We start from the raw sequence: 57,671 nt of genomic DNA, 5'->3' as shown, positions 1-57,671 counted from the left end.
TTGTTTAATTTTTGAATTATTCCTGTTACTATTTCATTTTCTCTATTAATGAAGTCTCCATAAATAATATCTCTTTCAGCTTCTCTAATTCTTTGTACAACAACTTGCTTTGCTGTTTGTGCTGCTATTCTTCCAAAATTCTTAGGTGTAACTTCAATATTTATTACATCTCCTATAGAATATCTATTATCTATTTCCTTTGCATCTTCTAATGATATCTCTAAAAGTTCATCTTCAACTTGTTCTACAACATCTTTCTGTGCATAGACTTTTACATCTCCTGTAGTATTATCTATTACCACCTCTACATTTTGTGAAGAGCCAAAATTTCTCTTATATGCAGATATCAATGCAGCTTCAATAGCTTCTATTAATATTTCTTTAGAAATACCTTTCTCTTTTCCAATTTCATCAAGGGCCTGTATAAAATCAGCTTTCATCCCCATTTTACCTCCTTAAAATTTAATAGCAATGTTAATTTTTGCTATATCAGTTCTATTTATTTTTATATCTTCTTCATTATTATTTATAATTATGATATTTTCATCAAAGTCAATTAATTCACCAACAAAGGTTTTAGAATTCTTAATCTTCTTATATAAATTAACTTCCACTTCTTTATTTAAAGCTCTTTTAAAATCTTTATCATTTTTAAATGGTCTATCAATACCTGGAGAAGAGACTTCTAAAAAATAATTTTCTTTTATAGGATCATGCTCATCCATTTTTTCACTTGTCTTTTTACTGAAATTTTGACAATCATCTATACTTACTCCACCTGGCTTATCAATAAATACTCTCAAATATTTATACGGTCCTTCCTTCACATACTCTAAATCAACTAACTCAAAATCCATTTCTTGTGAAATAGGATATACAATATTATATACCTTTTTTTCAACCTCTTTTTTATTCATAACTTTCACCTCCAAATTATTTAACTATATTTTACGTAAATATCCATTAAATAATACAATTAAGCTAAAAGTAAAGAGTGGGTTTTAAACCCACTCCTCTCCCAACAATCTTATATTAACTATAATATATCATATAGATTGATAAAAATCAAATACTGAATAAGTCTAGTTGATTACTTTCACTCATTCCTTCTAAACACCCATGAATTTTTAATGCTTCTATAACTGTCTTACTTACTTTAGCTCTCTTAGTAATATCTTCTATAGATAAAAATTTACCTTTGTTTCTAGCTTCTACTATACTTTTAGCAGCATTCTCTCCTACACCCTGAAGAGATTTTAGAGGAGGTAATATTCCATCTTTTTCAATAATAAAAATATCACTATCTGACTTATATAAATCTACTTTTTTGAAATTAAATCCTCTTGCATACATTTCAAAAGCTACTTCTAATACCGTCAAAAGATTTTTTTCTTTAGCTGTTTTATCATTTCCTATATCTTCTAACTCATTTATTTTTTCTTTTACAGAATCTATGCCTTTTACAATTAACTCTGCATCAAAATCAGCTGCCTTCATAGTAAAATAAGTTGAATAAAAAGCTTCAGGGTGATGAACTTTAAAATATGCTATTCTAAATGACATCATAACATATGCAACAGCATGTGCTTTAGGAAACATATATTTTATTTTTTTACATGACTCTATATACCATTCTGGTATATTATTATCTCTCATATATTTTTCTTCTTCCTCTGTTAACCCTTTACCTTTTCTAACTTTTTCCATTATTTTGAAAGAACGTTTTTTATCTAAACCATTATATATAAGATACATCATTATATCATCTCTTGTAGATATAACTTCCTTCAATGTAGTAATACCATTTGCAACTAATTCTTGTGCATTATTTAACCAAACGTCTGTACCATGTGAAAGTCCACTAATCCTTACTAGTTCTGCAAAAGTTGTTGGACTTGTATCTAATAACATTTGTATTACAAATTTTGTTCCAAATTCAGGAATACCGAGAGAACCTGTTTTATAATTAAAATCATCTACTTTAATATTCAATGTATCTAAAGATGTAAATATTGCCATAGTATCATTATCATCTAAACTAATTTTTTGAGCATCTACTTCTGTTAAATCCTCAAGCATTCTTATAATGGTCGGTGTATCATGTCCTAATAAATCTAGTTTCAATATTCTACCACTTATAGAATGATAATCAAAATGAGTAGTTATAACACCAGAATCAGAATTGTTAGCAGGATATTGTATAGGAGTAAAGTCATATATATCTTTATCTTGAGGAACTACCATTACACCTCCTGGATGCTGTCCTGATGTTCTTTTTATTCCTGTACAACCTTTTATAAGTCTATTAGTTTCCGTTCTATTTAATAATAATTCTCTTTCTTCATGATATTTTCTAATAAACCCATATGCAGTTTTATCAGCAATAGTTCCTATAGTTCCAGCTCTATATACATGACCTTTTCCAAATAACTCTTCAGTATATTGCATTGCAACAGTTTGCTCTTCACTTGCAAAGTTAAGATCAATATCTGGTTCTTTATCTCCTTCAAAACCTAAAAATACTTCAAAAGGTATATCAAATCCATCTTTATTATATTCTGTTTTACATTTAGGGCATATTTTATCTGGCATATCCACACCAGAACCTACAGAACCATCCATTATAAACTCACTATTTTTACAATTTGGACATACATAATGTGGTGGTAGTGGATTAACTTCAGTGATATCACTCATAGTAGCAACAAATGATGAACCAACAGAGCCCCTTGAACCTACTAGATATCCATCTTCTAAAGATTTTTTTACTATTTTATGAGATATAATATATAACACAGCATATCCATTACTAATAATAGAATTTAGCTCCCTATCTAATCGTTTTTGAACAATATCTGGCATAGGATCTCCATAAATACTTTTTGCTTTTTCATAAGTCATGTTTTTTAAATCTTTGTCTGATCCTTCTATAACTGGAGGAAAAGTTCCATCTGGTATAGGTAAAATTTCTTCTATGCTATCAGCTATTAAGTTTGGATTTTTGATTACTACTTCTTCTGCAATTTTTTTACCCAAATATGAAAACTCTTCAATCATTTCATCAGTAGTTTTAAAGTATAAAGGAGCTTGATTGTCAGCATCAGAGAACCCCTTTCCACTCATTAGTATTCTTCTATACACCTCTTCATGAGGATCAAGAAAATGACTATCACCAGTAGCTACGACTAATTTATTATATTTTTTACCTAAATAATAAATTTTCTTATTAATATTTTTGATTTCTTCTTCATCTTTTACCATACCTTTTTCTATTAGAAATTTATTGTTTCCAATAGGCTGTATTTCTAAATAGTCATAAAAATTTATAATATCTCTAATTTCATTTTGTGATTTATTTCTAAGTATTGCTCTATATAGCTCTCCTGCTTCACAAGCGGTACCTATTATAAGTCCTTCCCTATATTTATTCATTAATGATTTAGGAATTCTAGGTTTTCTATAAAAATAGTCTAAATGACTATATGATATAATTTTATAAAGATTTTTTAATCCTGTATAGTTTTGAGCATATATTGTCACATGAAAAGAATCCTGTGATTTAAAATTCACAGTATTACTAAATGTTGTGTTTATATCTTCTAATTTTTTTACGCCTCTTTGTTTTACATCTTCAATCATCTTTAATAGTATCTCAGCTGTAGCTTTTGAATCATCTACTGCTCTATGATGATTTTCTAAGCTAATATTTAAATATTTAGCTATTTTATTTAATTTATGACTTTTTAAATGAGAATATAACTCTCTAGAAAACTGTAAAGTATCCAATACTGGATTAGATAAAGTTACATTTATTTTCTCAAACTTTTTATTTATAAATCCCATATCAAATGATGCATTATGTGCAACTAATACAGCTTCACCGATAAAATCTTGAAATTTTGGAAGTATTTTATCAATTGTTTCTTTATCTTTTACCATATCATTAGTAATTCCAGTAAGTTCAATTACTTTTTGTGGAATTTCCTTTTCTGGATTAACAAGTTCACTAAAAGTATCTAAAATCTCACCATTTTTTATTCTAACAGCACCTATTTCTGTTATACCATCATTTACAGGAGAAAAACCTGTAGTTTCAATATCAAATACAATATATTCACAATCTATATTTTGTTCTCTTGAATTTATCACTATTTGCTTAGAATCATTTACAAGATAACCTTCTACACCATAAAGCGCCTTAACACCATGTTTCTTTGATGCATTCATTGCTTCTGGAAATCCTTGTACAACTCCATGATCTGTAATTCCTACGGCTTGATGTCCCCACTCTTTTGCTCTTTTCATATAATCTTCTATATTTGTCATTCCATCCATATCACTCATTTGTGTATGAAGATGAAGTTCTACTCTTTTCTCTTTATAGGTATCTTTTCGTTTAGTCAAATATGACTTTTTAATCCCTTTACCCATCATTACTAATTCTCTTGAAAAAGTATCATACATTATACCACCAGTTATAATATAAGCTTCTCCTATACTTAAGTCCTCATCTATTTGAGGTTGTTGCTTTTTATTGGCAAATATTTTAACTTGCATCGAACCAGTAAAATCAGTAATACTAATCATATATATTTTTTTATCATTTTTTATATCTTTAGTTTGTATATCAAATACTTCACCTTTTATTGTGACAGTTCCAGAATTCGTATTTATACTGTCCATAGATATTATATCTTCATCAACTCTTTTCCCATATACAAAGTTATTTTTAGAGTTAGATTTAGTACTTTTATTTTTTGTAGAATAATTTGATTGAGAGTTCACATTTATTTTTTCAATCATTTTCTTTTCTACTATTTTCTTTTGTTCGTAATGATCATTATAATTGATACTTTGTTCTTTATTAGCATATATCTGTACATCTATATCTATATCAAATTCTTGTTTAAAATTATTTTTTATAATCTTATCAATTTTCTTTTCTATAATTCTGTGCATAAATAATTCATCATCTATAATTAAAACAAGATTATTGTTCTCTATTTTTTTTACTATTTTATTAACTAACCCTGAACTAGAAGGTAAATATTTTTTTATAATATATTCAACATTGCTCCAATAATCATTTATTACGAAACTTATATTGTTAAATTTAAAGTTATATTTTATATATATGTTTATTCTTTTTAACCCATGTATAATTGACTTAAATGAACTTTTAAAATTTTCAATTTCATTATATTTTATGATTTTATCACTTATAAGTTTTATTGTTACTATTTTTTTATTTTTATCTAAGTACACTCTTTCAATATAACAATTTTTTATATTATTGCTACATTTAATATTATATTTATTAATTAATGAATCTATTTTTTTGTAATGCATCTTTTATTCCCCCTAACATTACTTATGGGTTATTTTAAGTACATCTTTAATTTGAGATAATTCACTTATAACTTCAACATTATCAGTTTTTTTATTACTTTTAAGCAATAAGTTAATTATAATTTTATCATCTTCTATATGGTTAAAATCAATTGAAACTATTGTTAAATCCATATTTCCGGTAACTTGACCAATTTTACCAAGTTGTCCTGGCTTATTTATTGTTACTAATCTTATTTTCAAATATTTATCATTTCTTAAAAATTTATTTTCAATACTAGAAAACAATAACAAAGTTATAAATATTAAAAAAGTAACTAAAATTGCTCCAAAATAAAATCCAGCACCAATAGCCAGTCCAACACATGCAACAGCCCATAAACTTGCAGCAGTGGTTAGACCTTTTACAGAAACGCCTTCTTTTATTATTGTACCAGCACCAAGAAAACCAATACCACTTATTACTTGTGCTCCAATTCTCGTAGGATCTACATTTGAATATCTAAAGTCATCTGATATATATAGTCCTACAATCATTACTAAAGTTGCACCTACACATACTAAAATATGTGTTCTAAATCCAGCAGGTCTTTTTATACTTTCTCTTTCTATTCCTATTATTCCAGATAAAATTATAGATATAACTAATTTAAGAGCTATTTCCATATAATCTATTTTAATCTACCTCACTATACTAAAATCATAATTTTTCTATTTCTTTTACCAGTTCATCAATAAGATTATTTTCTTTCACTTTTTTTATTACTTTGCCTTTTTTAAATATTAATCCTAATCCATTACCACCTGCAATTCCAATATCAGCTTCTTTAGCTTCACCAGGACCATTAACTTCACACCCCATAATAGCTACTTTAATAGGCTTATTCATATGTTCTATTTTTTCTTCAACTTCACTAACTATCTTTTCTAATGCAATACGTGTTCTTCCACATGTAGGACATGAAATTACCTCAATTTTATCATTTAGTAAACCTAGTGATCTTAAAATTTGTTTTCCTACTTTTACTTCTTCTATAGGACTTCCAGTAAGAGATACCCTTATAGTATCACCAATACCTTTAGCAAGTAATGAACCAATACCTATAGATGATTTAATAGTCCCTTTCCAAATTGATCCTGATTCAGTTATTCCAATATGAAGTGGATAATCTACAATTTGAGATAGTTTTTCATATGCTTTTATTGTCATATGAATATCAGTAGACTTTACCGATAATACAATTTTTTCAAAATTCATTTCTTCTAATATTCTTACATGCTCCATTGCACTTTCTACCATAGAGTTTACATTAACCCCATCATATTTTTCTAAAAATTCTTTCTTTATAGATCCAGAGTTAACACCTATTCTTATAGGAATATCTTTTTCTTTACATCTATTTACTATTTCCTTAACTCTTTCTTTATTACCAATATTACCTGGATTAATCCTAAGGCCATTAACTCCACTTTTTATTGCTTGTAGTGCTAATTTATAATCAAAGTGAATATCTGCAATAATAGGAATATCAACCTGATTTTTTATCTTTTCTAAAGCTAAAGCAGACTCCATATCAGGAACAGCAAGTCTTATAATGTCACAATCCACTTGTTCTAAAAGTTTAATCTGCGATACTGTTTTTTTTATATCTCTTGTATCAGTATTTGTCATAGATTGTACAGTAACTGGAAAATCACTACCTATCCCAACATTACCATAGTAAAAATTTTTTGTCTTATTTCTCATTATTAACACCCCTAAAAAATATTTAATCTACTTAAATCATTATAAGATATAAATATCATTAAAGCCATTAATATTGCAAAACCAATAAAATGAATCATTCCTTCTTTTTCAGGATCTAGTGGTTTTCCTCTTAATAACTCTATAAGTATAAATAATATTCTACTTCCATCTAATGCTGGAATTGGAAGCAAATTAAAAAATCCTAAATTGATATTTATAAATGCAGCTAAATTTAATACACTTAAAAAACCATATTTTGTAGTCTCACCAATTAATTGAACTACTCCAATAGGACCAGCAACATCTGAAGTACTAACATTACCAGTAAGTGCCATTTTGATGAAATCAAACATTAGAGATATCATAAATATAAGATTATTAAAAGCATATTTAATAGATCCTATAAAAGATGGTATAGTCTTTGAGCTTATTCCAATTAATTTATTACCATTTTCATCTTTCTGAGGTGTTAAAGAAAAACTTAAACTTTCCCCATCTCTTAAAACAGTAATATTAATTTTATCTTCTGTATTAGTTATTATATCTTTGCTCTCTTGCCAACTTTCAATTTTTTTATTATTAATTAATACAATTTCATCTCCACTTTTAATACCAGCAATATCTGCCGGACCATTTTCAGTCACCTTATCAATAGTAGTAGTTGGTGAACCTACAACTATTGATATTACAAAATATATAATTAAAGCTAGTAAAAAGTTCATTATAGCACCAGAAGCTAAAACTAAAATTCTAGAAATAGGAGATTTATTGCTGAAACTTCTTTCATCCTCTGACTTTTCATCTTCACCTTCCATTTTAACATAGCCACCTATAGGAAGTATACGTAATGAATATTCTGTTTCTCCCTTATTAAATTTTGTAATTCTAGGTCCCATACCTATAGAAAATTCTTGAACTTTTATACCTACTAATTTTGCAGTAGCAAAATGTCCAAACTCATGTACCAATACTACGATAAAGAATATTATAATCGCTGTAATTGCTGTAGTCATATACTTCACTCCTATATTAAAGTTTTAATAATTCTTTTACTTTTCTTCTTGCCCAATCGTCACTATATAAGACATCATCAATAGTTGGGTTTTTTATATTCTTATGAATATCTAGTATCTTCTCTATTGTATTTGGTATATCATAAAACTTAATTTTTTCTTTTAAAAATAAATCTACTAATACTTCATTAGATGCATTTAAAACAGAAGGCATAGTACCATTTTCTCTTAAAGCTCTATATGCAAGAGATAAAGAAGGGAATGTTTCTAAATCAGGGCTTTCGAAAGTTAACTTATATATATCAGTTAGATTTAATTTTTCTAAATTATTGTTAATTCTATCAGGATATGTTAAAGCATATTGTATTGGTATACGCATATCTGAAACTCCAAGTTGTGCTATAACGCTACCATCAATATATTCAACCATTGAATGAATTATGCTTTGAGGATGTACTACAACTTCTATATCTTCTACATCTACATCAAATAACCATTTAGCTTCTATCACTTCTAATCCTTTATTCATTAAAGTAGATGAATCAATTGAAATTTTTCTTCCCATATCCCAATTTGGATGTTTAAGAGCATCTTTATAGTTTATATTTATCAAATCTTCTTTATTTTTACCCCTAAAAGGTCCTCCTGAAGCTGTTAAAATAATTTTATTTATTTCATTTTTTTTCTTTGAAGTTAAAGATTGAAAAATAGCAGAGTGCTCACTATCCACAGGTAATAAAGAACCTTTATTTTTTTTGATTTTTTCTATTACTATATTTCCTGCAGTTACTAAAGTTTCTTTGTTAGCTAATGCAATAGTTTTTCCACTTTCTATTGCAGCAAGTGTTGGCTTTAATCCTATCATACCTACAACTGAAGTAATTAAAATATCTATATTTTCATATTCACTTAACTTTATTAACCCTTCTAACCCACTATAAACTTTTATATTATAAGGTTTTAATTTTGTTTTTAATACATCAGCATTATATTTATTAAAAACTGCAATGATTTCAGGTTTGAATTCAAGTGCTTGTTTCTCTAGTAAATCAATATTATTATTTCCACTTAATGCTGTTATATTAAATAAAGATTTATTTTCTCTTATAATATCTAAAGCTTGAGTTCCAATAGAACCAGTAGAACCAAGAATTCCAATGTTTTTCAAAAAACCACTCCTAACTTAATCTGTATAACTATTATAACTTATATAAAATAATTAATAAAATAAAACACTAAAGGAGCAATAAATAGTATACTATCAAATCTATCTAATATTCCTCCATGACCAGGCATAATATTTCCATAGTCTTTAATTTTTATATATCTTTTAATTTTAGATGCTGATAAATCTCCTATAATAGAAGCTATAGAACAAATTAAAGCAAGTAATATATACATATATATATTAGTCATCCCTATAAATTTCACAAAAATTAAAGTTGTAATTATAGATCCTAATAACCCACCAACTGCTCCTTCAATGGTTTTTTTAGGACTAAGTATTGGTGCTAATTTTCGCTTTCCAATTAATCTCCCTGTGAAATATGCAAAAGTATCCGTTGCAAAAGCAATTATAAATATCAACCAAACCAATATATTTTCACTTAAAAATGATATATGAATCAATGAATAAGGTATATAGATACTACAAAGTAAACTTAAAGCTATTTCATAAATATTATAATCCTTATTAAACACATATATAAACATAAGTATTAAAAAATTTATTATAATAGTAAAATTAATTATTTGAAAAGAACCAAATATTGATATTATAAATAAAGAAATAGCATATAAATATAAATATTTGGTAATTTTTATTTCTATATGTTTAAATGCTTGTATAAACTCTTTTATACCTATTAAACTAATTACTAATACACCAAATTTTAAAACAATTCCTCCAGTTATAACTGTTAAAAGTAAAATTATACTACCTAATAAACCACTAATTATTCTTGTTTTCATTTTTAAACCACCTCATAATTAAATTCCTCCAAATCTTCTATTTCTATTTTGAAAGTCATATATTACCCTATGTAATTTATCAGGATAAAATTCAGGCCAATTCTCATCAATAAAGAAAAATTCAGTATAAGCAATTTGATAGTTTAAAAAGTTACTTAGTCTTTTCTCACCACTTGTTCTTATTAATATATCTGGATCTGGTTGATTTCCAGTATATAAATATTTTTTAAATTCTTCTTCATTTATATCATTTATTGATACTCTATTGTTTTTAATGTCTTCATATAATAATTTACTAGCTCTTAATATTTCATCTCTGCCACCGTAATTTAATGCTATATTTAATTCTAATTTAGTATTATTTTTGGTTAGATCTATAGCATATTCTATTTCTTCTACAATATTCTTATCCAATATAGAAATATCTCCTAATATATTTATTCTTACATTGTTATTATGAATTTTGTTCAACTTTTTTCTTAAGAATTCAACTAATAACTTCATTAAATAATCTATTTCATCTTTTGGTCTACTCCAATTTTCTGTTGAAAAAGCATATAGAGTTAAATGTTTTATACCCAAATTGCCACACTCTTCTACTGTATCCATAACCCTTTTTACTCCTTCTCTATGACCTGCAGTTCTAGGAAGAAATCTTTTTTTAGCCCATCTCCCATTACCATCCATTATTATAGCTATATGATTAGGTAATTCTTTTTTTTTGATTTCTTCTTTAAAAATTATATTGTTATTATTTTTAAATATATCCAATTTAATACCTCCACTATAATGATTAAAACCCCTTCTAAAAGAAGGGGATTAAAATGCACATACTATAATTTTAATTGAATTTTCTTTTATGTCAAATTTAATCACACGTAAATGTTCTAGATTATCTACGAATTTTTTATTAGTTCCTTTTGTTTCTACTATATTAATAGAAAGATCATTATCTATTAAATTGAAAGCTTCTTCTAATGGCAAGCCAATAATATCAAGATTATCCAAAGTTTAAACCTCCATTAATTCAGATTCTTTCTCCTTTGCTAATCTGTCTATTTCTTTTATATAAGTATCAGTTAATTCCTGAACTTTATCTTCTGCCTTTACTAATTCATCATCAGATAATTCACTTTTTTTATTTAATTTTTTCAATTCATCATTTGCATTTCTTCTTTCATTTCTAATAGCTACCTTGGATGCTTCTGCTATTTTACCTAATGTCTTAATCATATCACGTCTAGTTTCTTCAGTTAATTGTGGAATTATAAGTCTAATAGTTTTGCCATCACTTGAAGGATTTAATCCTAAATCACTTTTTTGTATAGCTTTTTCAATTTCTGTAAGAGAATTTGCATCCCATGGAGATATCAATAATTGTCTTGCTTCCGGAACTGAAATATTTGCAATTTGATTTAATGGTGTTGCTGCTCCATAATAATTTACCATTATCTTATCTAATAATGATGGATTTGCCCTTCCAGCTCTTATTGTTTTAAGTTCTTCATTAAAAGTTTTTACAGTTTTCTTCATTTTATTCTCTACATTTTTATGAACATCTAAATACATAACTAATCCTCCTTTAATTTTGTACCAATTTCAGCACCAAATACAACTTTTGTTATATTTTCTGGTTCTTCAATACTAAAAACTATTATTGGTATATTGTTATCTTTACATAGTGATGCAGCGGTGGAGTCCATTACTTTAAGTTCTAAATTTAATATTTCTTTATACTTTAATTTTTCAAATTTCTTAGCATCTGGATTTTCTTGAGGGTCTGAATCATATACTCCATCTACTCCTTTTTTTGCTAATAAAATAACTTCAGATTCAATTTCAGCAGCTCTCAAAGCAGCAGTAGTATCAGTTGTAAAATATGGATTACCAGTTCCTGCAGCAAATATAACTACTCTTCCTTTTTCTAAATGTCTTACTGCTTTTCTTTTAATATAAGGTTCTGCAATTTGCCTCATTTCAATAGCAGTCTGTACTCTAGTTAATACTCCTATATTTTCAAGAGCATCTTGCATAGCAAGAGAGTTTATAACAGTAGCAAGCATTCCCATATAATCCGCAGTACTTCTATCCATTTCTTTGCTACTTCTACCTCTCCAAAAATTACCTCCGCCAACAACAATAGCTACTTCCACTCCTGATTGTTGAAGATTCTTTACTTGTTTTGCAATTTTTATTATTGTATTTTCATCTAAGCCAAATTTTTTATCTCCACTTAAAGCTTCTCCACTTAATTTTAATACCACTCTTTTATATATAGGTTTATCCATATAAACACTCCTAAATTATATTATTCTACATAAATATAAAAATACCTTTTTTATTTTACTTATTTAAATGGAGAACATTTAATGTTCTCCATTTAAATAAGTGATTATTTTCCCATTTGCTTAGCTACTTCATCAGCAAAGTTTTCTTCTTTTTTCTCTATGCCTTCGCCAACTTCATAACGAGTAAATCTTCTGATTTTTAAGTTTTCTCCTAATTTTGCTATTTTTTCATTTAATAAGTCCTTTATAGTTTTATCAGGATCTTTTATAAAAGGTTGTTCTAATAAACATACTTCTTTATAATATTTTTCAATTCTTCCTTCAACCATTTTATCAACTATTTTTTCAGGTTTACCTTCATTTAATGCTTGTTGTCTCAAAATTTTCTTTTCAGCTTCAATTTTATCTGCTGGTACTTCTTCTCTTGAAACAAATTCTGGATTTTGAGCTGCAATTTGCATAGCAACATCTCTAGCAAAATCTTTAAATCCTTCGTTTTTAGCAACAAAATCTGTCTCACTATTTACTTCTACCATTACACCTATTCTTCCACCATGAATATATGCTTCTATTATTCCTTCAGCTGCTACTCTATCAGCCTTTTTTGCAGCTTTTGAAAGTCCTTTTTCTCTTAATAACTCTATAGCCTCATCAATGTTTCCTTCAGTTTCTACTAAAGCTTTTTTACAGTCCATCATACCTGCACCAGTTTTTTCTCTTAAATCTTTTACTATTGCCGCTGTTATTGCCATTTGGACTCCTCCTCATTTTCTAGTTAATATTAATAAATGGCAAGAGTAGTAAGGGAAAAATCCCTTATATGCCCTTACCATTTAGATTATTCATTATCTTCTATTTGTTCGCCTTGCTTACCTTCTAATACAGCATTTGCCATAGTTTCAGTAAGTAGCTTAACTGCTCTAATAGCATCATCGTTTCCTGGTATTACATAATCTACTTCATCTGGATCACAATTAGTATCAACTATTGCAATTACAGGAATACCTAAAATTTTTGCTTCTCTAACAGCAATTTTTTCTTTTCTAGGATCGACTACGAATAATACATCTGGTAATCTTTTCATGTCTTTAATTCCACCAAGAAACTTTTCAAGTCTTTCTTCTTCATGTTTTAATTGTATAACTTCTTTTTTAGGAAGTAAATCATATGTTCCATCTTCTTCCATTTTCTTAAGTTCATGAAGTCTATTAATTCTTTTATTAATAGTCTTGAAATTAGTAAGCATTCCTCCAAGCCATCTTTGACTTACATAATGCATACCACTTCTTTTTGCTTCACTTTCTATTGATTCTTGTGCTTGCTTCTTTGTTCCTACAAAAAGTATTTCTCCACCTTCTGCAGCGACATCTCTTATAATATTATAAGCTTGTTCTACCTTCTTTACTGTTTTTTGAAGATCTATTATATAGATTCCATTTCTTTCAGTAAATATATATTCAGCCATTTTTGGATTCCATCTTCTTGTTTGATGTCCGAAATGAACACCTGCCTCAAGAAGTTGTTTCATACTTATAACTGACATTACTACACCTCCTTTGTTTTTTCCTCCACTCACATCATTTTCTTTTAGAACCATCTAAGGCACACCTAAAAGAATTAATGAGTGTGTGTATTTTCACCTCTGATAGTATACCACGAAACTATGACTAATTTCAACTGTTTTTTAAAATTTATTTAAATTATTTAGTTTTAATATGATCTCAATCTCACGTTTTCCCTTATTTAGTAATTTAGCTATTTCATCAATAGTATTCCCTTTATCATATAAAGAGTAAATTTTACTCTTAGTATCAGTACTGACCTTACTTGATTTATCATTATTTAAATCTACTGTTTCTTTTACTTTTTTTTCTTTATCAGTAGATTTAATATCGTTATTATTAATTAAGAAATCTAAATTTAAAATAATATCATCTAATGTATCATTATATTCATTTATTTCATTATAAATCTTATTTATTCTATTATATTTGATATCTTCTTCATTTTTAAACTTTATTAATAATAGTATCGATACTATTATTAATAATATACCCAATATAAGTAGACTTAATATCATATATTTTCTCCTTTATGTTTTAAAGTTTTGAAACTTTTATTTCTCCATCTTTTACTAAAAATTCACTACTTTTTATTATATTTTTAATATTCATTTCATAATTCCCAATAATTATCTTAGTCCTAGGATAGACTTTATCAAGTATTTTAATAGTACCCTCAGACAAATAATTTGATTTATCTTTTTTGAAATTATACTCATTGACTAATTTTTCTTTTTGATCTTTTAAAGTTGGATATGTGTTTAATAATTTTTTAAATAAATTCATTTTTTTAGGAGACAATTTGTTGTTTTTATACTTACTTTTAAGTAAATTAATTGATTTTAACATTTGCTCTATATTATCATCTATGCTATTTATTTTATCTTTCATTAACTCTAATTCTTCTTTTAGCTTCGGATCATTACCTATTTCTAATAAAGTATAAGTCCCCATATAAGAGCCTACAACTTTTGCTTGAATACTTAATTGTGCCTTACATTCTCCTCCTACAATTAAACCTTTTCTTCCATCAACAATTATACTTCCACGAGAATGTACTTTACTGTGTAAAATATCATCTGATAAAATATCACTTTTAGCTATAACAGTAGAATTTTCTATATATTTAGTCACTAACTTACCTTCAGTTTGTAAGAATGTTTTGTTTTTTCCAGTTATACCTTTAGAGATATAAATATCTCCTTCACTTTGAACCTTTGAATCTTCAACTACGCCACCAATATATATATCCCCTAAAGTTTTAACTTTAAAATCTGGGTTTATAGAGCCCATTATTTTTAGTGTTCCATTATACTCAATATTGCCTGTTTCATTATTTATATCACTATTAATTGTGTACGTATTTAGGACTTCTATTTTTCCATTATTAAGTTTTACTTGTCCATCTATTTTTGAAACTATCTTATCTTCAAATCTTACAGCATTTTTACCTAATTTTATATTTGCTTCTTTTCCATTACTTGAAGAAATTTTTTTTCCTAAAATATTGACTCCATCTTTTCCTTTTGTAGGACTTATTATTTCAGCTAATATTTGACCTTTTTTAACATTATCAAAAAAACCTAAATCTCTAAAATCCACTTTACCATTGTTTAACATAGAAGGTTTCAATTTATTTTTTATATTAAATTTATATTTTAAATATCCATCTTCACCATTTATAGGTCCTTTTCCTTCAGCTATACATATTCTTTTACCGTATATCTGATTTTTAACTATATCTTTTAATTTTAATTTATCTAGTCCGAATTTTATTTTTTCTTCAACTATATCTAGAATCTCTTTATAATTTAAAAATTTAGCTTCATCATCAACTTTTAAAAATTCTATAGATGCATTCATATTATTTTTATCAATAATTAAATTAATTCCTTCCATTAAATCATTCCTTTTTATTATAATTATATAAGCTTGTTTTTTAAATCTTTAATAGCTTTACTATGAATCTGAGAAATTCTAGATTCAGATAGATTTAAAATATTCCCTATTTCTTTATAATTTAATTCTTCATAATAATAAAGTGTTATTACTTTTTTTTCTTTTTTAGAAAGCTTTTCAATTGAATGAGTTAATTTATTTAGAAATTCCTTTTCTTCTATTTTATTCTCTGGACTTTCTGACATGTCCAAGGGCTCTTTACCAGTTTTATAAATAGTTTCATCAAGAGATGTAATATTAAATAGATGAATTTCATTTATTATTTTTTCTACTTCATCTACTGAAATATCTATTTTTTTGGAAATATCTTGATTTGATACTATTGATCCAGTTTGATTTTCTAATTCATTTATAGTATTTTGAATCAACTTAGCTTTTTTTCTAAGTGTTCTAGGCACCCAATCATTTTTTCTTAAATTATCAATAATAGCACCTCTAATTCTTAGTTGAGCATACGTTTCAAATTTAACTTCTCTTTTAATGTCAAACTTTTCTATAGCATCTATTAACCCTAAAGCTCCATAACCAACTAAGTCATCAAACTCAACATTACCTCCATAAAAATTATACATTCTACTGGCGACAATTTTTATCATATATGCATATTTTTCAATTAGTGCATTTTTACTCTTTAAATCCTGATTAGCTTTATATACTTTCCATATTTCATCTCTTATCATAATATCCCTCCTACCGGAGTGTTAATTATATAATTTTCATACCAAAACCAATTGTTTTAATCTTCAAACTTCCGTCATAACTACTAAATTCAATAGTTCTTCCAAAGTTTCCACCTGTATCTTCAGATATAAGTTTTATCCCTAGTTCTTTTAACTTTGATTTAGATGCTATAATATTTCGTTCTCCAATTTTAAGAATATCATTATTATTATTAAATTTAAACATTTGAGCTCCACCAGCTAATTTTGCTACCATATTAATCTTATTTGCCCCAATAGACTCCATTTTATTAATTAATAATTCAATCCCTGAATCTGCAAATTTAGCTTTATTAGAATTATTTTTTATTTCTTTACTTGATGGAAGCATTATATGAGCTAAACCAGCAATTTTTTTTCTCTTATCATATATTGCAATTCCCACACATGAACCTAAACCTAATGTAACTAATGTACCTTCTTTAACTATATTTAAATCAGCCATTCCTACCTTAATAGCGTCCATATTATGAGACACCTAAACTTTCTAATAGTATGTCAAAAGAATCAATGTCTGGAATTAACAATAAATTTCCATTTATTGATTTATTGTTTTCACTAAATTCTGTTTCTATAAAAAGTATTTTATCAGATACATAACTAAATTGTATAGCAGGCACACTTAAAATAGCTCCTGCCATATCTATTGAAATAGAAGGTATTGATGTTTTTAAATTAAGATTAGTCATTTTAGCTAAACAGTTTATATATGACGATGCCAAAATATTACCTACTTCTGATAATGCAGATATTTCAAACTCATTTAAATCATAATCTTTTTTTTCTTTATTTAATAATATTTCAATTAAATTTTTAGAAGATTCTAAATCTAATATAAACATTATATTTCCTACTATATCTCCATTAATGAAAAAATAAATTCCTACAACAGGATTTTCTGCACCACCAATTAAATTATCAACTTCTGAAAAGTTTAATAATCTTACTTGAGGTACATCCATGTCTACTTTATTATTAAGCATTTGTGCTAAAGCTGTAGCAGCATTTCCAGCTCCAATATTACCTAATTCTTTCAATACATCTAATAACATAGTATTCAAATTATTAATATCTAAATTCATTATTCTTCTCTCTCTAAATCTAATATTTTATCTAAATCTAAAATTAAATACAATTCTTCATTTTTTTTACCTATACCTTTTATATAATCATAATTATCATCATTGTTTAAATTTGGAGGATTATCAATTTCATTTAAATCTAAATCAATTACTTCAGAAGATAAGTCTACAAGTAATCCTACACTTATATCATTACTGTGAGTTATTATTATTCTAGATTCTTTAATATTTAAATTATCTTCTAATCCAAATTTTTTTCTTAAATTTATAATAGGTATTACTTCACCTCTTAAATTTATTACTCCAGTAATATATTCTTCTGAATTTGGTACTCGTGTAAAATGTGTTACACGTTCAATTGTTTTTACTAAAGATATATCTATTGCATAATTTTCTTTTTGAAGTTTAAAAATAACATATTGATTATATTCTTTCATAATTTCCTCCTTTAAAATAATGAATTAGTATCTATTATTAAAGAAATACTTCCATTTCCTAATATTGTAGCTCCTGCAAGATGTTTTATTTTTGCTAAATATTTTCCTAATGATTTTATTACTATTTCTTGTTGTCCTATTAATTGATCTACTACAACCCCTGCTTCTTTTTCACCTTTTTTTACTATAACTATTATTAATTCCTTTTTATCTTCATCTGATTCTATATCAAGAACCTTATTTAACCTAACAATAGGTAACGTTTTATTTCTATATAAAATCACTTCTTTATTTTGAATTTTCCTAATATTATTTGATTCTATAGTTGTAATTTCTTTTATAGAACTAAGAGGTATAGCATAAATTTCTTCCTTTAATTTTATTAATAAAGCTTGTATTATCGCTAAAGTTAAAGGTATTCTTATTGTAAATTTGGTGTATTTCTTTTGTTCTGTTTCTATTTCTACTATTCCGCCTATAGAATTAATTTTAGATTTTACTACATCTAGGCCTACCCCTCTACCGGATATGTCTGTTATTTCATCAGTAGTACTAAAACCTGGCATAAATAATAATTCTGGAACTTCATTATCATCCATTTGGTTAGCAACTTCAGTAGAAATAATATTATTTTTTATTGCTTTTTCTTTTACTCGTTCAATGTCTATACCATTTCCATCATCTTGAACTTCTATTACAACATTATTTCCATCAGGGAATGCCTTCAAAAGTAAAGTACCTTTAGGAACTTTTTTATTTTTCTTTCTTTCACTTGGAGTCTCTATACCATGATCTATAGAATTTCTTATTAAATGTATTAAAGGATCACCAATCTCATCAATAACAGTTCTATCAACCTCTGTTTCTTCACCTATCATTTTAAGTTCTATTTCTTTTCCTAAATCTTTGGATAAATCTCTAACCATTCTAGGGAATCTATTAAATACTCTTTCTATAGGTACCATTCTAACTTTCATTACTGCATCATGTAAATTAGTAGTTATTCTTTCAAGATATTCTGTAGCTTCACTCATACTTTCCTTACTATTTGTATTATCTATATCTTCCATACGCGTCTTTATAATAATAAGCTCACTAACTAAATTCATTAAATTATCTAATCTTTCAATATCTACTCTTACAGTTTTTCCTATTTTTTTATTTGATATATTCTTTTTAGTATTCTTGCCTTTAACTATATCATTTGACTTATCAATAGGTACATTTTCTTTTTTACTTTTTTCTTTTTCTAACTTATCCTCAATTACTGATTTAATTGTAACACTTGAAACTTCAGATATAGAAGTGAGTTCTTCATATATTGTTTTATTATCATTATTAGTTACTAATAAAACTTCAAATTCATTATCAAATTTTTCATCTTCAATATCTTCTGAGGAAGGTATTGACTTTATTATTTCACCATAATCTTCTAAAGCATTAAAAACAATAAATGCTCTAGCTGCTTTTAACATACAGTTATCATCTATTGTTATAGTTATATTAAATGCATTTAGTTCATCTTTTTTTGCTTGCATTAATATATTATTTATATAATAATTATCATCTTCATTTTTATTTTCTGGTGTATTATCTTTTTCATCTTTAAATAGTATATTATTAATTTTATCAACTAAAAACTCAGTTTCTAAATCACCTTCATTTCCTAATTCAGAAATGTTTTTTATGTAATTTTCAAGGTTATCTAAACATTCAAACAAAATATCTACAATTTTAGTGTCTATACTAATTTTTTCACTTCTTAACTCTTGTAATAAATTTTCCATTTGATGTGTAAGTTTTGACATCTGTTCAAACCCCATAGTAGCTGCCATACCCTTTAATGTATGTGATACTCTAAATATCTCATTTAATAATTCAATATTTTCTGGCTCACTTTCAAGCTTTAATAAACAATCATTCATACTTTGTAAATGCTCATTAGATTCTTCTATAAATATGTCTGTATATTGGTTAATCTCCATTTTAACCCTCCAATTTTTTTTCTATTTCATTTACAATATTATGTAAAGGTAATTCTATATCAATAGCTCCAATTTTATATGCTGATTTAGGCATTCCATATACTATACATGTTTCTTCATTTTGTCCTATGTTGTAAGATCCTGATTCAGATAATTTTTTAAATCCTTTTGCTCCATCAGACCCCATACCTGTTAGCATAACACCTATTTTTTTTATATCTTTTAAATCAGCAATAGAGCTAATTAACTTATCAACAGAAGGCTTATGTCCACTTACTGGACCACCATCTTTTAATTGTATTTCAATCTTATCATTAGAGTTAATTACTACTAAATGTTTATCTCCTGGAGCTATATAGCAATATCCATTTTGGAGATATTCACCATTTTCAGCTTCTTTCACACATATATTTGATATATTATTTAATCTATCTGCTAAAGATTTAGTGAACCCTTTAGGCATATGTTGAACAATTAATATAGTAGCATTTATATTAGAGTTAATTTGAGAAATTATTTCCTGAAGAGCCCTTGGCCCTCCTGTAGAACATCCAATTCCAACAATGTTTTTCACTTTATTATTTTTATAAACATTATTTTGCTGACAACAAATATTTTTTTTGTTTAGTTTAATATCAATGTTTGGTTTTGAATATATTATAGCTTTAATTTTATTAACAATTTCTCTGCTTTTTTCTTCTGAGTTTACTTTAAAGATATTGTTAGGCTTAGTTATAAAATCTACAGCTCCAATTTCCAATGCTTTTAATGTTAGTTCTGCTCCTTGCTTAGTTAAATTACTTACCATTAAAACTGGTAAATTTTTATGTTTATCCTTGATTTTCTTTAATGTTTCTATCCCATTTAATATAGGCATTTCAATATCAAGAGTAACTAAATCTACATTTAAATTTTCTAGCTTTTCAAGTGCTTCTATGCCATTTCTTGCTGTATCAATTACACTTAATTCCTTATCTTTTTGTATTATATCAGTTATTATTTTTCTCATAAATGCAGAATCATCTACAACTAGTATGTTTTTCATATTTATTCCAATCCTTTTTTCCTCAATATACGTTGCTCTTCAAATATAAATTTAATAATATCTTCTTTACATCCTTTATGTATTTCTTCAAAAGAAATACCATAGTAATAATTTCCTGTTCTATTGTCGAAAACTTTTCTAACAATATTAGATGTAATAGATAAACTTTTATCATTTATATTAATCCCAATGTTAAGTTTATCATTTAATTTCAAATCCTCTTTTGTAACTATTTTCATCCCTTCTCCACTAATATCTTCTGCAAAGCCTTTTATTGGCTTATTAACTTCATTAGTTATGTCAACTTCAATTATCTTTTTTAATCTGAAATATTGTCTCTGTTGAACTTTATTAACATCACTAGTTTTTCTTATAAGTAACTTATAGATATTATTAGTAGAACTTTTTTCAACTATGCCGTTAAACCATATTCTGCCTTTATTTTTTAAGGAATACATTATTTTAATTTCTTTGCCATTAGGGATTTTAATAATACTCCCAAATTTAATTGGTCCTAATATAATATAGATATTTTCATTTATAACATTAATAACTTGACTTACATATTTTTGATTAGCTATATGTATTTCTATTTTATCTCCTATTTTAAGAGTGGATTTATTTTTTTTCAATTTAATAACCACCTCTATTAAAAAAATTTTTAATTTTATTAATAAATTTTTTCATTCCATCAGATTGATTATAAGCATCATAATTAATTAAATTTGATGCAATGATATTAATTTTCTTACTTATATCAGACTTTGGATAAGATATAACGAAAGGTTGTTGATTTCTAACAGACTCTACTAATAATTTCGACTCATATAAAAACCCTAAATTATTTAGTTCTAAATTTAAAAATTTTCTCGAAACATTACTTAATTTATTAAAAGATTGTATATATTCTTCATGTTTTATTACTCTGTTGATTACTATGTGAATCTTATCTATATCAACATAGTTATTAATTACTTTAAGCATTGAATACCCATCAGTAATAGATGTAGGCTCAGGTGTTGTAATTAATATAATTTCATCTGAAGAACGAATAAAATTTAGAGACATCTCAGATATGCCTGCACTTGTATCTATTATAATAAAGTCCGCTATTTCTTCTAGCTTTAAAAATTTGTTAATTAGTTTATTTGTTTCTTTATCACTTAGATACATTATATCATTTAAACCTGTACCACCAGCTATAACTTTTAAACCATAAGGACCTTCAACTAATAAGTCCATTATTTCCTTATCTTTATATAAAAGATCTAATAAGGTATATTGAGGGACAAGTCCTAATAATATATCTACATTTGCAAATCCTATATCAGCATCCAGTATAACTACTTTTTTCCCTAGTTTACATAATGATAATGCTAAGTTAATAGTGAAATTAGTTTTCCCAACTCCTCCTTTACCACTAGTAATAGTTAATATCTTGGTAGTTAAATCTTTTTCTTTGTTTCTATTGATAATTAATTTCCTTAACATCTCTGCTTGATCATTCATTTAATCGTCACCAACTATCATATTAGTAATATGATCATTATTGAATGTTTGTATATCTTCAGGTACATTTTGACCTGTTGTTAAATATGATATTGGATACTTAGTATATAATCTTATATTTAATATATTTCCTATTTTTTCAGTTTCATCTAATTTTGTGAAAATAATTTTAATATTATCTATATTACTGTATTTATCAATAATAGCCTTTAGAGAATTAAATTCTGTATTTACACTTAAAACTAAAAATGTTTCTTTATTATTTACTGTATCAATCATTTGTTCTAATTCAGATATTTTTTCATTATCTTTATGACTTCTGCCAGCTGTATCAACTAGAATTATATCTTTATCTTTAAATCTTGACATTGAATCATAAATATCTTCAGGATTATATATTATTTCTAATGGCAAGTTAAGTATTTCACTATATACTTTTAATTGTTCAACTGCTGCTATTCTGTAAGTATCAGAAGTTACTAACCCTATACTTTTATTTTTATTTAAAGACAAATCAGCAGCTATTTTTGCAAGAGTTGTTGTTTTACCAACCCCAGTAGTTCCAACAAAGAAAACTTTTGACTTATTCTCAATTTCTATTGGTTTAGCTTCACCTAAAATAACTTTAATATTTTTCTTTAATATATCTATTATTTCATTTTTAGATTTGTTTTTTAAATTAAAATTATTAGATATATCTTCTAATATTTTTATTGCATATTGTTCCAAAACACCATTATTAGTTAATATTTTTTTGATATCTTCTAATTCAATATTACTAGTATTTTTAATTTTACTTTTATTTTCATTTGATGAAACTAGATTTGTTTCTACTGTTTTCCTTAATTTAGAAATTTCAATATTTAATTTTGATATTTCATTATTATAACTTTGATTCTGATTATTTTCTTTTTTTAAATCTATATTTTCTTCTTTAGCAGCTACAATTTCTATAAGAGGTTTTTTAAAAAAACCCAATATTCCTTTAGATTTAATTCTTCTTGTATGAAGAATTACAGCATCATTACCTAATTCACTTTTTAATTTAGTCATAGCTTCATGATTGGTTTTACCAATATATCTTTTTATATTCATTATAATTTCACCATCCCTAATGACTTTATCTCAATAGAAGGATCAATCTCATTGTAAGATAAAACAATGAAATCATTAGTAATTTGTTCTGTTAATTGTTTAAAGTATAATCTTACAATAGGTGCAGTAAGTATTATTGGTTGCTCACCAATTGATGTTAACTTCTTTATATTATTTGATAAATTATTAAGTATTTTTTGAATCATTTGTGGCTCTAATGATAAATAAGATCCAGTATTAGTCTGATTTATAGAATCCATTATTAGTTGCTCAAGTTGAGAATCTAAAGTAATTACATTTAGATTCTTGCCATCAACATATTTTTTTGTAATATATCTAGAAAATCTTTGTCTAACATATTCTGTAAGCATATCAGTGTCTTTAGTTATTGTTCCATAATCAGCTAATGTTTCTAATATTGTTACCATGTCTCTAATTGAAAGTTGCTCTTTAAGTAAATTAGATAATACCTTTTGTATTTCTCCTATAGTCATAATATTAGGTATAACTTCCTCAACTAATGCGGGGTGTTCTTCTTTTATATTATCAACTAAATTTTTTACATCTTGGCGACCTAATAATTCATCAATATTTTGCTTGATAATCTCAGTTAGGTGGGTAGATATTACTGAAGGTGGATCAACTACAGTATAACCTAAAATTTCTGCTCTCTCTTTTTGTTCTTGATTTATCCACTTAGCAGGAAGACCAAATGCAGGCTCAACTGTGTCTACACCATCTATTTCTCCACTTGCTGTTCCTGGATTCATAGCAAGATAGTGATCAAACATTAACTCCCCATTAGACACTTCTACTCCTTTTATTTTTATTGAATATTGATTTGGATTCAATTGTATATTATCTCTTAATCTTATCATTGGTACCACAATACCAAGTTCAAGAGCAATTTGTCTTCTAATCATTACTACTCTATCAAGAAGATCTCCACCTTGATTTGAATCAGCTAATGGTATTATTCCATATCCAAATTCTAATTCTATATCTTCAACTTTTAATAATGATTTTACATTTTCAGGCTTTCTTATTTCTTCTTGATCTATCTCTTCTTCTTGTTCATCCTCTAATTCCAAAGCATTTTTTATATTTTTTCTCATAACAAGTCCTAATACCAAAAAGACTGTTCCTAATAAGAAAAATGGAATAGTTGGAAGACCTACTAATCCTAAAAAGTATAGAACACCAGATACTAAAAACATTACTCTAGGATGTGATGAAAATAATTGGCTTATTATATCATTTCCTAAATTAGAATCAGATGCTGCTCTAGTAACTACAATACCTGTAGCTGTTGAAATCAATAATGCAGGTATTTGACTTACAAGTCCATCGCCAACAGTTAAAGTAGTAAATTTTGCAAGAGATTCTGTTAGTGTTAAATCTAATGTTATCATTCCTATAGCAAAACCAGCTGCTATATTTAATACAGTAATTATAATACCTGCTATTGCATCTCCTTTGACAAATTTACTTGCTCCATCCATAGCACCATAAAAATCTGCTTCTTTTTGAATATTTTTTCTTCTATCTCTAGCTTCTATATCATTTATTAACCCTGAATTTAAATCTGCATCGATTGCCATTTGTTTTCCTGGCATTGCATCAAGTGTAAACCTAGCAGCTACTTCAGCAACTCTCTCAGAACCTTTTGTTATTACAATAAATTGTATTATAACAATAATTAAAAATATTATAAAACCTACAACTGGATTTCCCTGTATTACTATGCCTCCGAAAGACTCAATAACACTTCCTGCATCTCCCTTTGAAAGTATCATTCTAGTACTTGATATATTAAGGGACAATCTAAACATAGTTGTAATCAATAGTAGAGAAGGAAATATTGAAAAGCTTAATGCATTGTCAATATACATTGCAAGAAGTAGTATTAATAAAGCTAATGAGATATTTAAACTTAATAATATATCTAATACACTTTCATTTACTGGAATTATTATAATAATTATGATTGCAATTACACCTAATGCTACAATTATATCTCCGAATTTCATCATTAACTCCTTCCAATATTATTTAAATTATACACATATGCAAGTACTTCAGCTACAGCTTGATATAATTCTTCAGGAACACAATCTCCAATCTCACAAGATGAAAACAAGCTCCTAGCAAGGGGTTTGTTTTCTATTGTAGGAACATCTACTTCATATGCTATTTCTTTTATTTTTTTTGCTATTAAATCTTTGCCTTTTGCTAAAATGTATGGAGCTTCATACTTATTTTTATCATATTTTAAAGCAATTGCATAATGAGTAGGATTAGTTATAATAACATCTGCTTCAGGAATATCTTGCATCATTCTACTCATAGCCATTTGTCTTTGTTTTTCTTTAATTTTAGATTTAATAAGTGGATCTCCATCTGACTGTTTGCTTTCTTGCTTAACTTCTTGTTTTGACATCTTCAAGTTCTTTTCATGTTGAAACCATTGATACCAATAATCAAAAGCAGCCAACAAAATTAAAATACCTCCAGCTCTGATTACTATTCCAAATGCTAATGAAGATATGCTTTTTGTTATCTCCATTACATTTAAATTAAACAGTTCATAGATTATATTAAAATTATCATAAATATACTTTGCAACCACATACCCTATTATAAAAATCTTCACACTCGATTTCACTAATTCTACAAGGGATTTGGTGGAAAATATTTTTTTGAATCCCTCTATAGGGTTCAACCTGTTTAATTTAAAGCTTAAGGTCTTTGTAGTAAATAAAAATCCAACTTGCATATAACTAACTATTAAAGCTGTCAAAAATATTGTTGCTAATAATGGTATTACAATTTTAGCAGTTATTGATATAATATCCATAAAAAATATTGATAAATTATCTTGTTTATAAAGATTTTCATGTATACTAAGATCAGAAAAAATTTTTGTTGAAAATATTGTTAATTGTTCAAGAATATATTCTCCAAAAATTTTTAACCCTAAAAATGCAACTAATAATAATATTGCAGTACTTAACTCTTTACTCTGTAATACTTGTCCTTTTTCACGAGCTTCTTTTCTTTTTTTAGGAGTAGGTTTTTCAGTTTTTTCTTCTGAAGAAAACAGCTGTAAATCTAATTTATATTCTTTCATAGAAAATTAACCTCTCTTAAGTAATTTAAAAAAATTAAAAATTTCTCCTGACATATTATCAAAAATATGTTCTAATGCAATTAAGTAAATAGGTAAAGTAAGAAATATTGTAATAATACCTATTAATATTTTAAGAGGCATACCAACAACAAAAACATTCATCTGTGGAACAGTTTTTGCTAATACTCCTAATAACACATTTATTAAAAATACAGTTGCAAGTATAGGACTACTTATCTTAAATCCAATATTGAATATTTCAGTAAAAATATCTATTATTTGATATAATATATCTTTTGTCATACTAATATTTCCCAGTGGTAATATTGAATAAGACTTAACTATAGCTTCCAAAAACCAATGATGTCCATTTATAGTAAAGAAAACTAATAAAGCTAATATATAATAGAAATTTCCCGTAATAGGTACTTGAGTATTATGAGCTGGATCAAATACATTCACCATTCCAAAGCCTACTTGAGTATCAATTATTTGACCAGCTATAAATAGTGAAATAAAAAACAGATAGGAAATAAACCCTACTATTAATCCTATACTCAATTCTTTAGCAATCTGAATAATAAAACTTATACTATTATCTACTTCTATACCTTGTTGAACTAAGGTATTAAATGCTATTAATGATACAATAAATGCAAATGAAACTTTTAATATTTTGGGTATATTATTTCTGCTAAATATAGGAGTTATTATAAATATCCCTGTCATCCTTACAAATATTAATAAAAATAAATTGTATTCAGAAAAAATTAATTGTGTTGAATCCATATATATCATCCTATTTTATATAAACATTTATATTATTAAAAAGATCTTCAGTAAACTCTACTATATATGTAAGTATCCAAGGTCCAAATACTATAAAAGCAACCAATACTGCTATAATTTTAGGTATAAATGCAAGTGTTGCCTCTTGAATTTGAGTAGTAGCTTGAAATATACTAACTAATAGCCCTACTAACAAACCAAATCCTAGCATTGGTGCCGATAATATTAAGATTGAAAACATAGCATCTTGAGCTAACTTAATCACATCTCCTTGACTCATTTAATCACTCCTAATTAAACCCACTTATTAATGATCTAATAACAAGATTCCAACCATCTACCATTATAAATAACAGAATTTTAAATGGTAAAGATATCATAACCGGTGGAAGCATCATCATTCCCATAGACATAAGAGTACTTGCTACAACCATATCAATTATTAAAAATGGTATAAATAATATGAAACTAATTTGAAAAGCAGTTTTCAATTCACTTATTATAAATGCAGGAATCAATGTTGTAGTAGGTATGTCTGATTTTCCAGATATGTCTTCACTATCTAAATTTGAAAGTTCCATAAAAAGAGCTAAATCTTTGTCTCTAGTTTGATTATACATGAAATTTCTCAAAGGATTTATAGCTTTTTGAATTGCTTCAGACTGCTCTATTTCCTCATTTAAATATGGTTGAAGTGAATTTTCATTTATATCACTTGCTATGGGAGCCATAACAAAGAAAGTTAAAAATAAGGCTAGTCCTAATAAAACTTGATTAGGTGGTGTTTGTTGTGTTCCCAATGCATTTCTTATAAATGATAAAACTATTATGATTCTAGTAAAGCTACTCATCATTATAAGTATGGCAGGAGCTAATGTAAGCACTGCTAATACAAGTAATATTTGTAAGCCTACAACATAATCCTCTGGGTTTTCACTATCATTTATAGTTATATCTTTTCCAAATAATGATATTTCTGGCTCAGCATAAACATTTCCAGTTAGAAATATAATTAAAATTATCAAGAGAAATACAGTTTTCATCTTCATTTGCTACTCATCCTTTGTTATATCAGAACTATTACTTAATTTTAATTCTTTTAGTTTATCTTTTAATTTGTCTAGCTTATTAAGATTATTATATGGCAATTCTTCATTTGGGTCTTGATTTTTATTAATGAAAGATAATTTGCTTTTTAGCAAATTATCAAAATCAGATTTATGATAATTTGAATTCGATAAATTATTAATTATATCTTCATCTTGAATTTCATCTATTTTATTAAAACCACTATTATTTGAAGTTCCAATAACATATATCTTTCCTAATATTTTCACAAGTAATATCTTTTTATGATTACCTAAATTTAAAACATCAATTATCTCCATGTTTTTCCCATTATTCATATTTGTACTTTTCATTGCTACCATTTTAGTTGTGAAATAAGCAAGTACTAAAATTATTCCAAAAGAAAATATTGCAAATAATATGTTTATAAAATTATCCATTATTTACACTAACCTATTGCTTTATTTACAGCTTCAATAACTCTATCAGCTTGAAATGGTTTTACAATAAAGTCTTTAGCTCCTGCCTGTATTGCTTCTATTACCATAGCTTGTTGGCCCATTGCAGAACACATCACAATTTTTGAGTTACTATCTATTTTTTTAATTTCTTTAACTGCTTGAATACCATCAACTTCTGGCATAGTTATATCCATTATAACTAAATCAGGATTTAATTCTTTAAATTTCTCAATTGCTTTTTGACCATTATCAGCTTCACCTACTATTTCATAACCGTTTTTACTTAATATATCTTTTATCATCATTCTCATAAATGCAGCATCATCAACTATTAAAATTCTTTTTGACATTTTATTTCCTCCCTATAACGTTTTTATTGTCTTAGATGAACTTAATATATCTGTAACTCTAACACCAAAGTTATCATCAATAACAACAACTTCACCTTTTGCTATTATACGACCATTAGCTTTTATCTCTAATGGTTCTCCAACTAACTTGTCCAACTCAATTATAGTTCCAGGACCATATTCCAAAACTTCACTAATCTTTTTTATAGTCCTTCCTAACTCTACAGTTATTTCTATTGGAATATCTTGTATTAAATCAATACTTTCATTATATCTTTTATCATTGTTTGATTCAAAGTTTTTAAAGTTAAATTTTTTAACTTCTACTTTATCATCACTCTTTACTTCCATTACATTATCATTTTTATAACTATCATATTCATTGTTAATATTTGTATTGTATTCTATATTTTCCTGTTTATTTTCTTCTGTTTTTTCACTTTCTTCTACATCCTTATCAAATAAAGATGTGAAAAGCTTCTTTGCAAAATCTAATGGTAATAATTGCATTATTTCACTATCAATAATATCTCCTATAATCATTCTAAAAGATATTTTTACTAATTCAGATTCTTTATTCAATGCTTCAATACCATTTACATCTTTATCGAATTCAATTTTGAATGCCCTTGGAGGATCAATATCTATCTTTTGATTAAACATCTCTGATAAAGAAGTACTAGATGAACCTACCATTTGATTCATTGCTTCACTTATTGCACTAAAGTCCATATCATTTAATTCTTTATCAACATTTTTTCCGTTTCCACCCATCATTAAGTCCGTTATAACTTTGACATCATTAGTCTTTAATATTAGTAAATTAGAACCTTCTAATCCTACTTTATATTTTACATCTACAGCTATATATGGACTAGGGTAATTTTTAGCTAACTCTTTCATATTAGTAGTAGATACCCTTGGTGTAGTTATAGTGACTTTTTGACCTAACAAAGTAAAAAGTGTTGTTGCAGCAGTCCCCATACTTATATTACCAATTTCACCTAGAGCATCTATTTCTTCTTCAGTTAACATAATATCATTATTGTTACTTTCGTCTGTTTGTGAATCTGATACATCATCATCTAAATTACCATTCAATAATGCATCTATCTCTTCTTGAGAAAGCATATTATTATTCATCTTCTTCGTCACCCTCTCTTTTTACTGATGTTATTTTTACTGCTATATTATTACCAATACTTCCCGGTTCACAATAAAACTTTAAATTTGTTCCTATTTTTATTCTAGAATTGTTACCATTAAAATTATCTAATTCAATTACATCACCTTGAGATAATCCTTGAATTTCTGCAACACTCAAAATTGATCTGCCAATTTCAGCTTTTACTTCTACTTTAGCAGATTTTAAACTTCTTTCTATTGAGTTAATATTATTACTGTTATCTTTACCTTTTCTTTCGCTTCTAGAAAACCACAATTTAGTACTAAGTTTTTCTAAAATAGGTTCTAAAATTACATGAGGAATACAAAAATTTATCATACCTTCAACTTTCCCAATACTTATACTAAGAGTTATAAGAGCAATTGTTTCATTTGGTGATACAATTTGAGCAAATTGAGGATTTGTTTCTATTTTTTTAAAAATAGGATTTATTTCTATTACATTTTCCCATGCTCTAGATAATAAATTCATACTTTTAGACATTAAATTTTGTAATAATGTTTGTTCTATCTCAGTAAAGTTTCTTTTTTCATCTACTTTTTCTCCAACTCCACCTAGTAATCTGTCTACTATAGTAAATGCTATATTAGATGAAATGTCAATTATTATTTCTCCAGGCAATGGATTAAAGTCAATAATTGACAAAAATGCAGGATTAACTATCGCATTACTAAATTCACTATAGGCATATTGATCTACTGTTAAAACAGATATTTGAACAGGAGATCTTAAATGACCTGATAAAAAAGTTTGAAATAGTCTTCCGAAATTTTCATTTATTATTTCTAATGTTCTAAGCTGATCCTTTGCAATTTTTTTTGGATTTCTAAAATCGTATGCTTTAACCTTTTTTTCAGATGTCTCTTCTTTCATATCAGATACATCTACTTCTCCAGTATTAAGCGCATTTAATAGTGCATCAATTTCGTTTTGGGATAATACTTCTGACAAACTATCTACCCCCTTTATTGTACAATTATTTCATCAAAATAAATATTTGATATTTTATCAGTTGAAAATTTTTTTTCAAGATTTTTAATAATTTCTTTCTTTAATAATGCTTGACTTTCTTTTCCTTGTATATCATCTATTTTTTTATTTGTTAATATTTTGTATAATTCATCTTTTATTAAAAAAGATTTTTCATTAAATTCTTCTATTAATTTTTCATTTGTAGCTGAAATAGTTAAGTTTAGTTTCACTATTCTCCTAGAATCTGCTACATTACTATAAATTTCTCCTACATTAAAATAATATTCTTCTGATTCTTTAGATTCATCATCACTTTTCATAAACAGTATCCCAAAAACTGTGCCAGAGACAATAATCAATAACATAAAAATAATAATTACTATAATCAATATTTTTTTAAAAGACATTTTATCCCACCTTTTACTTTGGTTCTAATTTATTTTCTTCTGATTTTAAAATTATTATATCAACTCTTCTATTTCTAGCTCTATTAACCCTGTTATCATTCTTAACAATAGGTCTATTAGGACCATATCCTGAAGCAGATATTCTATCAGGTGAAATTCCAATTTGTTCTACAAAAAGTCTTAATACATTAGTTGCTCTTATTACTGAGAGTTCCCAATTAGAAGGAAATTTTTCTGAATTTATTATTACATCATCTGTATGCCCTTCAACCTTAACTTGTTTTTCCTTTAACTCTTCCTTATTTAATATATCCCCAATAAATATTAGTATCTCTTTTGATTCAGGTTTGATTTCAGCTTTACCTGAATCAAAAAACACATTATCCATTGTCCTAATTATTAAACCTCGTTCATTAAGAGTCATTTTAACTTTATCATTTAGGTTGTTCTCAGATGTATAATCTTCAAGATATTCTTTTATTTCTTTTAATTCTTCATTTTCAGATTCTAACTCATCAGCTTCAGGATTATCATAATCCATTTCTTCTAATATTTGACCTCCAGTTAACACTCCAGTACTACCTTGAAATGAATTCATTATTTCTCTAAACTTCTTAGCATCTACAGTTGAAAAACTAAATAATAATACAAAAAAGCATAATAATAATGTTACAAGGTCAGAATAAGTTGCAAGCCAATTAGAACCATTAGAAGAACTTTTATTTCTCCTTCTCATTATGCAACCTCACTTTCACCTAATTCATTAATATTCTTTCTCATATTTGGAGCTATAAATGTATTTAATTTTTCTTCAATAATACGTGGATTTTCTCCTGCTTGAATAGACAATAGTCCTTCAATTATCATTTCTTTTATAGCTAATTCTTTTTTACTTCTACCTTTCAACTTATTAGCTATAGGTTGAAATATAAGATTTGCTAAAACTGTACCATAAAAAGTTGTAATAAGTGCAACTGCCATATTTGGTCCTACAGTTGATGGATCATCAAGTTCTTGCAACATGTTTATAAGTCCAATAAGTGTACCTATCATACCAAATGCTGGTGAAAAAGTTGCCATAGTTTCAAATATGTTTTGTCCTTCTAGATGTCTATCCTCTATAAATATTAATTCAGTCTCCAAAATATTTTTAACAAGTTCTGGATCTGTACCATCAATTATTAAAAGAATACCCTTTTTTAAAAAATCATCTGATAAATCTTCACTGGCGTCCTCTAAAGCAAGTAACCCCTCTTTTCTTGCAATATTTGCTAGATTAATTATTTGCTTTATTATTTCTACTTGTTCACTTTTTTTATCTGTAAAAGCATTTTTAACAACTTTAATAGATGCTGTTACCTTGTTTAAAGGAAAACTTATGAAAGTAGCTGCTATGGTACCACCTAAAACAATCAATATAGATTCAAAATTTAAAAATGTAATTATATCTCCTGAAAGTAATATTCCATATATAATAAATACAATTCCTAGTATAAATCCAATAGCTGTTCCTAAATCCAAATTTAACACCTCACTTTGCCTATAATAACTTTTTAACTTTTTGTTTAAAAGCTATTATCTTATTTATAATTTCTTTCCCACTTTCTCTAACTATGTATTTATTTCCATTTGTTAACTTAATTACTGTATTTGGAGTTTCTTCAACTATTTCAATAAGGTCAATGTTAATAAAAATGATTTCTCCATTTATTCTAGATAACTCTATCATACTTCACCTCTTTTATTTGGCCTAGAAATTAATCTAGGCCAATATATTATCTTTTAAGATTAACCAATTCTTGAAGCATTTCATCAGAAGTAGTTATTATTCTAGAATTAGCTTGAAATCCTCTTTGAGTAGTTATCATTTCAGTAAATTCTAAAGATAAATCTACATTTGACATTTCTAGAGCTCCAGCATTAATTGAACCAAAACCATTACTAGAAGCTGTACCAATTTGAGCTTCTCCAGAATTTGCAGTAGTTTTATAGGCGTTATTACCAATTTTCTCAAGTCCTGCATTATTGTCGAATTTTGCTAGTCCAATTTGAGCTAAACTTTTATTTATACCATTTGTAAATGTTCCTGTGATAATACCAAAGTTATCAATTGAAAATCCTTTTAGAACTCCAGATGAATATCCAGCTAAACTTCCATCTTTACCTCCATCAAATCCTTTAGCAGAGTTTTCATTTGCATATTGATTTATTCCTGATAAATCAATAGACACTTTATTATCACCTGGTGTCCCAAATATAATACCATTAGCATTATCAAACTCAATGTCAAAACTATCAGCTGATATTAGTTTACCATTATTATCAAAGTTCAATTTTATATCACTTACATCATTTGATATAGGTACCATATCTCCACTGTCAATATTCTCTACACCTTTTATGTTTAAGCTCCAGTTATTATCACTTTCCTTACTAAATTCCATATTAACCTTGTAAGAATTTCCTAAACTATCTTTTATAATTGTATCAGTATAGTAAATTTCATCATTATCTGGATCTGTGCCAGTGCTTATTTCTTGTCTAGAATCTAAATTCCCTATTATTTCTATATAACTTGATGCTTTTGGTTCTACAGTTTCAGTAAGATTAATTTGTATAGGAGATAATTCACCATTATCATATCCTAATACCTTAAAGCCATCTGAAGTGACAAGATTCCCATTATAATCCACATCAAAGTTTCCTGCTCTTGTGTAGTACCTATTGTTTAAACTTGCATCATCAGAAATAATAAAATAGCCATCACGATCTATCATTAAATCTGTAGGATTATCAGTTCTTTGTACTGCACCTTGGGTATGTATTGTATTAATAGACCCTAACTGACCTCCTAATCCAACTTGTTGAGGATTTGTACCACCTTTTCCACCTTGAGCCCCACCTGCTCCTTTTACTGTTTGACTAAATACTTCTTTGAAAGTAACTTGTCCTTTTTTATACCCTAAAGTATTTACATTTGCAATATTATTTCCTATAACATCCATTTTTTTCTGATGCATCTTTAAACCTGATACACCTGAATACATTGAACTCATCATTTTAAAACTTCCTCCTTTTTTATCCGTGTAATATCCTCTATAAATCAGATATTATTAGCTTCCTTTAAGGTCCAGCTATATAATCACGGCTCCATCAATATTTGTAAAAACATTATCTTTTAAATTATTTCTATTAATAGTTGTAATTATTGTATTTTTAGTAACACTAGCTATAAATGCTTTATTATCCATTAAAATCAAAGCTTGATCTATACCTTTTTCTCTTGCATTATTTATAGCAGTATTAATTTTTTCTACATCTTTCTTATCTATAGATATATTTCTATCATCTATTCTTTTCATAGCATGTTTTGAAAATTTTATGTTATTTATATTATCTAATACATCCTCAAAAGAAATATTACTTTTTAAATTTTTATTATTTTTTTGATGAACTTTTTGATTAACATGATGTATATTGTATGTTTTCATTTTTTCACTCCATATTAGATGGTATCTTCATCTCCGTCTCCATCTACATTTTCATATCCATCTTTAATTTCTTCTAATGCTTCTTTGATTTCTTTGATTTCTTGAATAATATTATTTTGTGAATTTTGCATTGTTATATTTAAATTCTGTGTTTGTTCTAAAGCACTAAATTGAGCCATCTGTGCTATAAATTCTTTATCTTCCAATGGTTTTAAAGGATCTTGATTCTTAATTTGTGTAACTAACAGTTGTAAAAAAGAATCTTTTCCTAACATACTACTATTATTTAAAGTATTTTTAGCATTTTTAGTATTGTTACTATAATTACTTGTATTGTTTACATAATTGTTCGTACTATTTACACTCATAATTTCCTCCTTATGCTTTTATATCTAAAGAACCATTTACAATATAATCTCTACCATAATTATTAAATATTAATTCTTCATACTCGCTTTCATCTTTCTCCAAATTAGATTTGTTTTTTCTTTTAGAATAATATTTTTTGAAAAAATTCTGTTGATCTCCATTAGAAAAGCTTTCTTGCCCAACTGTTACATTCATTTCTTTTAATAAGATACCTTTTGAAGAAAAAGTTTCTTTTAAACTATTTATATTATTTTCTAATAAATTTTTAACATCTGTATTCTCAACTAATATTCTTCCTATAATATTACCTTCATCCATATCTAATTTTATCATTATTTTTCCTAATGATTCTGGATTCAAATTTATTCTTGCTATTTTGACACCTTCATTATCAATGAATTTAATATTTGAATTAATTTGTTCTAGTATATTATATTTTTCCATAATGTTAGATGAAAGATTATCTTTGCTTGTAACCTTAGTTACATTCATAATATTTTTGTTTAGATCAATATTGTCTTGTTTCAAAATAATATTTTCATCGACAATATTATTTTGAGATTTAGGTTGTTTATCTAAGTTTATATCTTTTTCAAAAGTATAAATATTAGACTTTGATTGCTCTTTTTCATTAAGTTCATTATTTACTAAATTATAATTTTCAACTTCTTTTTTAATATTTTCTTCTATTTTACTGACTTTATTTTGTTCTAAGTTAAGTTTAGTATTTAATTCTTTTAATATTTTGTTTAATTCATTTTCAATAAATAAAGTATCATTTGATCCTTCTGTTACTGATATTTTTCCATCTAATTGTTTTAAAAGTGGTTGTATTTCTTTAGAAATTGAAATATCATCAAGATTAATTGTTTCCATATTCAAAACTAATTCTTTTATTTTTTGCATAATATTCATTTTGTCGTTATTAGTTTCTTTTAAATTTAAGTTTTCCATTAACATATTAATTTCTTCTAATATTTCTTTTGATATAATCACTTCGTCTTTACTTTGAAAATTAAATTCTAAAGAATCTTCTGTCTGAGCATTGAAATTAGTAACAAAAAAGATATCTGTATTTTTAATTTCATCTTTTTCTTTATTACTCTTTTTCTCATCAAGTTTAAATTCATATTTTTTTAATTTATTATTTTCATTAGAATCTACTTGCTCATTTAATAAATTATAAAAATTAGAATCCTTTTCTTCTGATTTTTTTTGTTTACCTCCATCAGTTTTTATTAGATTTTTATTTGGAATTAAATTAATACCCTCTATTCTATTCACCCCCTTTCAATATATTAATTATGTAGTTAATTGTTTAGATATCTGATTTGCAGTATCTGAATCAATAAAACTAAGTATTTCAGCTACTTTTTTCTCATTCATTTTATCTAATACATCAACTACTAATTTGCTATTTTCTTTAAATAAATCTTCAATTATTACAGAAAGAGATTCGCTATCCATTTTTTGATACACTTTAACTAAATCTTCAATTTTAGTTTTATACTTTTTAATATCTTCAATCTTACTGGCCAATTTTACAATTTTTGAATCTAATTCCTCATTAAGCAATTCAATATTTCTCATTTCTGTAAAAAGTTCTTTTTGAAACTCATCATCATCTATTTCTACAAGTACGTTAGCTGCCTTATCAATAGTAAGATTCAAATAAATAATAGCTAGTTGATTTAAATTATAATTATCATCATTTCCAATTTCTTTAATTGTATCACTTACTTTATTGACCTGATAAATTTCACTTTGTCTAAGTAATTTTTCATATTCTAACTCTTTCTCTGTCAATCCAATATTTACTTCTATAGCTTTACTTTTTTCTAAGTTGTTAAGTATATAATCATAAATATCTTCATTAAAATAATATAATAGATCTATGGTTTTAGATGTTGAAATATTTTCAAATATATCATTTACCCTTTGAAAATTTTGATCATTATAATACTCTAATATTATCTTTTTAGCAACTAGTAACTCTTTACTTTCAATCTTTTTAATATCTTCTTTTAATTCATCTTTTTTTTCAGAGTCTATTTCATCATAAACAGAGATTAAAGGATCTTTTCTTAATTCAATATTTCTAACTTTTTTTATAGTTTCTTCTGTTTTTTCTGGTGAGATTTTATTCATAGCTTGAACTATTTGATAATATAGTTCTTCATTATCTTTTTTTACTATAAATAATTTGTCTGCAGCACTTTCTTCACTAATTGCATTGTAGTATTCTGCAATATAAAAAACTTTGTCATTGGCTTCAGCTGTTGTAGGATATTGATTAAAATAATTACCTATAGGTCCAGGGATTATTCTTAGATATTTATTAGCTTCCATCTTAAAATCTCTATTAGTGCTATATAAAATTGCTAATGATGTAATAGGTATAACTATAAAAACAATAACTATAACTATTAATATTTTAAATCCTTTTTTTATACCTTCATTTTTCATATAATCACCCATTAATTATTACAACTAATAAACGTTACAATTTCATCAACTGTAATAGATTCCTTTTTTTTCATTAAATTTAAATGTTTTTTGTAATCATTCTCCTTTAATTTTTCAAACACCTTCTTATCTTTTGATGCCGTTATTAAATTATCTTTTGCTTCATTTACTTCCTCTTTTACGTCATTGATCATTTTCTTTTGATTATTTATTTTATAATTTGATTGTTCTATATATGAATTATAATTTTTTAAATCTTTTATAGTCTTAATATAATCTAAATTATCTTTTTCGTTTTCAATTTTTCTTTTATCTTCTAGAAATTCGTTTAATCTTTTCTCAGAATTTTCTAGCTCTTTTTTAGCATTACTATACTTTAACATCATTTGATCTTGTACAGAAGACTTAAAATCTAAAACAGTTTGCAACTTATAATTATAATTTCCCATATTTTAGTCACCCACTTTACTTATTTATAATATTTTTCATCATATCTATAACATTATCATAAGAAAAATTCTCCAAAACATCTTGTTTTAAAAATGAATTTATATTATCTATTAATTTTATAGATCTATCAATTTTCCCATTTGAACCTGATTTATAAGCACCTATGTTTATTAAATCCTCTGATGATTTATAAGTTGCCAATATATCCTTTAACTCATTAGAAATATTTTTATGATCTTCATTAACAATATTAGGCATAACCCTGCTGATACTTGCTAATACATCTATTGCTGGATAATGATTTTTATTTGCGAAATCTCTTGAAAGTACAATATGTCCATCTAAGATACCCCTTACAGTGTCTGTTATAGGCTCGTTCATATCATCTCCATCTACTAATACGGTATATAAAGCTGTAATTGTCCCTTTATCAGAATTTCCTGCTCTTTCAAGTAATCTAGGTAATACAGCAAAAACGGAAGGAGTAAAACCTCTAGTTACTGGAGGTTCTCCTATAGCTAGTCCAACTTCTCTTTGTGCCATAGCAAATCTTGTAAGAGAATCCATTAATAACATTACATTCTCACCATTATCTCTAAAGTACTCAGCAATAGCAGTAGTTAAAAGGGCACCTTTCATCCTCACTAATGCAGGTTGATCAGACGTTGCCACTACCAATACTGTTCTCTCAAGTCCTTCTTCCTTTAAATCATTCTCAATAAACTCTCTTACTTCTCTTCCTCTCTCACCAATTAAACCTATAACATTCACATCAGATGAAGCATTTCTTGCAATCATTCCCATTAAAGTACTCTTGCCAACTCCACTACCTGCAAATATCCCTATCCTTTGACCTTTGCCACAAGTTAACATGCCGTCTATTGCCTTTATTCCTAGAGGTAATACTTCAGTTATCTTGTTTCTATCTAATGGATTTGGTGGAAGATTTGAAACTGGATATTTAGTTTTAATTTTTAGTGGACCCTTACCATCTATTGGATTACCCATCCCATCTAGTACTCTTCCAACTAACTCATAAGATACTCCAACTTTCAATGAATCCCCAGTAGCAACTACAGTACTTCCAGGTCCAATACCTTCCATTTCTCCAAGAGGCATTAATAATATTCTCTCTTCTTTAAACCCTACAACTTCACTCATTATTGGTATAGTTTTATTATACGGATAAATATAACATAACTCTCCAATTTTGGATAAAGGGCCATTAGCTTCAACTGTAAGACCAGTGATTTTAGTTACTTCACCTCTATATTTTATAAATTCATTTCTATGTATCTCTTTTTTATATTTTTCAAGATTTATCATAAAACATCACTCACTATCTAATAGATCTTTTAAAATCAACTTTAATTTCTCTAGCTGTGTATCTATACTTACATCTACACTACCATTTAAGGTTTCTAAAATTATACCACCTTTTTTTAAGTTCTTATCTAGTACAATATCAACTTCTTCTACATTGTGCGCCATAGATAGAATCTTTTCTTTATACATATCTAAGAAATCAAAATCATCACTGCTAGTTTTTATTATTAACCTTTTTGTATTAGTTAGATTATCAAGTCCCTTTTGAATAATTGATAAAATAATTTCTTTATCATCTTCATACAATCTATTGATAATTTTGTAACAAGAATCTATTACAAGGTCTATTATATTTTTTTCTAAATCTGATAATAATTCTCTCCTTCGATTCAAATTTTCATTTTTAATAGATAAAGCTTCTTGTATCAATAAATTTGACTCTTCATTACCTTCCTCATAACCTTTTTTATATCCTTGTTCAAAGCCATCATTATATCCTTGTTTTTTATAATCCTCTAATAATTGAATTCCTTTTTTATTGTTTTCTTCTAACATTTTTTTTGACCGTTCTTCAGCTTTACTAATAATGTCCTGAGCATTAATGTTAGCTTTTTCTAATATGTTCTTTTGTTTAAGTAATGTATCTTTTATAATATTTTTCTTGAAATTCTCCATTTCTTTTACTTCATTTTCACTGCTTTTTTTATTTGTTCTCTGATTATAAATTTCTGATACTAAAGGAGACTTTATAATTCTAGACAATTACTTCATCTCCTCCCCTTGGAGTAATAATTTCTCCAGCATCTTCAAGCTTTCTAATTACACTAACAATATTTTGCTGAGATTCTTCGATATCTTTAAGTCTTACAGGACCCATAAACTCCATATCTTCCTTTATAATTTCAACTAATCGTTTAGACATATTAGCAAAAATAACTTCTTTCACTTCTTCACTAGCACCTTTTAAAGCTATAGACCATTCACTATTATCAATCTCTCTGATAAACCTTTGAATAGACTTACTATCTAAATTAACTATATCTTCAAACACAAACATTCTTTTTCTTATTTCTTCAGATAGCTCTACATCATCTAATTCTAATTCTTCCATTATATATTTTTCTGTCCCTCTATCAACAGAATTTAAAATAGAAACAATTGATTCTATTCCCCCTGCTGAAGTATAATCTTGACTAACCATATTTGAAAATTTACTTTCAAGTATTCTTTCTACTTCTTTTATAATCTCAGGAGATGTTCTGTCCATAAGCGCAATTCTCTTTGCTACTTCTGATTGCTTATTACTACTTAGATTAGATAATATTTGTCCTGATTGACTTGGAGACAAATAAGAAAGAATCAACGCTATTGTTTGAGGATGTTCATTCTGAATATAATTTAATAGTTGTCCAGGATCAGCCTTTCTAATAAATTCAAAAGGTCTAACTTGAAGGGAAGTTGTTAGTTTGTTTATAATATTTAGCGCCTGTTGTCCTCCAAGTGCTCTTTCTAAAACATCTTTAGCATAATTAATTCCACCTTCAGATATATATTCTTGAGCTAAACACATTTGATAAAAGTCTTCTACAGTTTTCTCTTTATCTTCAGGGGATACCTTTCTCATATTTGCTATCTCTAATGTTAATTCTTCAATTTCCTCTTCATTTAAATGTTTAAATATTTCTGCTGATTTTTCAGGCCCTAAACTTATTAATAATATTGCTGCCTTTTCTTTACCTGATAAATATTGCTTTGGACTCATATCTACCACCTCTATTCTTCATTGAGCCAACTTCTCAATAATTGAGCAACAGCATCTGGTTTTTTCTTTACAAAGTCATTTATTTTAGATTTATATTGTGACTTTTCTGTTTCAAAATCTATATCTTCAATATATTCGTTACTATCAATTTCACTATCCATAGACATATTTTCCTCTAATGAATCTTTTTTATTTCTACGCCTATATACTAAAATTCCAATAATAATTATACCTAAAATTAAAGAACCAATTAAAACATATGACCATGAAGGTAAACTTGCTAAATTATTATTTGAATTAGGAGCACTAGCAACTTCAGGTTTATTAAATTCACCTGTACTAACTACAACTTCTTGTGTATTAATTCCTGTAGCGGCATATATTAATTCTTCTATTTCTTTTTGTCTTTCACCTGTCAACTCACCATCTATAGCCTTTTCATTTATAAGTATTGCAACAGTAACTGACTCCACCTCACCTGGAGATTTTTTAATTTGTCTATTTATTTCATTTAGTTCATAGTTAATAACTTCACTTGCTTTATCATATTTAGAAGAAGCATTATCATCAGTTACATAATCAGTAGTATCTTCTACATTAGATTCAGTACCAACTGGATCTTCAGAAATTCCACCTACAGTATGTTCTTCTATTTTTTCCATACTTCTAATTAATCCTTCTGTTTGATCTTCAATTGGTGGGGTAAATTCTATAATATTAGTAATTTCACTATCAAAATTCATATTTACATTTGATCTAACATCAACATTAGAACTTCCAAAAAGGTTTTCTAAAAATCTAGTTATACTATTATTTAGTTTATTTTCAAAGCCTTGTTTCATTCCAAGTTGATCAGTTACATTATAATTTTCCATGTTTTCTTCAGTATCTGAATATGATCTACCTGAGTCATCTATTATATTTACATTTTCAATTGTCATATCTTTAAAAGAACTTGAAACTAAAGTTTGAATTGCTACAACCTTTTCGTTATTTAATGGTGTAGTATCAGTCAATGTAACAAAAACAGAAGCAGTGGAAATCTCATTTTCATTCATGAAATTAGTATCCTCTGGAATATCTACAATTACATTTGATTCTTCAATACCTTCAATTTGAGAAATAGTAGAAGAAATCTGACTTTCTACAGCATATTTTACTCTTTCTTTTTTCTCATACTCTGTCATAGTCCAACTTGTTTCATTCAAAGCGTCAAGTATACTATATCCTTCTTTTGGTAAGCCTTCTGATGCTAAATCAATCATTATTTTAGACTTATTCTCTTTAGGAACAAGTATTGTAGTTTCATTTTCACCAAATTTCCAATCCATAGATTGTTCATCTAACTTAGTTGTTATAATACCTGCATCTTTTTTAGAAAGATCACTATATAATATTTCATATTCTGTTCTTGTAATAAAAAAGATTATTCCTGTAAAAACTATTAATAATAAAAGTATTCCAATTATTATCTTATATTTATTCTTTTTTTCCAAATTAGACCAAAAATCTAACAATTGATTTTTGGCTTTCTCTATAGTTTCAGCCAATTAAATTCACTCCATTCCCATAATACTTATATTTGCATTCTCATAATTTCTTTATAAGCATCCATAAGCTTATTTTCTATACTTAGAGTTAATTGCAAGGCTAAATCCGCTTTTTCTGTTGCTATCATAGCATTATGTATATTATCAACTTCTCCAATTGCAAGCATCTTTTTATAATCTTCATCTTGTTTTTGCAATGAATTAACTTTACTTAACTGTTGATCTAAAAATTCCCCAAAATTAATTTTGCTTTTAGAATTATTATCTAAATTGTTAATTGATTGACTAATAGTGTTTGATAAACCTTGTATTTTCATAACTTCCTCCTTATCTTCCTATATCTAATGCCTTCATAAACATAGATTTAGAAGAATTTAGTGCAGTTATATTAGCTTCATACGCACGTGTAGCTGATATCATATCAACCATTTCTTTAGTAATATCTACATTTGGCATTTCTACATAACCATTTTCATTAGCATCTGGATGACCTGGTTCATAAACAACTTTATATGGAGAATCATCCTCTTTTATTGCTGTTATTTTAACTCCATTACTTTTATTTGATTTACTCAATGTATCATTTAAAACATCAGAAAATTTAGGTTTACTTTCACTAAAAACTACTAATTTTCTTTTATAAGGAGTGCCACTACTAGTCCTTGTAGTGTTTGCATTTGAAATATTCTCTGATATAACATCCATTCTAGTTCTTTCAGCAGTCATACCAGTAGAACTAATGTTTATTGAACTAAATAAGCTCATTCTTATCTCCCCTCTCTTATAATATTTCTAATTTTTTTAGATTCATTTGAAACTTGTCTTGCAATAGCATTATATAACATTGTATTTTTTGTAAGATTAGCCATTTCAACATCAATATTTACATTATTACCATCATTTCTAGTTGAATAAGAATTATCTTTTGTTATTTTTATATCTGTATTTATTTGCTTATTTTTAAAACCTATATGCCTACTATTCGTTGTATTTAATTTTAAACTATTACCCATATTTAATTGTTCTTTTAAATTTTCTTCAAAACTCACTTTATTTTTTTTATATCCAGGAGTATTTACATTAGATATATTATTGTTTATGGCTTCATTTCTTTTTGAATATCCATCTAAAGCTGTATTCATTAAATTCATATTATTAAAAACACCATTTAACAAAATATTCACCCCCCACCTTGATGCTTCTTTACTATTGTAATATAAATCCAGTATAAAATAAATAGTTTTTCTTGTTTTATATTGTAGGTTATTATAGAATTATGACGTATTTTTTTTACAAATGGCATAAATACCAGTTTTTATGACAAAAAGTAAAAAGATGACACTTAAAAATAGGAGTTAAGTCCTACTATAAAAAAGTAGCCCAAGGGCTACTTTTTTATAGTATATATTTTGATAAATCAATTTGCTCTATATCATGTTTTAATTTTTCATTTACATATTTTCTATCAATAGTAAATTCTTTGCCTTCATATAAAGATGCATCAAAAGAAATTTCTTCTAATAATTCTTCAAGTATAGTATACAATCTTCTTGCTCCAATATTTTCTGTTTGATCATTTACTAAGAATGCTATCTTTGCTATCTCTGAAATTCCATCATCAGTAAATATTAAATCTACTCCTTCTGTTTTCAATAAATGCTTATATTGTTTAATTAAAGCATTTTGAGGTTTTGTTAATATTTCTTTAAAATTATCTTGTGTAAGATTATCAAGTTTTACTCTTATAGGAAATCTTCCTTGAATTTCAGGAATTAAATCAGTAACCTTAGAAACATGAAATGCACCTGCAGCAATAAACAGAATATGGTCTGTTTTTATAGGACCATATTTACTCATAACAGTAGAACCTTCTATTATTGGTAATATATCTCTTTGGACTCCTTCTCTAGAAACATCAGGTCCTGATCCATTTCTAGCTGCAATTTTATCAATTTCATCAATAAATATAATACCACTATTTTCTGCTTTTTCTATGGCTATAGAATTAATATCATCTATATCAATCATCTTTTGTGCTTCTTCATTAGCAAGAATTTTTCTAGCTTCTTTAATAGTTACTTTTCTATTTTTCTTTTTCTTAGGTAGTATTCCTGAAAATATATCATTCATATTCATATCATCCATCCCCATTGCTCCCATCATTCCTATAGGTTGAGAATGTGTCTCTTCAACTAATATTTCTACATATTTATCTTCTAGTTCTTTATTTTTCAATTTGTTTTTTATAGTTTTTCTATCTCCAATATCATCTTTTCTATCAACATCATTATCTTCTTCATTATTCGTTGAACCAAAGAAAGCTTCAAAAGGATTTTGGTTTTTTTCTTTCTTTTTTTCAGGTCCATTTATTAATATTTTCAAAATTCTTTTTTCTGCTAATTCTTCTGCTTTATTATATACTTCAGAAATTTTTTCATTTTTAACTAATCGTATTGATGTTTCAACTAAATCTCTGACCATAGATTCTACATCTCTTCCTACATATCCAACTTCAGTAAATTTAGTAGCTTCAACTTTTACAAAAGGTGCATTTACTAATCTTGCAAGTCTTCTAGCTATTTCTGTTTTTCCAACTCCAGTTGGCCCTTCCATAATTATATTCTTAGGTTTAACTTCTTCTTTAAATTCATCATTTAATTTATTTCTTCTATACCTGTTTCTAAGTGCAACTGCTACTGAACGTTTAGCTTTCTTTTGACCTATAATGTAGTTATCTAATTTTTCTACTATCTCAATAGGTGTATATTCATTCATCCAATTACCTCCTAAAACTCTTCTGTTATAATATTATCATTAGTAAATACACAAATTTGTGAAGCTATTTTTATAGATTTATAAGCTATTTCTTTTGAATTAAGGTCAGTGTTCTCCATTAAAGCTTTACCAGCAGCAAATGCATAATTTCCCCCTGACCCTATTGCAACTAAACCTTGGTCTGGTTCTATAACCTCTCCACCACCAGATATAACCAAAAGATTTTCACTATCACCTGCTATCAGCATGGCTTCTAATTTTCTCAAAACCTTATCTCCACGCCATTCTTGTGCTAGGTCAACAGCAGCTCTAGTCAAATTCCCATTAAATTGTTGAAGTTTTTCTTCTAGTTTATCAGACAATGTTATAGCATCTGCTACTGAGCCTGCAAATCCAACTATTACATTATCATTATATAATTTTCTTATTTTCTTTGCAGTACTTTTCATTATAGTCTTATCACCCATCGTTACCTGACCATCACCTGCAAATGCTAATTTACCATCTTTTCTTACAGCTATAATTGTAGTAGCTCTTAACATTTTATAAACACCTGCCTATTTATTTTTTTGGGTTTTCTTGTAATCACATTCTATACATTTTATAGTAGTTCCTTTTTTAGTTGTCTTTTTAGTAAGAATATTATCACATTCAGGACATTTTTCATTTATTGGCATATCCCAAGAAACAAAATCACATTCAGGATAATTAGTACATCCATAAAATTTTCTTCCTTTTTTAGATTTTCTTTCTATAATTTCACCATCTTCACATTTAGGACAATCAATATTTAATTTATTAAGTATTGGTTTCGTATTTTTACAGTCTGGGTAACCAGGACAAGCAAGAAATCTTCCATATCTACCATGCTTAATCACCATATTTCTTCCACATTTTTCACATTCAATATCAGTTTCTTCATCCATATCAATTTCTTCTATTTCATCTTCTGCTATTTTCAATACACCTTTAAAATCATCATAAAAATCTGAAATTACATTTTTCCAAATAATTTTACCTTCTTCAACTTTATCTAACTTATTTTCCATTTCTGCTGTAAATTCTTCATTTATTATATTTTTAAAATACTCTATTAATAAATCAGTTACGATAAATCCTAATTCAGTAGGTTTAAAAGATTTGTTTTCAATTAAAACATATCCTCTACTTAATATAGTGCTTATAGTTGGTGAATAAGTAGCTGGTCTTCCTATTCCTAATTCTTCCATAGTTTTAACTAAACTAGCTTCTGTAAACCTAGCAGGAGGCTGAGTAAAATGTTGTTTTGGCAAAACATCTTTTATATCTAATATGTCTCCTGCTTTCATATCAGGTATATTAATATTTTTATCTTTACTTTTTATAGGATATACTTTCATAAATCCATCAAAACTTATTTGAGAACCACTAGTCCTTAGTCTATAGTCAGAAGCCTTTATATCTATAGTTAAAGTGTCATATACTGCACTTGACATTTGACTAGCTACAAATCTTTGCCATATCAAATTATATAACTTGTATTGATCTTTACTTAAAGAATCTTTTATTTTTTCAGGAGTCTTAAATACATCTGTTGGTCTTATTGCTTCATGTGCATCTTGTATATTTTTTTTACCTTTAGAATTTTTATTTTTAGATAAATACTTATCTCCAAAACTATTTAATATATAGCTTCCAACTTTGTTTCTAGCTTCACTAGATATCCTAGTAGAATCTGTTCTTATATATGTCACAAGTCCTACAGTTCCTTCTCCTTTTATATCAATACCCTGATATAAATCTTGTGCTAACTTCATTGTTTTCTTAGTAGAAAAACCTAAACGATTAGATGCATCTTGTTGAAGACTACTAGTAGTATAAGAAGGATATGGTTTTCTTTTCTTTTTACCTTTTTTAACATTCTCTACTATCAAACTTGAGTTAGAAATTTCATTAATTATAACTTCAGATTCTTCTTTATTAGAAATTTTAATTTTTTCTAACTTGCCATCTATTACTTTTCCATTTAATGATGATTCAAACTCTTTTTTATCTTTAAGTAATATAAATTCAATGCTCCAATATTCTTCCGGTTTAAATTTATCAATTTCTCTTTCTCTGTCCACTATTAACTTAGTAGCAACAGACTGAACTCTACCTGCACTTAGCCCTTTTCTTACTTTTTTCCAAAGTAAAGGGCTAATTTTATAACCAACTAATCTATCTAAAACTCTTCTAGCTTGTTGTGCATCTACTAAATCCATATCAATACTTCTAGGATTTTTAATTGCATTTTTTATTGTGTTTTTAGTTATTTCATTAAACTCAATTCTATTCTTTTCCTTGTCATCTAATTTAAGTGCTTTAGCTAAATGCCAAGAGATAGCTTCCCCTTCTCTATCAGGGTCAGTAGCAAGATATACTTTATCTGCCTTTTTAGCCTCTTTTTTTAGTTCACTAAGTATAGGTCCTTTTCCCCTTATCGTTATATATCTTGGTTCAAAATCATTTTCAATATCTATTCCCAATTTACTTTTTGGCAAATCAATAACGTGACCTACCGATGCTTTAATTTTATATTTTCTTCCTAAAAATTTTCCTATAGTTTTAGCCTTTGCAGGCGACTCAACTATCACTAATGTCTTTCCCAAAATACTCGCCTCCGATTAATTAACTACTGTAAATATTTTACCTGGTAAAGCCTTTATTTTATTTTTCATCTCTAGTATTGTAAGTATACTTGTAAGTTCTATTATATTTATCTCAGTATTATATGCTATCATATCAGAATGAATAGGTCCATTTTCTACAGACTTCAAAACTGTTATTTCTTTGTCACTTAAATTATCATAATTCACTTTTTTAGATTTGGATATAGAATTAATTTCAATTATTTCTTCCAAAATATCTTCTACACATGTAATTATTTTTGCACCATCTTTTATTAAAAGATTTGTTCCTTTACTATATATGCTATTTATATTTCCAGGAACTGCAAAAACATCTTTACCTTGATCTAATGCATGATAAGCTGTTATTAATGAACCACTTGTCTCCTTTGCTTCTATTACTAATATTCCACTAGACAATCCACTTATTATTCTATTTCTAAGTGGAAAATTTCCTGCAACTGGTTTCATTCCTATGGGAAATTCTGATATTACAAGACCTTTTTCACAAATATTATCATATAGCATAGTATTTGTTTTAGGATATGCTTTATCTACTCCAGAACCTAATACTGCTATTGTACTACCATTTTTATCAATAGCAGCTTTATGAGCTATTGCATCAATACCAAGAGCCATACCACTTACTATACAAATACTATATTCACAAAGTTCCTTTGATAACTTTTCTGCAACCCATTTTCCGTAATACGTAGCTTTTCTAGAGCCAACTACTGCTATAGAAAGCTTATTTAATAATTTAATATTTCCCTTACAATATAATACATTTGGTGGATCATAAATATTCTTCAATTTTAATGGATATTCATTATCTAATATTGTTATAATTTTTATATTATTATTATTAGCTTTATTAATAATATCATCATAATAAATTGAATTTTTAAATTTAATTATATTATTTTTAACATTACTCTTTAAAAAACTTAATTTCATTATATCATTATTACTTAAGTTCCATAAATCTGTCAAGTTTTCAAAATAATTATATAGTTTATTTATAGTTTTATTTCCTATACCACTGATACTATTAAGCCATATTAATATATCTCTATTAGTCATATTTATCCCCCAAATTTAAATTTATTCTTCATAATTAAATTGAAAAATATTTTCTATCCATACTTCTATATTGAATAGCCTCAAGTATATGTGTACTTTCAATTTTTTCAGTATTTTCTAAATCTGCAATAGTCCTAGCAACTTTCAATATTTTATTATATCCTCTAGCACTAAAACCTAATTTATCAAATGCTGTTTTCAATATATCTTGTGCATCTTTGTTGATTTGACAATATTTATTTATATTTCTTCCTTCAAGTTCTGAATTAGAATAAATATCTTGTTCTGAGTATCTTTCTATTTGTTTGTTTCTACATTTATTTACCCTTTTTAAAATTTCATCAGAGGATTCAGAACTAATACTTCTTTCTCTTAAATCATCAAATTTTACAGGACTAACTTCTATATGTATATCTATTCTATCCAGTAAAGGTCCACTAATTTTTTTTAAGTATCTATCTATATCACGTGGATTACAACTACATTCATGTAAAGGATCACCATAGTAGCCACAAGGACAGGGATTCATACTTGCAACAAGCATGAAATTTGATGGATATGTATAAGTGCCATTCACTCTAGATATTGTCACTACATTATCTTCCATAGGCTGACGCAATACTTCTAATACAGATTTTCCAAATTCAGGTAGTTCGTCTAAAAATAATACACCATAATGTGCTAAAGAAACTTCCCCTGGTGAAGGTATTCTTCCCCCACCCACTAAGGAAACTCTTGATATAGTATGATGAGGAGATCTAAATGGTCTTTTATCTATAAGTCCAATACACTTTTCTAAACCTGCTATGCTATAAATTTTAGTCACTTCTAGTGCTTCTTTAAAAGACATTTTAGGTAAAATTGTTGGAAGTCTTTTGGCAATCATTGTCTTTCCAGATCCAGGAGGGCCAATAATTAATATATTATGTCCTCCTGCAGCTGCAACCTCCATAGCTCTTTTTAATGTTTCTTGTCCTTTAATATCTTTAAAGTCATAAAATATTTTTTCTTTTTTTCTATCATTTATTTTAGTAGTTTTCCAAGGTTTAATGTTTTCTAATTCATTTAAATAATTAACTAATTGTTTTAAGTTTTTAATAGGTATTATATCTATACCTTTTACCACACCACATTCTTCTTTATTATCAAATGGTATAATTGCCTTTTTTATTCCAAGAGAAATAAGCGAAATAACCATTGGTAAAGCTCCATCAATTTTAGTTATTTCTCCATCTAATGCTAATTCACCAATAAAACATGTATTAGATAAATCATCTTCATTTATAATACCCATGCATTTTAATATTCCTGAAGCTATAGCTAAATCCATTTGTGAACCTTCTTTTTTTGTATTTGCAGGGGATAAATTTATTGTAATTCTACTTAGAGGAAACTTAAACCCACTATTATTTATAGCAGTTCTTACTCTATCTTTAGATTCTTTTATAGATGCATCTGGTAATCCTACAATATTAAAACTTGGCATTCCATTTGATAAATCTGTTTCAACTTCTACAATATTTCCATTTAATCCTTGAAGTACACATGTTTTTGTTTTTGATAGCATTTTCAATTCTCCTTTTAATCATATACATCTATAATTCAATAAACTCTTAAAAATTCCTTTTTTTATTTTTAAATTTCGTTATATCAATTATGATAAGGTTAGTTATGATTATAAAGAGTAAAAAAATGTAGTTAACTACATTTTTTTATAAATTAATTTTTGCCTCATATATAAGAAATTATTTTGATGTATATGTATAGATAGAATATCAACTCCTGGATAATCATTTTTAGAGTATGGATTTTTATTTAAAATTAAATTTCCTCCAGAATATAGACCAGAATAATTTATAAACATTTCATTTAATAGTTTTTCTTTTAATAATACTGAAATAAATCCAGGTGATTCTACTAATATTTTATCTAATCCTACCTCTTTTAATTTTTTTAACATATTATAAATATTAAATTCATTAGTATTTTCTTCATATAATACTTTGATTTTTTTATTGTTTTTTAATTTATCATTATAATTATTAATGTCAATTTCTTCTATTTGATTTTTTATTTTTTGTGAAATATATTTATATCCTTCTTTTGTAGTTAATATAATTGTAGGAATATCTTCTTCTTTTATTATCTTATGGTTTAGATTCATTTTACCACTTCTACTTACTATTATATTCCAAGGTATTTTTTTATCTTCATTTAACCTTTCCATTCTTATATCTTCTAATTTTTCATCATATATATGACCTGTTATATTTGTTTCAACTTCTAAAGTTTTACTTCCAAAAATAATACCATCACTATAAGTTCTAAGTAAATTTAATACCCATAAATCAGCTAATCCTCCATTTGGATCTAAAAAATTTCCTTTAGAAATTTCATTACTTTTAGTTTGATCTTCAAAACCTATCTTACCATCTAATGTCATAATTAAACTTCCATATAAATATGGTAATTTATCTATAGAAGGAATATCAAAATCACCATATATTTCTTCTATATATTCATGAGTACTTTTATTTAATGGATAATTATTTATTGAAAATATTCTGTTTAATTTTATGCTTTCTTTTGGAAATTTTATTCTTTTAAGTTTCACATGATCACATCCTAATTATTGTATTACTTAAATTATAATAATTGCCGAGGAAATAGTCAAATTTAGCTATTTATATTGATTTTTAGACAATTTTTAATATGTAATTTATAAATATTATTGAAATACTTGTATCGTATATTATATATAAATACACAAAGAATAAAAGTATGATAATAAAATTTTTTATATATGGATTTTTAGGATTATTAGTAGAAATTTTTTTTACAGGTATTCATTCATTTATATCTAGTGACTATACTCTCATGGGTCATACTTATATTTGGATGATTTTTATATATGGTTGGGGAGCTCTGCTAGAAAAAATACATGATTTAATAAGAGATAAAAATTTTATTTTAAGAGGAGGTATATGGGTAGTTTTAATATTATCTATAGAATTTATAACTGGAATCTTGCTGAAAAAACTAATAGGTATATGCCCATGGGATTATACAGGAAGTTCACCTTATCAAGTTATGGGAGTAATAAGACTTGATTATATACCATATTGGTTTGTGTTAGGTTTAATTTTTGAAAGAATACATGATTTTTTAGATGCTTTTATATTTCGACTTAAAATGACTCCAGATTAACATTAAAAAGTCATTTTAAGTCCAAAAAGCATTTATTATATGATTTATTTTATTTTCATTTATATAGTATTCTAATATATCAAATCTAAATTGAGTATCATACAATTTATTATACTTGCTATATAACTTTGCAGTATTTATTATTTTTCTTTGCTTTTTAAAATTAACCGCTTCATAAGGACTTCCATATTTTGAATTTAATCTAGATTTAACTTCTATAAAAACTACTATATCATTATCCTTTGCGATTATATCTATTTCACCTATTTTTGTAGTAAAATTTTTTTCTAAAATTTTGTAGTTTTTATTTATAAGATATTTAATTGCTTTTTCTTCCCCAATATTCCCTTTAATTTTATTATGTTTTTTCATTTTTACCCTTCTTTTCATCAATTTCATATACAAACGCCAAAATGCTCGCTATAGCTTCATAAAACTCTACAGGTATTTCACTACCTATTTCTAAGTTATAAAGCTTATTAGCTAAATTATCATCTTTATTTATATGTACATCTGATTTCTCTGCCTGTGAAATTATATTTGTTGCTACAACGCCTTTACCTTTTGCAATAATTCTTGGCGCTTTATCTACATCTGTTCTATATTTAATTGCTATAGCTACATTTCTTTTTTCCATTTTTCACACCCTAGCATCAAAAATATAATTATTAAAATCCAAATCTTCTAATGGCTCAAAATGAACTCCTTCTTTTTGAATATTTACTTTTATAATTTTATTTTTTATTTTTATAGAATCTAAATATGTATCTAATATATTTTTATTTTCATTTATATAATCGGCAACTTCTTTATTATTACAATTAAAATTAATGATATTTTTACCATTTACAACTTCATAAATTATATCTAACTTTTCTAAATGAACTGTATTTAAAGATAAATATATTTTAATTTTATCTTTATTTAATTTACCTTTATTTTTATTAAACATATAAATTTTATCTAAAATATCTTTATTTTTAATATTAATAGGCATATATAAAAGGGTCATATTTTTGTTTATTTCTTTTAAAAACTTAAGTTCTTCATTTGCATCATTTATTTTATTGGTTAAATTTTCATTTTCTTTTGTTTTTGTGGATAATTCCTTTATTACTTTTGATATTTCATTATAATAATCTTTTATAATATCTCTATCTACATTTTGATTTATATCTTTTTTTATTATATTATTAAATTTATCAATTTTAAACTTTTGTTCTATATTTAGTATATCTTCTATATTTTTGTCAATGTTTTTAAATTCAGGATAATCTTTAATGGCGTTTTTTATCTCCATAATATTATTTGATAAAAAATTTTTACCTTCAATTATGTCCATAGTAAGTTTTAAATTCTTTATATTTAAATCCATATTATTTTTAATTAAAAATAATATGGATTTAATTGTATTTTCTTTTATATTTAATTTATTATCTTCCACTTGATTATCATAAAAAAAGTTTTTTAAAATATATTTTTCATCATTAGATAATTTAAAGTTTCCATTAATTAAACTAACTAAATCTTGCTTTGATATATCATTTATATCCAAAATATTTAAAGATTCATTAAAAGAATTTTCTTTTATATTTTTAGATAATATTTCTAATGAATTTATATTTTTAGATATATACATTATAGTCTCTTTATTTATGTTCATATCCAGATTTATAATTCCTTTTACTAATGTTGTATTATTATTATTTTTTGATAAGTTATATTCGTTTAAAATTTTATCTATTAAACTATCTGAACTTTTTTCCCCATTATTTAAAATAGGCTTTAAATATGTTGTTTCACCCACTTTTTCTCCCACTATAAAATTCATATTTTGGCCAGTTTTTACATCTAATGGTATTTCAGTCTTAGCTTTTATAAGTTCGCCATTTGCCAATTTCAAAACCAAGCTATTATCTAACTTTTCTACAAGCTTAGCATTAATTATAGAGTTTTTAATAAGTATATCTTTATTTAAATTATTTATAGTTTGATTAACTACTGAATATAAATCACTGATTTTCATATAATCACCATCATAAAATATTTTTTAAAAAAGTCATTCTATGGATAGGAGTAGGACCTATTTTTTTCAAAGCCTCTCTATGCTCTTTTGTCCCATAGCCCTTATTTTTTTCAAATGCATAACCAGAATATTTATTAGCTAAATCAATTAATATTCTGTCTCTATATACTTTAGCAATAATAGATGCTGCAGCAATACCATGACATTTGGAATCTCCTTTTATAATACTTCTTTGTTCAATATCTATATCAAGTTTTTCTGCATCTATAAGTAACATATGGGGCTTTATATAGTTACCATCTTTTGTCTTTAAATTTTCTATAGCCTTTTTCATAGCCAAATGAGTACTTTTTTTAATATTTATTTTATCTATTGTCTCATTATCTACTGCACCAATTCCTACTGCAATTGCATTTTCATGTATTATGTCATATAATTTCTCTCTATTTTTAGGAGTAACCTTTTTAGAATCCTTTACTCCTTCTATAATTAAGTCTCTAGGCATTATTACAGCACATGCTACTACATCACCTGCAAGACATCCCCTTCCAACTTCATCAATACAAGCTATATATTCATAACCTTCATTCCATATTTCTGTTTCTATTTTTAACATATAAACACTCCAATCATTAACTTGGTCTTTCGAGTGTAATATTCCCTATTGTACCACTTCTAAATTCATCTAATATTATATTAGCTACTCTAGTATAATCAATTTCTGCTCCTTTTAATATTGCACCTCTTTTTAGAGCTATTTCTTCCATAACTCCAAGGGGAGACTTTTCTTTTGTCTCTATATCATATCTTTTTTCTAATTTAAATGGAGCTATTTTAATTAATTTTTCTACTAAGTTTAAAGCTAATGTCTCTATATCCATTATTTCATCTTTAATAGCACCAGTAAATGCCAAATTTTTTGCAACTTCTTGATCTTCAAATTTAGGCCATAATATTCCAGGAGTATCTAATAATTGAATATTCCCTTTTAATTTAATCCATTGTTTACCTTTCGTTACACCTGGTTTATCTCCAGTCTTAGCACTTTTTCTACGAGATAAAGAGTTTATTAATGTTGACTTACCTACATTTGGTACACCAACTATCATAGCTCTTATAGGTTTATTTTTAATACCTCTATCTAATTGTCTTTCTTTTTTTTCTTTTATAACAATTTCTGTCTGTTTTACAAGTTCCGAAATACCTTTATTTTTTATAGCATCTATTAATAAAGTATTTATACCCTTCTTCTTGAAATAATTTATCCACTCTTTATTTATATTAGCATCACTAAGATCCGATTTATTCATTACCACAATTCTAGGTTTATCACCAATTAATTTATCTATTTCAGGATTTCTACTACTCAATGGTATTCTAGAATCTATGATTTCATATACTACATCTACTAGTTTCAAATTCGTTTGTATTAATTCTCTTGTTTTTTTCATATGTCCTGGAAACCAATTTATATTCATCAAAACACCCCAATAATTATTTATATTAAATAATGGGACTGTTTCCAGTCCCATAATCTATTAATAATTTCTTTTTTCTTTTACTTTTGCTCTCTTACCAGTTCTTTCTCTTAAGTAATATAACTTAGATCTTCTTACCTTACCTCTTCTAGTCACTACTAATTTGTCAATCTTAGGTGAATGTAATGGGAAAGTTCTTTCTACACCTACACCATAAGAAATTCTTCTTACAGTAAAAGTTTCTCTATTACTTCCGCCTTGTCTCTTTATTACAGTACCTTCAAAAACCTGAACTCTTTCTCTATTACCTTCTTTAATTTTGTAATGTACTTGTACTGTATCTCCAGAATTAAATTTAGGTAATTCATTATTAACTTGTTCTTGTTCGATTCTTTTAATAATTTCCATTTATATAACCTCCCTTCTTCCTAGACGTTCATATTAAAATTAATAGAGGACCGTCCGTGTTACCCATGTTATTATAGCATAATATAAAACATATTACAACTTATTTTTTATTTCTGATTTAAATATATCATACACTTTAATATCTTTTAATACATATTATGTATAGAACTGTAAAAAAGTTTTTTGGAGGTATATTAATGTTTAATAAAAATATTTCTATAATAGGTGGAGATAAAAGAAGTATAGAATTAATCAAATTAATTAGTAAAAAAAATACAGTTAAAATTTACGGGTTTGATAAATATGATAAAAAGCTAGATATAAAAGAAAGTAAAACATTAGAAGAAGCTATAAAAGAATCAGATATAATAATTTGTCCTTTACCTTTTCATAAAGAGAACAAGTATATTTATTCACCTTTTTCAAGTGAAAAAATTGAAATTAACTCCCTATTAAAACTTATAGACAAAAAACAAATATTATTTGGAGGAAAATTTAATAGTGAATT

At 26.3% G+C, this 57,671-nt stretch carries 65 protein-coding genes (2 of these 65 cut by a window edge); 2 read left to right on the top strand and 63 right to left on the bottom strand.

Annotation, left to right across the window (positions count from 1 at the left end; genetic code table 11):
* The 57 genes from nusA to E0D94_RS08215 all read right to left on the bottom strand — a co-directional run.
* Nucleotides 1–440: the 5' end (the start) of a transcription termination factor NusA gene (nusA, locus tag E0D94_RS08495; protein ID WP_130807042.1), read on the bottom strand. It extends 619 nt beyond the left edge of the window; the window shows 440 of its 1,059 coding nt (coding positions 1–440); its start codon is at nucleotides 438–440; its stop codon lies beyond the left edge, outside the window.
* A gap of 15 nt (nucleotides 441–455) precedes the next feature.
* Complete coding sequence (gene rimP, locus E0D94_RS08490) at nucleotides 456–917, bottom strand: ribosome maturation factor RimP (protein WP_130807041.1); 462 nt, start codon at nucleotides 915–917, stop codon at nucleotides 456–458.
* A 148-nt stretch (nucleotides 918–1,065) separates the two neighbouring features.
* Nucleotides 1,066–5,349, bottom strand: coding sequence for a PolC-type DNA polymerase III (locus E0D94_RS08485; protein WP_130807040.1), 4,284 nt, complete (start codon nucleotides 5,347–5,349; stop codon nucleotides 1,066–1,068).
* Between the two features lie 18 nt (nucleotides 5,350–5,367).
* On the bottom strand, nucleotides 5,368–6,015 hold the full coding sequence (locus E0D94_RS08480) for an MgtC/SapB family protein (RefSeq protein ID WP_130807039.1): 648 nt from the start codon (nucleotides 6,013–6,015) through the stop codon (nucleotides 5,368–5,370).
* A gap of 34 nt (nucleotides 6,016–6,049) precedes the next feature.
* Complete coding sequence (gene ispG / locus E0D94_RS08475) at nucleotides 6,050–7,099, bottom strand: flavodoxin-dependent (E)-4-hydroxy-3-methylbut-2-enyl-diphosphate synthase (protein WP_423213402.1); 1,050 nt, start codon at nucleotides 7,097–7,099, stop codon at nucleotides 6,050–6,052.
* Nucleotides 7,100–7,107: 8 nt separating this feature from the next.
* Nucleotides 7,108–8,109, bottom strand: coding sequence for an RIP metalloprotease RseP (rseP, locus tag E0D94_RS08470; protein ID WP_130807037.1), 1,002 nt, complete (start codon nucleotides 8,107–8,109; stop codon nucleotides 7,108–7,110).
* Nucleotides 8,110–8,125: 16 nt separating this feature from the next.
* Nucleotides 8,126–9,277, bottom strand: a complete 1,152-nt coding sequence (locus tag E0D94_RS08465) for a 1-deoxy-D-xylulose-5-phosphate reductoisomerase (RefSeq protein WP_130807036.1) — start codon at nucleotides 9,275–9,277, stop codon at nucleotides 8,126–8,128.
* 38 nt (nucleotides 9,278–9,315) lie between these two features.
* Nucleotides 9,316–10,080, bottom strand: coding sequence for a phosphatidate cytidylyltransferase (locus E0D94_RS08460; protein WP_130807035.1), 765 nt, complete (start codon nucleotides 10,078–10,080; stop codon nucleotides 9,316–9,318).
* 18 nt (nucleotides 10,081–10,098) lie between these two features.
* Complete coding sequence (locus E0D94_RS08455; protein WP_130807034.1) at nucleotides 10,099–10,851, bottom strand: isoprenyl transferase; 753 nt, start codon at nucleotides 10,849–10,851, stop codon at nucleotides 10,099–10,101.
* A gap of 48 nt (nucleotides 10,852–10,899) precedes the next feature.
* Complete coding sequence (locus tag E0D94_RS08450; RefSeq protein ID WP_130807033.1) at nucleotides 10,900–11,088, bottom strand: hypothetical protein; 189 nt, start codon at nucleotides 11,086–11,088, stop codon at nucleotides 10,900–10,902.
* Between the two features lie 3 nt (nucleotides 11,089–11,091).
* On the bottom strand, nucleotides 11,092–11,649 hold the full coding sequence (gene frr, locus E0D94_RS08445) for a ribosome recycling factor (protein WP_130807032.1): 558 nt from the start codon (nucleotides 11,647–11,649) through the stop codon (nucleotides 11,092–11,094).
* Nucleotides 11,650–11,651: 2 nt separating this feature from the next.
* Complete coding sequence (pyrH, locus tag E0D94_RS08440; RefSeq protein ID WP_130807031.1) at nucleotides 11,652–12,368, bottom strand: UMP kinase; 717 nt, start codon at nucleotides 12,366–12,368, stop codon at nucleotides 11,652–11,654.
* 104 nt (nucleotides 12,369–12,472) lie between these two features.
* Nucleotides 12,473–13,120 carry a translation elongation factor Ts gene (gene tsf, locus E0D94_RS08435; protein WP_130807030.1) on the bottom strand — a complete coding sequence of 216 codons (648 nt, stop codon included), beginning with the start codon at nucleotides 13,118–13,120 and terminating at the stop codon, nucleotides 12,473–12,475.
* Between the two features lie 86 nt (nucleotides 13,121–13,206).
* Entirely contained in the window at nucleotides 13,207–13,911 is a 705-nt protein-coding gene (gene rpsB, locus E0D94_RS08430) for a 30S ribosomal protein S2 (RefSeq protein WP_130807385.1), read from the bottom strand.
* Between the two features lie 141 nt (nucleotides 13,912–14,052).
* Nucleotides 14,053–14,448 carry a DUF6115 domain-containing protein gene (locus E0D94_RS08425; RefSeq protein ID WP_130807029.1) on the bottom strand — a complete coding sequence of 132 codons (396 nt, stop codon included), beginning with the start codon at nucleotides 14,446–14,448 and terminating at the stop codon, nucleotides 14,053–14,055.
* A 19-nt stretch (nucleotides 14,449–14,467) separates the two neighbouring features.
* Complete coding sequence (locus E0D94_RS08420) at nucleotides 14,468–15,829, bottom strand: DUF342 domain-containing protein (protein WP_130807027.1); 1,362 nt, start codon at nucleotides 15,827–15,829, stop codon at nucleotides 14,468–14,470.
* A gap of 23 nt (nucleotides 15,830–15,852) precedes the next feature.
* The gene (locus E0D94_RS08415; RefSeq protein ID WP_130807025.1) at nucleotides 15,853–16,569 is read right to left on the bottom strand and encodes a FliA/WhiG family RNA polymerase sigma factor; all 717 of its coding nucleotides are present in this window, start codon (nucleotides 16,567–16,569) and stop codon (nucleotides 15,853–15,855) included.
* 25 nt (nucleotides 16,570–16,594) lie between these two features.
* Nucleotides 16,595–17,074: a chemotaxis protein CheD gene (locus E0D94_RS08410; protein ID WP_130807024.1), complete on the bottom strand. Its 480-nt coding sequence runs from the start codon at nucleotides 17,072–17,074 to the stop codon at nucleotides 16,595–16,597.
* Nucleotide 17,075: 1 nt separating this feature from the next.
* A complete protein-coding gene (locus tag E0D94_RS08405) occupies nucleotides 17,076–17,690 on the bottom strand; it encodes a chemotaxis protein CheC (protein WP_130807022.1) in 615 nt (204 codons plus the stop codon).
* Complete coding sequence (locus E0D94_RS08400) at nucleotides 17,690–18,127, bottom strand: chemotaxis protein CheW (protein WP_130807020.1); 438 nt, start codon at nucleotides 18,125–18,127, stop codon at nucleotides 17,690–17,692. Before E0D94_RS08400 ends, E0D94_RS08405 begins: the two co-directional genes overlap by 1 nt.
* A gap of 11 nt (nucleotides 18,128–18,138) precedes the next feature.
* Nucleotides 18,139–20,112 (bottom strand): chemotaxis protein CheA, encoded by a 1,974-nt coding sequence (locus E0D94_RS08395; RefSeq protein ID WP_130807018.1) that lies wholly within the window; start codon nucleotides 20,110–20,112, stop codon nucleotides 18,139–18,141.
* Nucleotide 20,113: 1 nt separating this feature from the next.
* Entirely contained in the window at nucleotides 20,114–21,157 is a 1,044-nt protein-coding gene (locus E0D94_RS08390; RefSeq protein WP_130807016.1) for a protein-glutamate methylesterase/protein-glutamine glutaminase, read from the bottom strand.
* Nucleotides 21,158–21,159: 2 nt separating this feature from the next.
* Complete coding sequence (locus E0D94_RS08385; RefSeq protein ID WP_130807014.1) at nucleotides 21,160–21,789, bottom strand: flagellar brake protein; 630 nt, start codon at nucleotides 21,787–21,789, stop codon at nucleotides 21,160–21,162.
* 1 nt (nucleotide 21,790) lies between these two features.
* Nucleotides 21,791–22,666, bottom strand: coding sequence for a MinD/ParA family protein (locus E0D94_RS08380; RefSeq protein ID WP_130807010.1), 876 nt, complete (start codon nucleotides 22,664–22,666; stop codon nucleotides 21,791–21,793).
* Complete coding sequence (locus E0D94_RS08375; protein ID WP_130807008.1) at nucleotides 22,667–23,761, bottom strand: flagellar biosynthesis protein FlhF; 1,095 nt, start codon at nucleotides 23,759–23,761, stop codon at nucleotides 22,667–22,669. It lies immediately after the preceding gene.
* The gene (gene flhA, locus E0D94_RS08370; RefSeq protein WP_423213397.1) at nucleotides 23,761–25,794 is read right to left on the bottom strand and encodes a flagellar biosynthesis protein FlhA; all 2,034 of its coding nucleotides are present in this window, start codon (nucleotides 25,792–25,794) and stop codon (nucleotides 23,761–23,763) included. Before flhA ends, E0D94_RS08375 begins: the two co-directional genes overlap by 1 nt.
* Nucleotides 25,794–26,891: a flagellar biosynthesis protein FlhB gene (gene flhB / locus E0D94_RS08365; protein WP_130807006.1), complete on the bottom strand. Its 1,098-nt coding sequence runs from the start codon at nucleotides 26,889–26,891 to the stop codon at nucleotides 25,794–25,796. The genes flhA and flhB overlap by 1 nt, the downstream gene beginning before the upstream one ends.
* A 6-nt stretch (nucleotides 26,892–26,897) precedes the next feature.
* Nucleotides 26,898–27,680 (bottom strand): flagellar biosynthetic protein FliR, encoded by a 783-nt coding sequence (fliR, locus tag E0D94_RS08360; protein WP_130807004.1) that lies wholly within the window; start codon nucleotides 27,678–27,680, stop codon nucleotides 26,898–26,900.
* A gap of 10 nt (nucleotides 27,681–27,690) precedes the next feature.
* The gene (fliQ, locus tag E0D94_RS08355; protein WP_130807002.1) at nucleotides 27,691–27,960 is read right to left on the bottom strand and encodes a flagellar biosynthesis protein FliQ; all 270 of its coding nucleotides are present in this window, start codon (nucleotides 27,958–27,960) and stop codon (nucleotides 27,691–27,693) included.
* Between the two features lie 10 nt (nucleotides 27,961–27,970).
* Nucleotides 27,971–28,729: a flagellar type III secretion system pore protein FliP gene (gene fliP / locus E0D94_RS08350; RefSeq protein ID WP_130807000.1), complete on the bottom strand. Its 759-nt coding sequence runs from the start codon at nucleotides 28,727–28,729 to the stop codon at nucleotides 27,971–27,973.
* A 3-nt stretch (nucleotides 28,730–28,732) separates the two neighbouring features.
* Complete coding sequence (locus tag E0D94_RS08345) at nucleotides 28,733–29,188, bottom strand: flagellar biosynthetic protein FliO (protein WP_130806998.1); 456 nt, start codon at nucleotides 29,186–29,188, stop codon at nucleotides 28,733–28,735.
* Nucleotides 29,189–29,196: 8 nt separating this feature from the next.
* A complete protein-coding gene (locus E0D94_RS08340; RefSeq protein ID WP_130806996.1) occupies nucleotides 29,197–29,559 on the bottom strand; it encodes a response regulator in 363 nt (120 codons plus the stop codon).
* 12 nt (nucleotides 29,560–29,571) lie between these two features.
* On the bottom strand, nucleotides 29,572–30,702 hold the full coding sequence (gene fliY, locus E0D94_RS08335) for a flagellar motor switch phosphatase FliY (protein ID WP_130806994.1): 1,131 nt from the start codon (nucleotides 30,700–30,702) through the stop codon (nucleotides 29,572–29,574).
* Complete coding sequence (gene fliM / locus E0D94_RS08330) at nucleotides 30,695–31,696, bottom strand: flagellar motor switch protein FliM (protein ID WP_130806990.1); 1,002 nt, start codon at nucleotides 31,694–31,696, stop codon at nucleotides 30,695–30,697. Before fliM ends, fliY begins: the two co-directional genes overlap by 8 nt.
* 14 nt (nucleotides 31,697–31,710) lie before the next feature.
* On the bottom strand, nucleotides 31,711–32,124 hold the full coding sequence (locus E0D94_RS08325; protein ID WP_130806988.1) for a flagellar basal body-associated FliL family protein: 414 nt from the start codon (nucleotides 32,122–32,124) through the stop codon (nucleotides 31,711–31,713).
* 13 nt (nucleotides 32,125–32,137) lie between these two features.
* Nucleotides 32,138–32,860, bottom strand: a complete 723-nt coding sequence (locus E0D94_RS08320) for a flagellar motor protein MotB (protein ID WP_130806986.1) — start codon at nucleotides 32,858–32,860, stop codon at nucleotides 32,138–32,140.
* On the bottom strand, nucleotides 32,860–33,645 hold the full coding sequence (locus tag E0D94_RS08315; RefSeq protein ID WP_130806984.1) for a flagellar motor protein: 786 nt from the start codon (nucleotides 33,643–33,645) through the stop codon (nucleotides 32,860–32,862). The genes E0D94_RS08320 and E0D94_RS08315 overlap by 1 nt, the downstream gene beginning before the upstream one ends.
* Nucleotides 33,646–33,664: 19 nt before the next feature.
* Complete coding sequence (locus E0D94_RS08310; protein WP_130806982.1) at nucleotides 33,665–33,853, bottom strand: flagellar FlbD family protein; 189 nt, start codon at nucleotides 33,851–33,853, stop codon at nucleotides 33,665–33,667.
* A 46-nt stretch (nucleotides 33,854–33,899) separates the two neighbouring features.
* Nucleotides 33,900–35,183 carry a flagellar hook protein FlgE gene (locus E0D94_RS08305; protein ID WP_130806980.1) on the bottom strand — a complete coding sequence of 428 codons (1,284 nt, stop codon included), beginning with the start codon at nucleotides 35,181–35,183 and terminating at the stop codon, nucleotides 33,900–33,902.
* Between the two features lie 75 nt (nucleotides 35,184–35,258).
* Complete coding sequence (locus E0D94_RS08300; protein ID WP_130806978.1) at nucleotides 35,259–35,615, bottom strand: TIGR02530 family flagellar biosynthesis protein; 357 nt, start codon at nucleotides 35,613–35,615, stop codon at nucleotides 35,259–35,261.
* Nucleotides 35,616–35,629: 14 nt separating this feature from the next.
* Complete coding sequence (locus tag E0D94_RS08295) at nucleotides 35,630–35,983, bottom strand: flagellar hook capping FlgD N-terminal domain-containing protein (RefSeq protein WP_130806976.1); 354 nt, start codon at nucleotides 35,981–35,983, stop codon at nucleotides 35,630–35,632.
* A gap of 10 nt (nucleotides 35,984–35,993) precedes the next feature.
* A complete protein-coding gene (locus E0D94_RS08290; protein ID WP_130806974.1) occupies nucleotides 35,994–37,268 on the bottom strand; it encodes a flagellar hook-length control protein FliK in 1,275 nt (424 codons plus the stop codon).
* A gap of 18 nt (nucleotides 37,269–37,286) precedes the next feature.
* Entirely contained in the window at nucleotides 37,287–38,450 is a 1,164-nt protein-coding gene (locus E0D94_RS08285) for a MotE family protein (protein ID WP_165442906.1), read from the bottom strand.
* Between the two features lie 11 nt (nucleotides 38,451–38,461).
* The gene (gene fliJ, locus E0D94_RS08280) at nucleotides 38,462–38,899 is read right to left on the bottom strand and encodes a flagellar export protein FliJ (RefSeq protein WP_130806970.1); all 438 of its coding nucleotides are present in this window, start codon (nucleotides 38,897–38,899) and stop codon (nucleotides 38,462–38,464) included.
* Between the two features lie 16 nt (nucleotides 38,900–38,915).
* The gene (gene fliI, locus E0D94_RS08275) at nucleotides 38,916–40,226 is read right to left on the bottom strand and encodes a flagellar protein export ATPase FliI (RefSeq protein WP_130806968.1); all 1,311 of its coding nucleotides are present in this window, start codon (nucleotides 40,224–40,226) and stop codon (nucleotides 38,916–38,918) included.
* A 6-nt stretch (nucleotides 40,227–40,232) separates the two neighbouring features.
* A complete protein-coding gene (locus E0D94_RS08270) occupies nucleotides 40,233–40,988 on the bottom strand; it encodes a FliH/SctL family protein (RefSeq protein ID WP_130806966.1) in 756 nt (251 codons plus the stop codon).
* The gene (gene fliG / locus E0D94_RS08265) at nucleotides 40,981–41,988 is read right to left on the bottom strand and encodes a flagellar motor switch protein FliG (protein ID WP_130806963.1); all 1,008 of its coding nucleotides are present in this window, start codon (nucleotides 41,986–41,988) and stop codon (nucleotides 40,981–40,983) included. Before fliG ends, E0D94_RS08270 begins: the two co-directional genes overlap by 8 nt.
* Nucleotides 41,989–41,999: 11 nt before the next feature.
* The gene (gene fliF, locus E0D94_RS08260) at nucleotides 42,000–43,538 is read right to left on the bottom strand and encodes a flagellar basal-body MS-ring/collar protein FliF (protein ID WP_130806961.1); all 1,539 of its coding nucleotides are present in this window, start codon (nucleotides 43,536–43,538) and stop codon (nucleotides 42,000–42,002) included.
* 26 nt (nucleotides 43,539–43,564) lie between these two features.
* Nucleotides 43,565–43,855: a flagellar hook-basal body complex protein FliE gene (gene fliE, locus E0D94_RS08255; RefSeq protein ID WP_130806959.1), complete on the bottom strand. Its 291-nt coding sequence runs from the start codon at nucleotides 43,853–43,855 to the stop codon at nucleotides 43,565–43,567.
* 10 nt (nucleotides 43,856–43,865) lie between these two features.
* Nucleotides 43,866–44,303 (bottom strand): flagellar basal body rod protein FlgC, encoded by a 438-nt coding sequence (gene flgC / locus E0D94_RS08250; RefSeq protein ID WP_130806957.1) that lies wholly within the window; start codon nucleotides 44,301–44,303, stop codon nucleotides 43,866–43,868.
* Nucleotides 44,304–44,305: 2 nt separating this feature from the next.
* On the bottom strand, nucleotides 44,306–44,713 hold the full coding sequence (gene flgB, locus E0D94_RS08245; protein WP_242620501.1) for a flagellar basal body rod protein FlgB: 408 nt from the start codon (nucleotides 44,711–44,713) through the stop codon (nucleotides 44,306–44,308).
* 220 nt (nucleotides 44,714–44,933) lie between these two features.
* Nucleotides 44,934–46,313, bottom strand: coding sequence for an ATP-dependent protease ATPase subunit HslU (hslU, locus tag E0D94_RS08240; protein WP_130806955.1), 1,380 nt, complete (start codon nucleotides 46,311–46,313; stop codon nucleotides 44,934–44,936).
* A gap of 11 nt (nucleotides 46,314–46,324) precedes the next feature.
* Nucleotides 46,325–46,855 (bottom strand): HslVU peptidase proteolytic subunit, encoded by a 531-nt coding sequence (gene hslV, locus E0D94_RS08235; protein WP_130806953.1) that lies wholly within the window; start codon nucleotides 46,853–46,855, stop codon nucleotides 46,325–46,327.
* Nucleotides 46,856–46,870: 15 nt separating this feature from the next.
* The gene (gene topA, locus E0D94_RS08230) at nucleotides 46,871–48,943 is read right to left on the bottom strand and encodes a type I DNA topoisomerase (RefSeq protein ID WP_130806951.1); all 2,073 of its coding nucleotides are present in this window, start codon (nucleotides 48,941–48,943) and stop codon (nucleotides 46,871–46,873) included.
* Nucleotides 48,944–48,958: 15 nt separating this feature from the next.
* Nucleotides 48,959–50,044 carry a DNA-processing protein DprA gene (gene dprA / locus E0D94_RS08225; protein ID WP_207289678.1) on the bottom strand — a complete coding sequence of 362 codons (1,086 nt, stop codon included), beginning with the start codon at nucleotides 50,042–50,044 and terminating at the stop codon, nucleotides 48,959–48,961.
* Between the two features lie 34 nt (nucleotides 50,045–50,078).
* The gene (locus E0D94_RS08220) at nucleotides 50,079–51,611 is read right to left on the bottom strand and encodes a YifB family Mg chelatase-like AAA ATPase (RefSeq protein WP_130806946.1); all 1,533 of its coding nucleotides are present in this window, start codon (nucleotides 51,609–51,611) and stop codon (nucleotides 50,079–50,081) included.
* A gap of 135 nt (nucleotides 51,612–51,746) precedes the next feature.
* The gene (locus tag E0D94_RS08215; protein ID WP_130806944.1) at nucleotides 51,747–52,658 is read right to left on the bottom strand and encodes a dihydrofolate reductase family protein; all 912 of its coding nucleotides are present in this window, start codon (nucleotides 52,656–52,658) and stop codon (nucleotides 51,747–51,749) included.
* Nucleotides 52,659–52,825: 167 nt separating this feature from the next.
* Here E0D94_RS08215 and E0D94_RS08210 point away from each other — a divergent pair, with 167 nt between their 5' ends.
* The gene (locus tag E0D94_RS08210) at nucleotides 52,826–53,251 is read left to right on the top strand and encodes a putative ABC transporter permease (RefSeq protein WP_130806942.1); all 426 of its coding nucleotides are present in this window, start codon (nucleotides 52,826–52,828) and stop codon (nucleotides 53,249–53,251) included.
* 15 nt (nucleotides 53,252–53,266) lie between these two features.
* Here the strand turns inward: E0D94_RS08210 and E0D94_RS08205 are convergent, their stop codons facing one another.
* From E0D94_RS08205 to rplS, 6 genes are read right to left on the bottom strand one after another with little or no spacing between them, the layout of a single operon-like run.
* On the bottom strand, nucleotides 53,267–53,623 hold the full coding sequence (locus E0D94_RS08205) for a YraN family protein (protein WP_130806940.1): 357 nt from the start codon (nucleotides 53,621–53,623) through the stop codon (nucleotides 53,267–53,269).
* Nucleotides 53,610–53,888 carry an EscU/YscU/HrcU family type III secretion system export apparatus switch protein gene (locus tag E0D94_RS08200; protein WP_130806938.1) on the bottom strand — a complete coding sequence of 93 codons (279 nt, stop codon included), beginning with the start codon at nucleotides 53,886–53,888 and terminating at the stop codon, nucleotides 53,610–53,612. The genes E0D94_RS08205 and E0D94_RS08200 overlap by 14 nt, the downstream gene beginning before the upstream one ends.
* Nucleotides 53,889–53,891: 3 nt before the next feature.
* On the bottom strand, nucleotides 53,892–55,277 hold the full coding sequence (locus E0D94_RS08195; protein ID WP_130806936.1) for a hypothetical protein: 1,386 nt from the start codon (nucleotides 55,275–55,277) through the stop codon (nucleotides 53,892–53,894).
* A 10-nt stretch (nucleotides 55,278–55,287) separates the two neighbouring features.
* Nucleotides 55,288–55,893, bottom strand: coding sequence for a ribonuclease HII (locus E0D94_RS08190; RefSeq protein ID WP_130806934.1), 606 nt, complete (start codon nucleotides 55,891–55,893; stop codon nucleotides 55,288–55,290).
* 16 nt (nucleotides 55,894–55,909) lie between these two features.
* A complete protein-coding gene (gene ylqF / locus E0D94_RS08185) occupies nucleotides 55,910–56,755 on the bottom strand; it encodes a ribosome biogenesis GTPase YlqF (RefSeq protein WP_130806931.1) in 846 nt (281 codons plus the stop codon).
* 60 nt (nucleotides 56,756–56,815) lie between these two features.
* Nucleotides 56,816–57,163: a 50S ribosomal protein L19 gene (rplS, locus tag E0D94_RS08180; RefSeq protein WP_130806929.1), complete on the bottom strand. Its 348-nt coding sequence runs from the start codon at nucleotides 57,161–57,163 to the stop codon at nucleotides 56,816–56,818.
* Between the two features lie 197 nt (nucleotides 57,164–57,360).
* On the opposite strand from rplS, the gene dpsA reads away from it, so the two are divergent.
* Nucleotides 57,361–57,671 carry the 5' portion of a dipicolinate synthase subunit DpsA gene (dpsA, locus tag E0D94_RS08175; RefSeq protein WP_130806926.1) on the top strand. It continues 562 nt past the right edge of the window, so only the first 311 of its 873 coding nucleotides appear in the window; it begins with the start codon at nucleotides 57,361–57,363; its stop codon lies off the right edge, out of view.

The organism is Senegalia massiliensis (assembly GCF_900626135.1).
In the GTDB taxonomy this organism is placed as follows: Bacteria; Bacillota; Clostridia; order Tissierellales; family SIT17; genus Anaeromonas; species Anaeromonas massiliensis.
This window is presented reverse-complemented; position numbering and strand designations above follow the sequence as displayed.

Bases quoted from the DNA above. Each gene is read 5' to 3' on its own strand.
- flhA (WP_423213397.1), bottom strand. From the start codon at position 25,794: ATGATGAAATTCGGAGATATAATTGTAGCATTAGGTGTAATTGCAATC.
- fliI (WP_130806968.1), bottom strand. From the start codon at position 40,226: ATGATAAATCTTGAAAAATATAAAAAAGAGATACATAGAAATGAATTT.
- E0D94_RS08410 (WP_130807024.1), bottom strand. From the start codon at position 17,074: ATGGACGCTATTAAGGTAGGAATGGCTGATTTAAATATAGTTAAAGAA.
- E0D94_RS08305 (WP_130806980.1), bottom strand. From the start codon at position 35,183: ATGATGAGTTCAATGTATTCAGGTGTATCAGGTTTAAAGATGCATCAG.
- E0D94_RS08210 (WP_130806942.1), top strand. From the start codon at position 52,826: ATGATAATAAAATTTTTTATATATGGATTTTTAGGATTATTAGTAGAA.
- E0D94_RS08460 (WP_130807035.1), bottom strand. From the start codon at position 10,080: ATGAAAACAAGAATAATTAGTGGTTTATTAGGTAGTATAATTTTACTT.
- E0D94_RS08310 (WP_130806982.1), bottom strand. From the start codon at position 33,853: ATGATAGAGTTATCTAGAATAAATGGAGAAATCATTTTTATTAACATT.
- E0D94_RS08295 (WP_130806976.1), bottom strand. From the start codon at position 35,983: ATGAGTGTAAATAGTACGAACAATTATGTAAACAATACAAGTAATTAT.
- E0D94_RS08405 (WP_130807022.1), bottom strand. From the start codon at position 17,690: ATGAATTTAGATATTAATAATTTGAATACTATGTTATTAGATGTATTG.
- E0D94_RS08390 (WP_130807016.1), bottom strand. From the start codon at position 21,157: ATGAAAAACATACTAGTTGTAGATGATTCTGCATTTATGAGAAAAATA.
- E0D94_RS08200 (WP_130806938.1), bottom strand. From the start codon at position 53,888: ATGGAAAAAAGAAATGTAGCTATAGCAATTAAATATAGAACAGATGTA.
- E0D94_RS08345 (WP_130806998.1), bottom strand. From the start codon at position 29,188: ATGGATAATTTTATAAACATATTATTTGCAATATTTTCTTTTGGAATA.
- E0D94_RS08285 (WP_165442906.1), bottom strand. From the start codon at position 38,450: ATGAAAAATGAAGGTATAAAAAAAGGATTTAAAATATTAATAGTTATA.
- fliR (WP_130807004.1), bottom strand. From the start codon at position 27,680: ATGGATTCAACACAATTAATTTTTTCTGAATACAATTTATTTTTATTA.
- fliJ (WP_130806970.1), bottom strand. From the start codon at position 38,899: ATGGGAAATTATAATTATAAGTTGCAAACTGTTTTAGATTTTAAGTCT.
- fliG (WP_130806963.1), bottom strand. From the start codon at position 41,988: ATGAGTCCAAAGCAATATTTATCAGGTAAAGAAAAGGCAGCAATATTA.
- E0D94_RS08190 (WP_130806934.1), bottom strand. From the start codon at position 55,893: ATGTTAAAAATAGAAACAGAAATATGGAATGAAGGTTATGAATATATA.
- rplS (WP_130806929.1), bottom strand. From the start codon at position 57,163: ATGGAAATTATTAAAAGAATCGAACAAGAACAAGTTAATAATGAATTA.
- E0D94_RS08400 (WP_130807020.1), bottom strand. From the start codon at position 18,127: ATGAAAGAATATAATCAATATGTTATTTTTAAACTTCAAAAAGAAAAT.
- E0D94_RS08380 (WP_130807010.1), bottom strand. From the start codon at position 22,666: ATGAATGATCAAGCAGAGATGTTAAGGAAATTAATTATCAATAGAAAC.
- hslU (WP_130806955.1), bottom strand. From the start codon at position 46,313: ATGAATGAATATACACCTATTGAGATAGTAGAAAAATTAGATAACTAC.
- pyrH (WP_130807031.1), bottom strand. From the start codon at position 12,368: ATGGATAAACCTATATATAAAAGAGTGGTATTAAAATTAAGTGGAGAA.
- E0D94_RS08375 (WP_130807008.1), bottom strand. From the start codon at position 23,761: ATGAATATAAAAAGATATATTGGTAAAACCAATCATGAAGCTATGACT.
- frr (WP_130807032.1), bottom strand. From the start codon at position 11,649: ATGTATTTAGATGTTCATAAAAATGTAGAGAATAAAATGAAGAAAACT.
- E0D94_RS08195 (WP_130806936.1), bottom strand. From the start codon at position 55,277: ATGAAAATCAGTGATTTATATTCAGTAGTTAATCAAACTATAAATAAT.
- fliY (WP_130806994.1), bottom strand. From the start codon at position 30,702: ATGAATAATAATATGCTTTCTCAAGAAGAGATAGATGCATTATTGAAT.
- rseP (WP_130807037.1), bottom strand. From the start codon at position 8,109: ATGACTACAGCAATTACAGCGATTATAATATTCTTTATCGTAGTATTG.
- E0D94_RS08420 (WP_130807027.1), bottom strand. From the start codon at position 15,829: ATGGAAGGAATTAATTTAATTATTGATAAAAATAATATGAATGCATCT.
- flhB (WP_130807006.1), bottom strand. From the start codon at position 26,891: ATGAAAGAATATAAATTAGATTTACAGCTGTTTTCTTCAGAAGAAAAA.
- rpsB (WP_130807385.1), bottom strand. From the start codon at position 13,911: ATGTCAGTTATAAGTATGAAACAACTTCTTGAGGCAGGTGTTCATTTC.
- E0D94_RS08480 (WP_130807039.1), bottom strand. From the start codon at position 6,015: ATGGAAATAGCTCTTAAATTAGTTATATCTATAATTTTATCTGGAATA.
- E0D94_RS08485 (WP_130807040.1), bottom strand. From the start codon at position 5,349: ATGCATTACAAAAAAATAGATTCATTAATTAATAAATATAATATTAAA.
- fliQ (WP_130807002.1), bottom strand. From the start codon at position 27,960: ATGAGTCAAGGAGATGTGATTAAGTTAGCTCAAGATGCTATGTTTTCA.
- fliP (WP_130807000.1), bottom strand. From the start codon at position 28,729: ATGAAGATGAAAACTGTATTTCTCTTGATAATTTTAATTATATTTCTA.
- flgC (WP_130806957.1), bottom strand. From the start codon at position 44,303: ATGAGCTTATTTAGTTCAATAAACATTAGTTCTACTGGTATGACTGCT.
- E0D94_RS08300 (WP_130806978.1), bottom strand. From the start codon at position 35,615: ATGAAAACATACAATATACATCATGTTAATCAAAAAGTTCATCAAAAA.
- hslV (WP_130806953.1), bottom strand. From the start codon at position 46,855: ATGTTAAGAGCTACTACAATTATAGCTGTAAGAAAAGATGGTAAATTA.
- E0D94_RS08320 (WP_130806986.1), bottom strand. From the start codon at position 32,860: ATGAGAAGGAGAAATAAAAGTTCTTCTAATGGTTCTAATTGGCTTGCA.
- E0D94_RS08205 (WP_130806940.1), bottom strand. From the start codon at position 53,623: ATGAAAAAACATAATAAAATTAAAGGGAATATTGGGGAAGAAAAAGCA.
- E0D94_RS08425 (WP_130807029.1), bottom strand. From the start codon at position 14,448: ATGATATTAAGTCTACTTATATTGGGTATATTATTAATAATAGTATCG.
- ylqF (WP_130806931.1), bottom strand. From the start codon at position 56,755: ATGAATATAAATTGGTTTCCAGGACATATGAAAAAAACAAGAGAATTA.
- E0D94_RS08340 (WP_130806996.1), bottom strand. From the start codon at position 29,559: ATGTCAAAAAGAATTTTAATAGTTGATGATGCTGCATTTATGAGAATG.
- E0D94_RS08220 (WP_130806946.1), bottom strand. From the start codon at position 51,611: ATGCTATCAAAAACAAAAACATGTGTACTTCAAGGATTAAATGGAAAT.
- E0D94_RS08325 (WP_130806988.1), bottom strand. From the start codon at position 32,124: ATGTCTTTTAAAAAAATATTGATTATAGTAATTATTATTTTTATGTTA.
- dprA (WP_207289678.1), bottom strand. From the start codon at position 50,044: ATGACTAATAGAGATATATTAATATGGCTTAATAGTATCAGTGGTATA.
- fliE (WP_130806959.1), bottom strand. From the start codon at position 43,855: ATGAAAATACAAGGTTTATCAAACACTATTAGTCAATCAATTAACAAT.
- rimP (WP_130807041.1), bottom strand. From the start codon at position 917: ATGAATAAAAAAGAGGTTGAAAAAAAGGTATATAATATTGTATATCCT.
- E0D94_RS08415 (WP_130807025.1), bottom strand. From the start codon at position 16,569: ATGATAAGAGATGAAATATGGAAAGTATATAAAGCTAATCAGGATTTA.
- E0D94_RS08395 (WP_130807018.1), bottom strand. From the start codon at position 20,112: ATGGAGATTAACCAATATACAGACATATTTATAGAAGAATCTAATGAG.
- tsf (WP_130807030.1), bottom strand. From the start codon at position 13,120: ATGGCAATAACAGCGGCAATAGTAAAAGATTTAAGAGAAAAAACTGGT.